The sequence below is a fragment of the Varibaculum cambriense DSM 15806 genome, from assembly GCF_000420065.1.
Taxonomy (GTDB): domain Bacteria; phylum Actinomycetota; class Actinomycetes; order Actinomycetales; family Actinomycetaceae; genus Varibaculum; species Varibaculum cambriense.
Window position 1 is genome coordinate 288,357 of the sequence record NZ_ATUF01000003.1, and the last position, 50,640, is coordinate 338,996.

Below are 50,640 nucleotides of genomic sequence, written 5' to 3' on the forward strand. Positions count from 1 at the left end.
CTTTGGCGGCCGCGAAAATCTCTTCGGGAGAGCCTACCTGCAGACAAACTCCTGCCCGCTGGGCGTTAGTGCGGCTGAGATCCCGCGCGCGTTCACTTACATCTACCGCTAGCACCTGTGAGTCGGGGCTTAAAAGGCCTAGGCTGATTGCCAGTGGCCCCCAGCCGCAGCCTAGATCCAAAAAAGTGCCGGTTCCCGGTGGGGTAGGCGCCTCCGCTAATAACACCGCGGTTGCTTTATCTAGGTGACGGGCAGAAAATACTCCCTCTGCGCCCTCTAACCTAAGTTTTTTTCCCCCTAGAGTCACTTCGATCTGGGTACGTTCTCCCGCACTAGCCGCGGGTTGATCCGTGAAATATTGTTCCATCACTTCTAGAATATTGTTTTTAGTTTCCTAATGCGGGTAAGCCATAATATAGGGCGATAGCTATCGTCTTGCAATCTCGCCGAGGTGACAGAAGCGAAGAATAAAGGAAGCGAAAATAGGAGGTGCGATTGACAACCGAGGTTAAGCAAATCGACGGCGTACTTGACCAATACGTCACCGCCTATGCTCGGATCGATCCGTTTAAAGCCTCCGAATGGGGAATCTCCGGATATGACGCTCTCCTCCCAGATTATTCGCCTCCGGGAATTTCTGAACGCTACAACCTGCGAAAAGATACTTTAGCGAGGATGGCGAAGACCCCTAAGGGGACAGCTCGGGAGATCAGGGAAGCCAAGGGCTTTACCCTTTGGGCACGTGCTGAACAACAAAAATTCGAATCCGGGTTCCTGACTTCCGAGATTACCGGGACTAACTCGCCGATTCAGGTTTTTGCGGAAACCTGCAAACTGATGGAGGTAAGTAACGAGGCGGCGGTAGGTAATCTTACCCGGAGATTCTTGGCTCTTCCCCAAGCATTTGCGGGTCTGAGAACCACTATGAAAGAATCCCGCGATCGCGGCTGGGTATTCCCTCGGGAAGTCTTGGAAATGGTGTTGGAGCAGACAAGAATCCTGGCGAATCCCGAGCATGATATCTACGAAGACAAACGCGCGGAAATGGCCAGTACCCGGCCGTCACAAATGAGTCAGCGTGCCTTTGAGCGGGGAATCTCTGCCGCTCAGGATGCCTTTTTAGAAATGGCAGATTTCTTGCAGCAAGAAATTCTGCCGGCATGCTCTCCCATCACTTCGATAGATCCACACTCCTATTTCATTTCCTTAGCGAGTATCGGGGTCAACGAGCCCAATCCCGGTGAACTGTTTGCAACGGCTAGTGAAGATTTAGTGCGCGTGCGTGCTGTGTGCGAGCAATTACGCAGGGAGCTGGGGGATAAGCCTGTCTATCGGATTTCTGATTTAGAGGTGGCTGATGGCTTTGAGGTGCTGACTTGGGCGATGGAGGATGCTTGGGATAGTCTGCGCTCCCAGGTAGATCCGGAGCTAGCAGAGCTGGTTAATCCCGAATCCTCTTCCTTGAAATGGGAGAACGATCCCCACGGCTGCCTGGTTCATCCCTACTATTCCGCGGGAATCCGCCTAGCAAAGAACAACCGAGTTTTACCTCGAAAATATGCCGCTACTAGAGCGCCCCACGCCTATCAAAGCGGAGAAAACCCGGCGGCTATTAGTGGCAGGGCCTTCGACTCTTTCCTAGAGATTGATAACCGCTACTTTGCGCTAGCGGCTCTGGAGAAAGGTATCCCGGGCTCGCACCTCTATTCGCGGGCGCGCGAGACTTTCGGCGCTAATCTTTTTACCCGGATAGCTGCGCGTTTACCGGTCTCTAATTTGGGTTGGGATCTATTTGCCCTGGAAATGGTACCGGAGCTGTGGGATATCCCGGGGGAGATCAGATTACAAATCCAGGAGCGAATTCTGCGCTATGTGGCGTTGGCTCTAGCTGATCTGCAGCTATATGGCGGCCAAGGGGAAGGGAAAACGAAATGGGGTCTAGCGGAGGCGATCGAGTATCTGCACCATACTGTAGGTGACCCCTGGAGCCAGGTGTTGTGGCGTCAACGATATTTAGGGGTTCCTGCCATGAGTGTGGCTGCCTGGTATGGGTGGCGGCGTTGGAAAGCGATATACCAAAACTTCCTGGCGTCTGGAGGCAGTGGGTTCGCTGAGTTTGTGCGGAAAGTAGCCCCGGCCGGAGCAGTTCATTTTCAGGTGCTCGCGGACGCCGTCACCGATTAGAAGCAATCTTTACTACTGCATTCACCGCAATCTGTACGGGAAAATAACGTTATTTCGTCCGCAGATCCTTATCTGCGGGATATCGATGTGGCTCTCAGCGAAAAATAGGGATTATTTCTATTAATTTTGGAAAAACAAAAGTAAGTTGCGCAAAATATAAACTAACAGTAATAAATCAGTATTATTAAAGCTAATCGTTCCGGTTTTTAGAAAGGCATAAGACTATGCGCAGTCGTTGGCTCCCTCTAGCGGTTCTGGCAGCAACCATCCTTACTACCGGAGGTCTGACCGCTTGTAGTAACAATGCCCCCACCGATGCAGTTGACCGGATCTCAATTAACGGGGAAGAACCGGCGCGCGGGCTCATCCCCGCAGCTGCCGACGACGATGCCGGAATAAAGATTATTGATTTGCTATTTGCTGGTTTAGTCACCTATGACCAGCAGGGAAAAGTAGTCAACGATGTGGCTCGGGAAATCACGGATTCTTCCGACCATAAAACCTGGACTATTCATTTAAATACTGATCGGAAATTCTCCGATGGAACCCCGGTACTGGCGAAGAATTTTGTGCGTGCCTGGAAAGCCTCGGCTGCGCAAAAATTGGGGGCTACCACGGCTTATGAAGCGATCGAGGGGGCAGAAGGCGATGGAACCGGTAACCTCAGCGGGGTCATGGCTAACGGTGACGACAAAATTACTATCAAGTTGAAACGTCCGGTGGCTGATTTTTCTAATCGCTTGGGGATTAATGGTTTTTATCCGCTACCCGATAGCGCTTTTGACAAACAGGGGAAAATAAAAAAAGGGTTTGGGCAAAAACCGGTAGGCAATGGCCCCTACACGCTTACTAACTGGGAGCCTTCCACTCAGATAATGCTCGATAAATCCACTACCTATCGCGGACCGCGCGAGGCACAAAACGCGGGACTGGAAGTAAAAATCTATGCAGATCTATCGGCGGCCTACCAGGATCTCTTGGCTGGGAACCTAGATGTGCTTGATCAAATCCCGGACGGGGAACTTCCGAATTCTAAAAAGGATTTGGGGAACAGACGCGCCAGCGCGGTGCAAGCTGGAATGCAAACCCTAGATATTGACTACCAGACGAAACATTTTTCGGGTGAAGAAGGCAAACTGCGGCGCCAGGCGATATCTCAAGCTATTAACCGGGAAGAAATCATTGAAACCATCTTTTACGGTACCCGCAAGGCCGCCACTGATTTCTTACCCCCACAAATCTTGGGGCATATCGCTGGGGGTGCCGAAAATAATAAGGTGCTGGAATTCGATGCCGTAGCTGCCAAACAAGCCTGGCAAGCTGCCGATAAGATCCATCCCTGGCAGGGGGAATTAAAAATCACCTATAACTCCAATGAATCTAATCAACCCTGGGTAGATGCAATTTGTAATCAATTATCAAATACCTTGGGGATTAAAGCGGTAGGCGATCCTAAACCTGATTTCAAAACTATGATGGAAATGATGGATGAGCATGCCTTCTCCGGTCCTTTCCGAATGGGATGGTCTATGGGATATCCCTCTCCGAATAATCTACTTGCTGGCCGTTACGTAAAAGGCGGTAATGGTAACAAAATGGGATACGACAATCCCGCATACGCGGAGCTACTTTCTAAGGCACAGGCGGCAGATACTCCTAAAGAGGCAGGCAAACTCTATGAACAGGCGCAAACTTTGCTGCTGGCAGATTTGCCTTCGATCCCACTGTGGTCTCCCGGCTCCAACATCGGATTTAGTCAGCATGTGGGCAAAGTGACTACAGATTGGAAAGGTGAGGTAGCTTTTCATAAAGTTACTAGAAAATAATCATCTCGGAGGATGTCGTGGCAAGTAGCGAAGTTTCTGATAGTAATCCCGGTTTTTCCCCGGCAGATAGTGCCCAGCTTCACCGCAAGCTAAAGGCACGACATCTCAATATGATCGCCATCGGAGGAGCGATCGGCACAGGGCTGTTTGTGGCCTCCGGCGGTACTATTACCGGAGCCGGTCCGGGGGGAGCCTTAGTTGCCTATGGTGCCATTGGCGTAATGGTGTTCTTCCTGATGCAATCGCTAGGGGAGATGGCTACTTACTGTCCCACTTCCGGGGCTTTTGAAGTTTTCGCTACCCGCTATGTATCCAAATCATTTGGTTTTGCCCAAGGGTGGAACTATTGGTACAACTGGGCAATCACCGTAGCGGCGGAGCTAGTTGCCGCTACTATCGTGATGCAATACTGGTTTCCAGAATCGGTGGTACCGGCCTGGATATGGTCACTTTTATTCCTGGTAATCCTATTTGCTCTTAATGCCTTCACGGTTCGTGGTTTCGGCGAATCTGAGTTTTGGTTTGCCTCCATCAAAGTAGTAACCGTGATTGTCTTCCTGGTGCTGGGATTGCTGATGGTGATAGGGATTCTAGGGGGAGAGTCTCCGGGATTTACCAACTTTACTCGGGGAGATGCCCCCTTCGTTAATGGGTTTTGGGGCATTATGGGGGTCTTTATGATCGCCGGATTCTCCTTCCAAGGTACCGAGATGATCGGGATAGCGGCCGGGGAAACCCAAGATCCGGAAACTAATGTTCCCCGGGCTACTAGGGCGGTATTTGTGCGGATTCTGCTGTTCTATATCGGCGCGATCGCGGTGATTGCCTTCCTGATTCCCTATTCGGATCCCGCCCTCTTACAGGGAGCGAGCGCCGATTCTGATACTGCCCAAGGCTTTACCGAGGCCGTTACCAAGTCTCCCTTTACTTTGCTTTTTGAACGAGCTGGGGTAGCGATTGCAGCGGGAGTAATGAACGCGGTCATCTTAACCTCAATTCTGTCTGCCGGTAACTCCGGAATGTATGTGGCCACCCGGATGCTCTATTCCCTGGCCAAAGAAAAGAAAGCACCGGCGATTTTTGCTCGGCTGACCGGTCACGGCGTACCTCTAATGGCACTAGTGGCTACCAGTTTGGTAGGCGCACTTTGCTTCGCCACCTCGCGCGTAGGTACCGGTCAGGTCTATGTATGGTTGGTGAATGCTTCCGGGCTTGCAGGCTTTATTACCTGGATGGGAATCGCCTGGTCTCATTACTGTTTCCGGCGCGCCTATAAAGCCCAGGGAAAATCGGTAAAGGATCTGCCTTACAAGGCAAGTTTCTATCCCGCAGGGCCGATAATTGCCCTGATAATGTGCGCGGTAGTGATAGTTGGTCAGTCTTTGGATGTGATTAGCGGGGAAGCCTCGGTGATGGACTTCCTAGCGGTTTATATCGGGCTACTGTTCTTCTTGGCGCTATGGGGAGGGCATAAACTAGTTACCCGCGCCCCGGCCGTAAAACCGGAAGAAGCCGATCTTTCCCGTCATATCTAGTATCTAGCTGGCGCTATTGCTTCACAGCCAAGGACAACCAGGCGTGAAGAGTACTGAACAAACCCCGAAAAATAGCTGTCGACATCCTGAGTAGTCGGTATCCTACCAGTTATCGCTTCCTCAAAGCCAAGTCGAGAAAATCTTGGGATTTTGTAAAAACTATAACTAGAAATGCTATATTAGCTGTGATCGTGTCAACAATTTTGCTGATACATCAGCTTTAACAATGTAAGCAACAAGCTTGGAGGCAATAGTGAAACGACGGGGCGCATTGGCCCTTGCATCTGCACTTGCTCTTTCCCTCGGGCTCGCCGGCTGTTCAAATGGGGCTGGCGACTCTTCCGCAGCTAAGGCAGATGACAAAGGGATTATTACTGTAAACACCGTAGAACCGCAGAATCCCCTGATTCCTACTTCTACCAATGAAACCGGTGGCGGTAGGGTTCTGGACGCGCTGTTCTCTGGCCTGGTCTATTACGAGCCTAAGACGGGAGAAGCGAAGAACGAGCTGGCCGAATCTATTGAGTCTAAAGACCAAGTAGTTTGGACCATTAAACTCAAGAAGGACGCTAAGTTCTCCGATGGTTCGCCCATTAAGGCCGATAACTACATCAAGGCCTGGAACTACGGGGCAAACCCGAAGAACGCGCAAATGGCTTCCTCTTTCTTCGAGATTATTAAGGGCTTTACCCCTGGTCCGGAAGAAGAAGGAGCCGCGGCACCTGATGTTCCGGAATTGGCCGGCCTGAAGAAGATCGACGATTACACGTTCGAAGTAACTCTTAACCAGCCGACTTCTGACTTTGCACTACGTTTGGGCTACTCTGCCTATGCGCCGCTACCGGATGTAGCTTTCAAAGATATGAAAGCCTTCGGTCAGAACCCGACTGCCACCCCCGGTCCCTACACTCTAAAGGACAAGGGCTGGCACCACAATGAATCTATTGAACTGGTAAAGAACGACAAGTACTCTGGCCCGCGGGAAGCTAAGAACGGTGGGCTCACTTTCAAGATTTACACCAAGTCTGATGCAGCCTATGCCGATGTGCAGTCTGGTCAGCTGGATGTACTCGATGATGTTCCAGCTGCCTCTATGAGCACCTTCCAGTCTGATTTCCCGGATTCTCACGCCAATATTCCGGTAGCTATTTTCCAGTCCTTCACGATCCCGGATCGCCTTAAGCACTTTGGGATGGATGAGGAAGGCCGCCTGCGTCGGCAAGCGCTCTCCTACGCCATCGATCGCGAAAGCATCTGTGAGAAGATCTTCCAGAAGACTCGGGTACCGGCGAAAGATTTCACCTCTCCGGCCATGCCTAACTACGACAAAGTTATGAAGCAGGTTAAAGGTGCGGAAGTCTTGAAGTTCGATAAAGCTAAAGCCAAAGAACTGTGGGCGAAAGCTGATGCTATTTCCAAGTTCGACGGCAAGTTCACCATCGGCTATAACTCGGACTCGTCCCACAAAGACTGGGTAGACGCGGTTACCAACCAGCTCAAGACCAACTTGGGAATCGATGCAGTTGGCGATCCTTACCCGGACTTCAAGGGATTGCGCGATGCCATTACCCAGGAAACTATCAAGGGTGCTTTCCGCTCTGGTTGGCAAGCGGACTACCCGGGGATGAGTAACTTCTTGGAGCCCCTATACTCTAAGAACGGTAACTCTAATGATGGTAAGTACGACAACGCGCAATTCAACCAGTTGATGACGGACATTGCGAAGCTGCCGGTTGGCGAGGAGCAGGACAAGAAGTTTGCGGAAGCGCAATCGATTCTGTTCACCGATCTGCCCGCTATCCCGCTGTGGTACTCCAATGTTCTAGGTGTTTGGAATAAAGACAATGTTTCGAACGTTGCCTTTAACTGGAAGAGTGAACCGGTTTACTACCAGATCACTAAGAACGCCTAAAGATAGCGAGAAATAACAATCCTGCAATAAAAGCAGGCTCGGAGGCGGGTCTGAAGGTAGCAAAATGCCTTTTGACCCGCCTCCGGTTTTTTCTGGACGCTTTAACGCGATAGGGTTTAACACAGCTTATAGTCAAGGAGAGACCTATGCTCAGATACATAGGGCATCGTCTACTACAGATGATCCCGGTATTTTTCGGGGCAACGTTACTGATTTTCGCCATGGTGTATGCCATGCCGGGTGATCCGGTGCAGGCACTGGGTGGAGATAAGGGATTGCCCCCCTCGGTAGCCGCACAGATACGCGCGGAATACAACCTGGATAAACCGCTGTGGATGCAGTACCTGCTGTATCTAAAAGGAATCGTCACCCTAGATTTCGGAAAGACCTTCTCCGGAAGGGAAGTTACGGAAGTAATGGCTAATGCCTTTCCGGTAACTATCAAACTGGCTTTTATGGCGATTATTTTCGAGGCGGTAATCGGGATTTTCTTCGGGTTTTTCGCCGGACTCAAAAAGGGCAAAATTTTTGACTCCACCGTGCTAGTAATTTCCCTAGTAGTAATCGCGGTTCCGACTTTCGTTATCGGTTTCTTGCTGCAGTTCCTACTCGGGGTGAAGCTTGCTTGGTTGCCTACGACTGTCGGGGCAAACGTTAGTTTCCAGTCCTTGCTGATGCCAGCGCTGGTGCTGGGAGCAGTTTCTTGTGCCTACGTCATCCGGCTAACCCGGCAAGAAGTTTCAGAGAATTTGACCGCCGACTTCGTGCGTACTGCCCGGGCCAAGGGGATTCCCGAATCTCGGGTAATGACCCACCATGTGCTGCGGAACTCGCTGATTCCAGTGGCTACCTTCCTAGGGGGCGACCTAGGAGCCTTGATGACGGGTGCGATTGTTACTGAAGGTATCTTCGCGATTAACGGCGTGGGCGGTACTCTTTACCAAGCTATTTTACGTGGTGAAGCCGCGACCGTAGTTTCGATCACTACCGTGCTGGTGCTGGTCTATATCGTCGCTAACCTGCTAGTAGACCTGTTATACGCTGTACTAGACCCGAGGATTCGCTATGAGTAACCAACTACTTCCCGGACAAAAACATTTCGTTAACCAGGTCGATGAAACCGGCCTGGGGGCAGTCGATGCCGTAGCCGACGAATCGGCGCCCTCCTCGGTGTGGGGAGAAGCCTGGAAACAGTTGCGTCGTCGCCCCCTCTTTTGGGTGGCGTTGGTGATTATCACCCTGGCAGTGCTGATGGCCGTGGTACCCCAGCTGTTTACCTCCCAAGACCCCACCTATTGCACCCTGGAAAACTCCCTGGATGGCCCTACTAAAGGCCACGTTTTCGGTTTTGATAAACAGGGATGCGACCTGTATTCCCGGATTATTTACGGAGCCCGTGCTTCGATCGCAGTAGGGATTTTCTCTACTCTAACTGCCACGATTATCGGAGTAATTTTCGGGGCTTTGGCGGGGTATTTCGGGGGAATCCTAGACGCGATTCTTTCGCGGATCGTGGATATTTTCTTCGCCATCCCCATGGTGCTAGCGGCCATTGTGATTATGCAAATGTTTAAGGAACACCGCTCTATCTGGATGGTAGTGATCGTGCTGGGTGTCTTCGGATGGACCCAAATCGCTCGTATCACTCGCGGAGCGGTGCTTTCGATTAAGAACGAGGAATACGTAACTGCAGCACGTACCCTAGGGGTATCTAATATTCGGATTCTGCTGCGGCATATTTTGCCGAATGCGGCGGCTCCGGTGATTGTTTATGCCACCGTGGCGCTGGGAACCTTTATCGTGGCGGAAGCAACCCTATCCTTTATGGGGATTGGTTTGCCTTCCTCCATCGTTTCTTGGGGTGGGGACATCTCTACTGCCCAGCAGCAACTGCGCACCGCTCCTATGGTGTTGTTCTTGCCTTCGATTGCCTTGGCGCTTACGGTATTGAGCTTCATCATGATGGGCGACGTAATCCGTGACGCGCTCGACCCGAACCAGAGGAAACATTAATCGTGAATCAAAATAACCAAAAGGATCAGATTATGGCAGCTGACTCGGATCAGAATGATGCCGTCAGCAAGGCGGTGGCAGGTAGTGAGAATGCTACCCCCGAGCCGTTACTGGAAGTAAAAGACTTAGAAGTTACTTTCCAGTCCACTACCGGGGTGGTTCCGGCGGTACGTAAAGCTAATCTCACTCTCTATCGCGGGCAGACCGTGGCGATTGTAGGGGAGTCCGGTTCCGGTAAATCCACCTTGGCTATGTCAATAATCGGCCTGTTGCCCGGTACCGGAAAAGTTGCCGGCGGATCCATTAAATTTGATGGACGGGAACTAACTACTCTCACTGAGAAAGAGATGCAACAGGTGAGGGGAGCCCAGATTGGGATGGTACCGCAAGATCCCATGTCGAACCTGAATCCCGTTTGGAAAATTGGTTCCCAGGTAGCCGAGGCGCTGAAGTATAACGAGGCCACTAAAGGCGGAAACATCCATGAACAGGCCATGAAAGCCTTATCGGATGCCGGCCTGCCTGATGCGGAGGCACGTTCTAAACAGTATCCGCACGAGTTTTCCGGGGGGATGCGTCAGCGTGCGCTGATTGCCATCGGTTTAGCGGCCGGACCACAGCTGCTAATCGCTGATGAACCCACGAGTGCGCTGGATGTAACCGTGCAACGGCGGATCCTAGATCACTTGGAAAAAGAAACCCAAGAGCTGGGGACCTCCACTTTGTTTATTACCCACGACTTGGGGCTGGCGGCGGAGCGTGCCTCCCACCTGGTAGTTATGCACCGGGGACGGGTAGTAGAGTCAGGACCTGCCCGGGAAATCTTGAACGATCCCCGCCATCCCTATACCCAGCGTTTGGTAAATGCAGCGCCTTCGCTGGCGTCTCAGCGGATCGAAATCAATTATTCTCCTGCCGAGGACGAGGCCACCAGCGGTACTATTGACTCGCGTACTTCTGCAGATGTAAATCTGGCGGTGGCGGCGGCCAAAGGCTCCGGGCAGAAAGTTATGGGCACCAATGTTTTGGGAGAGCCCTTAGAAAAACATCTGGGCGAAGAAGTCATCCGCGTAGAGCACTTGGTTAAAGAGTTCGAAATCCGCGGACAAAAGGGTAAGAAAAAGAGTTTCCGGGCGGTCGACGACGTTTCCTTCCAGGTGCGACGCGGCTCTACTTTGGCTTTGGTAGGGGAATCTGGTTCCGGTAAATCCACCGTTGCCAATATGATCCTTAATCTGCTTGATCCCACTTCTGGCAAGGTTTATTACGAGGGTATCGACCTGTCGACTTTGCATCGCAAACAATTATTTGCGCTTTGCCGCAAAATGCAGGTGGTTTTCCAGAACCCTTACGGATCTTTGGATCCTATGTTCTCGGTCTATCGCTGTATCGAGGAACCGTTGCGTACTCACCATATCGGTGACCGAGCTAAGCGAGAAAAGCGGGTCGCAGATTTGTTGGATATGGTGGCGCTACCGCGCAGCGCTATGCGGCGTTTCCCGAACGAGTTGTCGGGTGGTCAGCGGCAAAGGGTGGCAATCGCGCGTGCCCTCGCTCTGCGTCCCGAACTGGTAGTGCTAGACGAAGCAGTATCTGCCTTGGATGTGCTGGTGCAAGATCAGATTCTGCATCTGCTTAACGAACTGCAAGGCCGGCTGGGGCTGACCTATCTGTTCATTACTCACGACTTGGCGGTGGTGCGTGAAAACGCTGACGATATCGCGGTGATGGAACAGGGCAAACTGGTCGAATACGGCAAAGCTGACGATATTTTCGCCAATCCGCAAAAAGAATACACCCGCGAACTTATCGATGCGGTTCCCGGTGGGGACTTGCTGAAAGCGCGTACCGGTTACCAGGCCGGCTAATCTGTCCTTTTCTTCCCAGTTTCTGGCAAAGAAACCGGGAGGAAAAGGAAAGTGTCGGGCGTTTTATACCCAAAAGCCGGGATTTCCAAAATATTTTGCACTCTGAGATGAGAATGAGCGTTTAAAAGGATCTGCCAGGCGCTCTGTTAAACTCTAGGTGTCTTGCAGGTTGGCTCGAGAGAAAGATTCCAAATGAAGTTGAAGAAAACGCTGCTAATGCTAACCAGTCTGGTGCTGGCGCTATCGCTTTCTGGATGTGCAGGAGGCTCGGGCGCCGCAGATGCTGGCAAAGCTAAGGGTGATGACTTTACGGTAGGCTTCGATGCCAACTTCCCGCCCTATGGATATAAAGACAAAAGCGGAGAGTATGTAGGTTTCGACTTGGATCTGGCAGCCGAAGTTGCTAAACGTAACGGCTGGAAACTGCAAAAGCGGGCTATTGATTGGGATTCCAAAGATATGGAGCTCAAGTCGGGCACTATCGACTGCATCTGGAATGGTTTCACTATGAACGGGCGGGAAAAACAATACACTTTCTCTAAGCCCTACGTAGATAACTCGATTGTGTTCGTTACTAAAGCCGGATCGGGGATTAAGTCCCTGGCAGACTTGAAAGATAAAACCGTGTTGGTACAGGTAGATTCCTCGGGGCTGGCCGCGCTGCAGGATAAGGAAAACACGGATTTAGTTTCCAGCTTCAAAGAAATGACCCAGGTTCCGGACTACAATAACGCGTTTATGACCCTGGAGGCCGGCGCAGCTGATGCGGTTGCGGTTGATATTGGAGTAGCTGACTACCAGTTGTCTCAGCGCGGAAAAGACAAGTTCGAAATTATGGATCCGCCTTTCCACACCGAGCAGTACGGTATCGGTTTCAAGAAGGGGAACCAGGCTTTGCGTGACCAGGTACAAAAGACTCTGGACGAGATGAAAAAGGACGGTACTTTCCTCAAGATCGCGAAGAAGTATAAATTAGAAACATCGATCGTCGCTAAGTAGTTTCCTGCGCGAAATTCTAAACGCTAACGCAGGGAGTTATGGGTAATGGATTTATCGTTTTTGCCGGAACTCGCCGGCGGTATGCTACAAACCTTCATCATCTTCGCGCTCACCCTGGTTTTATCGCTGCCCTTGGGGTTGGTGGTTTACGGTGGGCGGGTGAGCCGCTTTAAACCGCTAGCCTGGCTTATTCAGTTTTATATCTCGGTGATGCGGGGAACCCCCTTAATGCTGCAACTTTTGGTGGTGTATTTCGGTCCCTTCTTCCTTTTCGGGATGCAAATCGGAGCCGCCTACCGTTTCAGCGCAGTAATTATCGCTTTCGCGATTAACTACGCTGCCTATTTTGCCGAAATCTACCGCGGAGGTTTCCAAGCGATCCCGGTAGGACAATCGGAAGCCGCCTTTGTGCTGGGGTATTCTCCGGCGCGTACTTTCCTGACCATCAAGTTGCCGCAAATGTTCCGTACGGTGCTACCTTCGATTACCAACGAAGTAATCACCCTGGTAAAAGATACTTCTCTGGCTTTTGCGATCGCCTATGCGGAGATGTTTACGATTGCCAAGCAACAGGCCGCTGCTAGTGCTTCTATGCTGCCATTTGTGGCAGCCGGTATCTTCTACTGGGTGTTCAACCTGGTGGTAGCGGTAGTGATGGAACGGATTGAAAAACGCATGGGAAGCTACAAGATTAGGTGAGGAAGATGGAAGCGCTACGTATTACCGGTATGGAAAAAAGCTTCGGTACTAACCGGGTGCTTAAAGGAGTATCGCTGACGGTCAACACCGGTGAAGTCCTGGCGGTTCTTGGTCCTTCAGGTTCCGGAAAATCTACGCTTTTGCGTTGCTGTACTTTCTTAGAACAAATGGATAGCGGAGAAATCTGCTATTTCGGCAAGCAGGCTTTAAAGAAAGAGGCCGGCGTTAAGGTTTCTACTGGGGATGAGCGCGAGTTCCGGCGCGATTTTGGGTTGGTTTTCCAAGACTTTAACCTGTTTCCACATTGGAGCGTGCTGCGAAATCTCACTGATGCCCCGATGAAGGTGCAGGGGAGAGGGCGGGAAGAAGCCCAGGAAACAGCGCTGCAACTGTTAAAAAGGATGAACCTAGCCGATAAAGGCCAGGCCTACCCGGCAGAGTTATCCGGCGGGCAACAACAGCGGGTTGCGATCGCCCGGGCACTGGCATTAAAGCCTAAGATGCTGTATTTCGATGAACCCACCTCCGCCTTAGACCCCGAGCTGACCGGAGAAATCCTACAGATCATTCGCTCGCTGGCAGCGGAGCAGATGACCATGGTAATCGTGACTCACGAGATGGATTTTGCTGCCGAAGTCGCGGATCGCGCCCTCTTTATTGATAACGGAGTGGTACTGGAATCTGGCAACGCCAAGCAGTTAATCCGCAATCCTTCCCAGGAGCGTACTCGCCAGTTCCTCAATAAACTACGCGGACACAACGCTTCTGCAGATTAATAATCCTTGGTCTATGAGGCGGGATATTCGTTAAGGCGTGCCATCCAAGCTTCCACCTCTTCGATAGTGCGGGGAATATCTTCCGAAAGACGGCGTACGCTGCCGTTCGCCTCCACTAGCACATCGTCCTCGATCCTCACCCCGATGCCGCGTAGTTCTTCGGGTAAGAGTTGATCGTCCTGGTGGAAATAGAGACCCGGCTCAATCGTGAAACACATGCCTGGCTCTAGCAGGGCATCCATATACATATCCCGCGCGGCTAAGGCGCAATCGTGGACATCTAGCCCTAAGTGGTGGGAGACTCCATGCGGCATCCAGCGCCGGTATTCCCCGCCGTCCTTTGAGAGGGTCTGTTCGGCACTCACCGGCAATACCCCCCAGGCATCCAAATGTTTAACTAAAGCCGCAACTGCCGCGTCATGTACATCTTTGAACTTACATCCCGGCTTATTGGCTTGCGCCAAGCCGGCCTCGCAGGCATCGAGTACCGCGTTATACACCTTGGCCTGCACCGGGGTGAATTTGCCATTTACCGGCAAGGTGCGGGTGATATCCGCGGTATAGAGAGAATCGGCTTCCACTCCGGCATCAATCAAAATCAAGTCGCCTGAGCGGACTGGTCCATCGTTATCAATCCAATGCAAAGTATTGGCGTGATTTCCCGAGGCTGCAATGGTGTCGTATCCCAGGCCGTTGCCTTCTTCACGAGCCCGAGCTTGGAAGGCTCCCTCAACCACCCGTTCACCGCGATGGTGCTGGGTTGCACGGGGCAGCGCCCGAATCATGGCTTCAAAGCCCGACTTGGTAACCGCAATCGCGTGCTCTAGCTCCTTGACCTCGGCGGCATCCTTTTGCAAGCGCAATACCGAGGCGGCTTCTTCGAGTTTTTCATCCCGGCTCCGGGCGTCCTCTCCGGTCGGAAGCCCGGCTTCGCTACGCACTTTCTCTACCGCCGCCTGCACCGAAGCGTCGACTTCGCGTATTACTCGCAGCTGCACCAGACCTGCATCTTTAGCCAGTTGATCGGACAAAGTGTCTAAGGGGCGCGCCTCCAAGCCGGTCACTGCCTCCATTTGAGAAAGCGTCATTCGCGGTCCCACCCAGAACTCACCATAGGTGGAGTCAGCATAAAATTCTTCGCTGCTGCGCGGAGCTTGGGGACGGAAAAATACGATCCCGCGATGAGTAGCTGCCCCCGCATTTTCGGGGGCATTTTCTAAGGGCGTCCCCTCTTTATCGGTTAGCGGTTCCAGGACTAGCGCGGCGTCCGGTTCGAGCTCCCCGCCTAGCCCAGTCAAATGGGCAAATGCGGAGTGGGCGCGGAAGCGATAGTCGCAATCATTGGAACGAACCTTATAGTTTCCGGCCGGAATCACTAGGCGTTCCCCTCGGAACTGGGCACCTAGTTTTTGATAGCGAGCCGTCAAGAAATCCCGCGCGTGACTGGGAACAGGATCGGGATCTTTACGTTCGCCCCAACCGCTGCCAATAAATTCGCGAAACGCGGGACTGCCAATCCGGCGAGAACGGTTATTTACCCGGTCTTTTAAGGGTTGCTCTTCTGCTGCTGCTAAGTTTTCTTCCATACTTCCATCATGCCACGATGACCTAAAATAGTCCTATGGCGGCGACGCGAATCGATTTACACGCTCATTCTTCCTGTTCAGATGGTACTGACTCTCCCGAGCAGGTGATGCTTCTGGCCGCGCAAACCGGTTTGGATGTCATCGCGCTTACCGATCATGACACCTTCGCGGGGATAACAGCTGCCAGTAAAATGGTTCCGGAATGCGGGGTTGGTTTGGTTCCCGGGGTAGAGATCTCCACTTCCCATCAGGGAATCACCGCGCATCTGCTCGCCTATTTACCTGACCCGCAAAGCCCGGTGTTAAAGGAGTTATTCGTAAAAACCGTGGAGGCACGCCAGCAGCGGATGCGGGAGATGGTGCAGCGCTTATCTGCAGATTTTGATATTTCTTATCCGGCAGTTGTCGAGCAGGCGGGATCGAGCCCCATTGGGCGGCCACACGTTGCTGATCTTTTGGTAAAAGCCGGGTATTTCCCTGACCGCTCCGCCGCATTTGAGCAGGTGTTAGCTACTTCCAGTAAATACTATGTGCACTATCAGGCTCCCGATACCATCGAGGCAGTGGAACAGGTAATAGCAGCGGGGGGAGTCCCGGTTCTGGCGCATCCGCGAGCCGGCAAAAGACAGCGCCGTTTCTTGTCGGTAGATACTATTGCCCTGCTAAAAGAAGCGGGACTATTTGCCCTGGAGGCTTTCCACCCGGAGCAAAACCCGATTGAACAGGCCGAGGTCAGGGAAATAGCGAAACTTCTGGGATTGGCTATTACCGGATCTTCGGATTATCACGGCAGCGGAAAGCCCAATCAACTGGGACAATGCCTCACAGATCCGGAAGTATTCGCGGAAATCTGTAGCAGGGGAGCGGGAGAACTGGTGTGTCCCTGAGAAGGGGGGTAGAGGCTGCGGCTGCGCACTTTATCGTTTGCAAGGAAGTTGCCACTAGAGTAGAGGCTATGACCGTAACTTTTCGAGATTTTCGTCCCCAAAATATTGCTCCGGTTTCGCTGGCGCGTTTAGTTGCCGGCTTTACCCCCGAAATTGATGCCTCCTGGGAAGAGATTCCAGTGCGAGGAGTCTCTATGGCGTCTGATGAGATTTTAGCCGGGGAGGCCTTTATAGCAGTGGGCGGGGCGAATGTGCATGCCGCCAAGTTTGCAGGTGAGGTGGAATCTCTGGGGGCAGCAGCGGTTATTACTGATGCTAAGGGCGCGCAAATCGCTACTTCCCAAGGGGTGAAAATCCCGGTGGTGACGGTGCCGGATCCGCGGGAAGCGGCTTCACCCCTCGCGATTAGAGCCTTCGATAATCCGGCAGGGAAAATGAAAACCGTGGCGGTAACCGGAACTAATGGCAAGACCACTACTTGTTTTGCTGCCAAATTTGCTTTTGAAGCGGCAGGGCTTGCCACCATGATTCTTTCTACGGCGGAAACTCAGGTGGGGGATTTGCGGATTCAATCTTCGCGTACCACGTTTGAAGGTCCGATGTTGCAGCGAATCCTGGCTTACGGGGTGGAGCAGGGGATGCAGGCCGCAGTAGTGGAAGTATCCGCGCATGCCCTGGCTTTGGCGCGCATAGCAGGAATGAAGTTCGATGCCACCGCTTTTACGAACCTGCAGCATGATCATCTGGATTATTTCCACACGATGGAAAACTACCTGGCAGCTAAGGCGCGGTTGTGTTCTAAAGAGTTTACGGATTATAGCGTGATCTGCGTCGATGATAAGTGGGGGCAGCAATTAGCGGCTAATTGTGACACCCAAAATCTGACAGTATCTGCCTACGATCCGGCTGCGCAAGCCGATTGGGTAGTAACCCGAAAAGTTAACAACATTGCGCATGCGGCGTGCGATTTTACTTTAACTGGGAAGACGGAACCGAATGTGGGGCGCGAGGAAAAAATTACCGTTGCCCTGCCCGGGGAGGTAAATGTGCAAGATGCCGCGATTGCCTATCTCATGGTTACCGGAATCGGGATTCCCGTCGAGGCCGTAAAAGCGGGCTTAGCGACCCTAGCCGTTCCCGGGCGCCTGGAAATCGTCAGCCGGCGTAATGAAGGTACCCCGCTGGTAATCAATGATTATGCCCATACCCCGGAGGCGTTAGCTTCGATTCTGCGCACTATGCAAGAGTTCACGCCCGGGAAACTACACTTGGTTTTTGGTACCGACGGGGATCGCGATGCGACCAAACGGGTACCGCTAGCTAAAGTGGCTGCTCAAGAGGCAGATATTCTCTGGGTGACTGACGAAAATCCGCGCACCGAGAATGCCCAAAGTATTCGCGCCCAGCTGCTATCCGGGATTAAAGAGGAACGCCCCGAGATGGAGAACGTTTGTGAAGTAACTACCTGCCGCCGGGATGCCATCCGGAAAGCAATTTTGGCTGCTCATTCGGACGATACGGTAATAATCACTGGCAAAGGCGCGGAGCCCTATCAAGAAATTGAGGGAGTTTTCCACGCTTTTAATGACACGCCGGTGGCTCGCGATTGCCTGGCAGCCTATAAGAATCGCGCTCATATTCAGGGGTAACGCTCTACCGATGATTATCCCCGGCGCTTAGCCCTTTTGGAGGGCGCAGGTCAGATTTCTCGTGCCCCTGGGAGAGAGTTCCTAATGGCGCGGCTATTCTGAAACCAGGTCAAAGTCGTAGCTGGCGCCATCGTCTAGGGTATGGCCAACGGTGCAGTATTTATCTATTGCCTCCTGGGATTTTTGCCGTAGTTGCGCCACCTGCTCTTCGCTTAGTTCGGCGAGGTCAGTAACCATTTCTACCGTCAGGTGGGAATAGGAATCGCGGCGCTCATCTTTTTGTGCTGCTACCCCTACGGCGGCCGCAAAATCTTTTCCTAAAGCAGCAGAGAATACGTGATCAGCGGAAAAAGTATGGCAGGTGGCCAGAGCGAGCTGCAGCAGTTCCCCGGGAGTGAACTGGTTTTCTCCCATCCCGATTTCGACTTTGGCGCCGCGCTCATTTTGTCCTACATAGTGTTTCTTGCCTTGGCGGTGTGCCCATAAAATTTTACTCATGCCCTTATTGTGGCAGGAACTGTCAGTAAGTGCAGGAACATAAAAAATCCTGCAACCTAAGGTTGCAGGATTTTTGCTAGTAGCGGGGGCTGGATTTGAACCAACGACCTCCGGGTTATGAGCCCGGCGAGCTACCGAACTGCTCCACCCCGCGTCGACTTGTCTATGTTAAGCAGGCTGGGTGGCTAAAGGCAAAAAAATTCACTGTCGAAGAAGTCACGTTAGGAGCTTCAGAGACTAAACTAGCCGTTCAAATGGAATTAGGGGGAGAGCAGGGATTGAATTTAGAAAAGTAAAAACGCTGGAGCAGGCGCTAAACATTCAAGTAAAAACCGGCAGAGAACAAATAGGCTACCGCTTTATAGCGCCCGTAGGACGGTAACTACTTTCCCTAAAATCGTGGCATTGTCGCCCGGAATCGGTTCAAATGCTGGGTTGTGGGGGAGTAGCCAGACATGTCCTTCGCGCCGCGCGAGGGTTTTAACGGTAGCTTCCCCGTCGATCATGGCAGCCACGATTTCCCCCAATTCGGCTACGTTTTGGCGACGAACCACCACCCAGTCGCCGTCGCAGATCGCCGCCTCAATCATTGAGTCGCCATGCACCTTGAGCATGAACAGTTCGCCATCCCCGGTAAAGCGGGTAGGGATAGTGAAAACGTCCTCTATATCTTGTTGGGCATCAATGGGGGTACCGGCAGCAATCTGTCCTACCAAGGGAATCGCGTGATGGTTTAGGGGGGTTACTTCCGCTATTTGCGCAGATAAAGATTTGGGACCGGGCTCACTGGTTGAAAGCGCCGCGAATTGCGGGTTTACCTCCAGGGCGCGACTACGTCCCGCGGCCCGTACTAAGAAACCCTGACTGACCAGGTTATCTAGGTGATGCTTAACCGTGGAGGAGGAGGACAGCCCCACCGCTGCGGCAATTTCCCTAACCGAGGGCGGATATCCCTGAGCGCGAATCCCGGCGCAAACCGCCTCGAAAATAGAGCGTGCACGCGGACGTAAATTTCCAATATCTAAGGCGTGATCTTGCTGTTTGCTCATCTTCCCTCCCGCTGTTAACTCGATGATAAGAAATTGTGACCCGTTATGCAAACATTTGTTCGATAAATTTGCATTTTTCGCTTGATTTTACGAAGCTCTCTCGTTAGTATATCAAACAGATGTTCGACGAACGTTTGTTCGAGAAAGGTGTAGTTATGTCCACACAACTTTCTTTCAATCTGGAAGAACTAGCCCAAAAACGGGTAGTAGGTCTGGGGAGCTACCAGTTATCGAAACTGTCGGCGGCAAAGCCGAAGCGTCCTCACCTACAGTTGGTAGACGCCACCTATATAGAACGTGCACGGGCCAAGTCCCGTCATCCAGCGGGCTCCAAAATGCCATGCCCGCCCGCCATCGGTAGGGAGAGCCGTACGGAAGGGGCGGCTACAGCTTTTGACTCGCTTCCACAGTGGGCGCGCCGAGCGCCTCGCACTAAGAAGGTAGACTCAATGCCACTGGTAGTGGTTCCTCCCGCTGCCAAGGCAGAAAGCCAAGCTAGTGCGCGGCGCTCGGCTCCCCAAAGAAAGTCAACTAGGAATCTTCAGGTTCCCCGGATCAGCCATAAATTATTCCAAGTATCCCTAGGGCTACTGGTGATGGCTGCAGCGTTAATCGCCGGTGTGGGTTTTGGCAGTTACTGGGATGCGACCGCTAATGACAGTAAAGGAATAAGTCAGTTTTCTAATGAAGTGGCAGTAGAAAACAGCCAGGCCTCCTCGGCGGATCTGCTATTAGGGCAGTAATCCCTCCTTTCACCATCCTGCGATATTTAAGGAAATTTTGTCCCGAAGGGGGCGTGGTGGGTCATTTGGTCAGTGGCAGTTTGGCGTCGCGGGGAAATCATTCTGGTGCGGGGGGACAGATCCTAAGGAAAGCTATTCCTTTTTCTGCGGCGCGATCCTGGTTGAAGAGGTTGATGCAAGAGTGTCAAATGTTGCGATAAGCTAGACCTCCAGGATGCTTACTGATGGGGGAAAAGTTGCACTGTCCGTTTTGCCATAATGATGATTCGCGGGTAATCGATTCGCGAATCGCCGAAGAGGGAAACGCTATCCGGCGTCGCCGGGAATGTACCAAATGCAATAAACGCTTTACCACTATTGAGACTGCAGCTTTATCTGTGAAGAAACGCTCCGGCACTTTAGAACCGTTTTCGCGGGAAAAAGTGATTATCGGAGTTAGGAAAGCCTGCCAGGGTCGCCCCGTAAGCAGCGATGACCTTGCAAAATTAGCGCAACAGGTGGAAGAGGATTTGCGGGCGAGTGGAAAATCGCAAATTGATTCCCACTCTATTGGGACGGCTATCTTGGGGCCGCTTCGGGAACTCGACGTTGTTGCTTACTTGCGATTTGCCTCTGTATATTCCAGCTTTGATGATCTAGATGACTTCCAAACTGCGATCGACGAGATTCGATCACAACAAAATGCAGCTAACGCAGAGACAGTACTCGCAGACCAATAGTTTCCGGCATAGAACGAATTTCGGCCACTGCCGATACCGGAAGCTCAGAGGCAATATCGGTGAGGGCATATCCTACCTGCCCTTCGGTGCCTAAAATCTGACCATTGATGTTCACATTTTGGTTGGCAAAAACCTGGTTGATACGACCCAACACCCCCGGCATATTCGAGTGTAAGAATGCTAAGCGATACAAAGAATCCGGGTGAGTGTTGAGTTTCAAGTTTGGCATATTCACACTCATCTCGGTGCTACCCCGGTGCCAGTAGTCAGCAATTTTATGAGCTACAAACTGACCGATATCAAACTGAGCCTCCAAAGTAGAGCCGCCGATATGCGGAGTCAAAATCGTGTTGGGAAGACCTAAGAGCGGAGAATGGAACTCGTTTCCGTTCTTTTGCGGTTCCTCGGGGTACACATCTACTGCAGCTCCCGAGATTTTCCCAGACCGAATATTCTCCGCCAACGCGTCCACATCTACCACTATGCCGCGCGAGAGATTAATGAAAATCGCGCCCTCTTTCATTTGATCGAACTGCCGTTTGCCGATTAAGCCTTCATTCGATTTGCGGCCGTCCACGTGCAGGGAGATAAAGTCAGCAGTTTTAAGTACTTCATCCATGGTGGGCAGAGCCCGGGCGTTTCCCATGGCCAAGCGTTGAGCGGAATCATAAAAGACTACGTTCATTCCCATGGCTTCGGCTAAAACTGAAAGTTGGGTACCGATATTTCCATAACCGATGATCCCCAAGGTTTTCCCGCGCACCTCGTGCGAACCTGAGGCACTCTTATTCCAAATTCCGCGTTGCAAATCTTGGTTGCGGGTTTCCACGTGGCGCGCCAGGTTGATAATGTGCCCGATGGCCAGTTCCACCACGGAGCGGGTGTTGGAGTAGGGTGCGTTAAAAACCGTGACTCCGGCTTTAGTGGCAGCTGACAAATCTACCTGGTTGGTACCAATACAAAAGCAACCCACAACCTTCAGGCGGGGACAAGAGGAAATCACTCGGGAAGTGACATGAGTTTTTGAACGAATCCCCACGATATCGGCATCTTGGAGGCGTTCGATTAAAGCGTCCTCTTCCAGGGCGCCTTTTACTCGCTCTACTTCAATGTCGTAACCGGTAAAAACTTCATCCGCTACCTGGTGCGGATCCTCAAGTAAAACTGCCTTTGTCATGCCTCCATTTTTTCAGCGCTCACCACGCTTGGCAAAACTGTCCGTTCTCCGGTACGTAAACCCGGTATTGCGCGGTTATTTCCATCCTGCCGGTAGCTGCTGGGTGTACAGGGTGACTAGGCGACGGGTGGGGCGGGTCATGGCCACAAATAGATTACCGACGCTTTGGGAGGAAATATGAACTGGTTCCAGTAAAATTACGCTGTCGAACTCTAATCCTTTCGAGGTGACCGCATCCAATATGCAGACTCGATCACTAATGGGATCGCTACCCACTGGGAAAGGGAACTGTTCGGCAAGCTGCCAAATCGTAGAATAATCACCTTCCGCGCAGATTACCGCTACGCGTCCTCGTCCAGCTCCCAAAACCCTATCTAAATAGTTAATCTCGTTGGAAACTGTTTCCTGCACAGCTGAAACATCAAGGGCTGATACCTGCCGGGTTATTAGCGAGCTTGGATCTTGTCTAACCGCTTGAACCGGATAAGGGGAGGGTCGCCCAGCGGCAGTGGTAACTGCCTCTGCCAAATCCATAATTTCTTTCGGGGTGCGATAGCACACCGTTAAATAGGCTTCTTCCTCTAGAGCATCGGCGGCTGGTCCCAATAGCTGGCTCCACGAAGACCCCCCGGCGGAAATCCGCTGAGCTAAGTCACCCACCACGGTAAAAGAACGTGAAGGACAGCGTCGCAGCAGGCAGCGCCAATCCATTGGGGACAGCTCCTGGGCTTCATCCACCACCACATGCCCATAGGTCCAGGTTCGATCCCGATAGGCTCTTTCTGCTAGGGATGACTGTTCACTGTTTCCGGCGGCGCGAGTGGCCAACATCTGGGCGGAAACAATCCCGTCTCCCAGTCCCTGTCCCTCAATCGCAGCTTGTGCCCGCGCCTGCTCTCGCTCGCGCGCAGCTGAGCGGGAGCGGCGTGAAGTGGGAGAGGTAGCGTTCGGCGGATCTCCCAGGAGTTCCGCAAGTTCATCAAGTAGAGGCACATCGGCAGGGGTGAATGCCTCCTGCTTGGGGCGGTAAATTATCTCCTGCTCCTCGAAGCTAAACTCACTGGCAAAGCGGGCAAGAAACGCTGGGTAGGCGTAGAGACGGCGCAAAAGATCTTGCGCTGAATAAGGCATCCAGCAGAGATTTATTGCCCGTCGCACATTAAGGTTGGAGCGCAGATCCTCCTTTACCAGGGCGCGTTCAGAAAGGGCGTCGCGACTAGTTTCGATTTCGCCTAAACCGGCTGCCTGAGCCGCCGCAGCCAATTCTGCTTGTTCCCGGCGAGTTTCACTATCTAAATACTGGTCAGTTAAAGAGTCTAAAACGTGGGCAACAAAGATTTCTCGCGCCTGGTTATGGGGCTTGCCGCTAAGGCGGGCGCGGCGAATGGCCTCTTTTACTATTCGCGGCCGCAGAAGCAGTTTACTGGCGCCTACGGTTAATGGCTGATCCGATTGTGGCACCCGCTGCAGTGAGTGTACTGCCTGCTTAATTAGCTTTACCCAGCGTAAATCTCCCTTCAAAGCCGAGATTTTCGGATGTTCCTTTCCGGGGGCACTAGTTCCAGGCAAGAGGCTTGCCATGGTGGTGGAAACCACGCCAGTTTCTCCGAGGGCGGGTAGCACTTGCTCAATGTAGCGTAAGAAAGCGGGGGAGGGGCCTACTATCAGCACTCCGGATTTTTCTAAGTGTTCTGCCTGTTCGTAGAGTAGATAGGCCGCGCGGTGTAGTGCTACTGCGGTCTTTCCGGTGCCCGGTCCGCCTTGGATTACCAGGATCTGAGAGGTATCCGCGCGGATTATCCGGTCTTGCTCGCCTTGAATCGTGGCCACGATATCGCCCATATGGCCGGAGCGTTCTGCTTGTAGTGCCGCCAGCAGCGCGCCCTCTCCCTGCAGCTGGATCCCTTCTTCCCGAGCATGAGATAAATCGAACGCTTCGTCCTCTAGCGAAATTACCTGACGGCGATGCAGACCAATATGACGCCGGCTAGCCATCCCCAGCGGCTGGCGGGCTGTTGCCTGGTAAAAAGCGGTAGCGGCGCTAGCCCGCCAATCCATTAATACTTGCGAGTGATCGCTATCTTGCAGGCCTACTCGCCCGATATAGAATTCTTTGCCGGACAACGGAGTAAGTTTTCCAAAAACCAAACGTTCTTCTACCCGCTCTAAGCGGGCGGCTTGGTCTCCTAAATGAGCTGCCATTACGTCGCGTTCCGAGCGGTTTTGTGGGGAGCCGGTGGCACCTAATGCCTCAACCTGCTGCTGACGCAGACGGTAACGAGTGCGGGCGTCATCTAATACTTGGTAAATGCGATCGACGGCCTGCTGCTCCAGACCTAGCTGTGCGGGATCATTCAAGAAGCGCCCCTTCCCTTAAGAAAAAGTAGGCATCTATTCTACCCGCTATCTCTAAAAACCGCATAGCTCGGGCGAGGGGCGATGCACACGCGGCGCTGGCCGGGTAGGCTGGACTAAAGAATGGAGGGTAGATGACAGACAGCAGCCGTTTTATAATCCCCGGTCCTGCCTACGAAGATACACAGGCAGAGGTGCTGCTCTATGCCTTTTCGGGGGCGATTGATTCCGGTGATATTGGCGGAATGATTATTGAGCAGCTCTTGCATGCCCTTCCCCATGAAGAAGTTGCGCGTTTCGCCCTCGAGACGGTGCTGGACTACCGGGCACGGCGTCCCCGAATAACCATTGAAAACTGGACGATGACCGATATGCGTTATCCCAGTTGCACCCTGGAACGGATTACCGATTATTCCGGGCGTCAGATTTTGCTATTGCGCGGACTGGAACCCGATATCAACTGGGAAGATTTTTCCCTGGCGATTTTCGAGGTTTGCCAAAAGATGGGGGTAAAACAGGCAGTTGATCTGATGGGGATAGCTGCCAACATTCCCCACACTCGGATCCCTTTCATTAACCAGACTTCCCCCAATCCGGATATCTTGCCCCCGCAAACTGAGATGCCGGGCACCTTCATTATCACTGCCTCTTTCGGGCAGTACCTGCAGATGCTTTTCCAAATGATATCGGTGCAGGCACGAGGGATCGTGGTGGGAGTTCCCTATTACTTGGCAGATGGGCAGTATCCACCGGGGGCGGTTAGTGCGATTCAATATCTTTCCGAAACTCTGAATTTGGATTTGCCGATGGGAGATTTGGAAGCCGCTAGCACCCAAATGATTAAAGAGGTAAGTGCGCAGCTGGATGAAAATCCTGAGGCTAAAGAGCTGATCGAAAAAATGGAGCAGCACTACGATGAGGCCTTAACCCAACCCTGGGGAGAGCTGCATCCGAAGTCTCTAGCAGAGTCGGTGGATTCGCGCTCGGGTGACGCGATTGCAGAACGTATCGAAAGATTCTTGGCGCAAGTAAATCCCCAAGACGCCCCAGAAGAAAATGCCGAGGGACTCCTGGCAGGGCGGGATGATTTACTGGCGCATCTGGCACAAAAAGTTGCTTCGCGCCAGCGAGGAGACAGTAGTAATCTGCTCCCTGAGCAGGTGATTAGAGGAGCTGTGAGCGGATCAGATCCGTCCTCCTTGCCGGCTAAGGAAGCGGATACTAAACAACAAAAAATCGGTACCGGGAGAAAGTCGGCTTCGCCAGGTACTTCCCCTCAGGGTAGGCATTTTCCGCCGCGCCGCTCCCATTTGCAGCGTAAACGTAAACAGGAAGAAAAATATTCCGGGAGTTCGGGGCCAACTACCTCAGCTCCGCCGCCTCCTGGCAGTCGGGAAGAATCTATAACCGATCAGCAGCGTAATCCTGAAGATACCGGGGATAGCGGAAAGAACTGACCGGTGAGTAAAGCTCCTCAGTCTGCTGCCGCCAAACGTGATTGGGGCAGCGACGATAGCGGAACCAATATTCTGCATGTCGATATGGATGCTTTTTTCGTAGAAGCCGAGATTTTGCGCGATCCATCCCTGCGGGGAAAACCGGTAATCGTAGGAGGTAAAAGTAATCGCGGAGTGGTTTCTTCGGCCTCCTATGAAGCGAGGGCGCAAGGCGTGCATGCAGCGATGCCAGTTTCTCAAGCCAAGCGACTCTGTCCGCAAGCAATAGTGGTTGCCTCCGGGCACGGATACTACTCGCGGCTGTCCAAAAAAGTCATGAGAATTTTGGGGGAAATTACCCCGGTGAGGGAACAGATCTCGATTGACGAGGCCTTCTTAGAGGTCTCGGGCGCGCGCCGGAGACTGGGAACCCCCTTAGAAATAGCGCACCTGCTGCGTAAACGGATCCGGGAAGAACTTTCTTTACCGGCTTCGGTAGGTATCGGGACCAATAAATTAGTCGCTAAAATTGCCTCTGCGCATGCCAAACCAGACGGAGTGCTACTGGTTCCTGCGGATAAAACCAAGGAATTTTTGCAGATATTGCCGGTGGGTGCGATCCCGGGAATCGGGGCAGCAGCGGGCGCCAAACTGGAGCGCAAAGGAATCGAGACCGTCGGGCAAATGAGCGCTTTAAGTATTTCCCAGTTGAATTCTCTCTTTGGGAAAGCGTTGGGAGTGCGTCTTTATCAGTTGTGCCGGGGACAAGATTCCCGTCAGGTGGGACTAGGAAGCAAAGAAAAATCGATCGGAACCGAAATTACCTATGCGCTCGATGTGCATTCGCGAGAGACAATTGCTGCTACTTTATTGGATCAAGCGCATCAATGCGCGGCTCGGCTGCGCGCAAATAATCTTTTAGCCGGAAATGTCACCATTAAAATCCGAGCCGCGGATTTTCGTACCTGGACTCGCTCTCGCACGCTGCGCCAGCCTACCGATGTTGCCCGCGATATTGCGCGGGAAGCACTGGGGCTGTTTGCGAAAGAGCAAATGCCCAAGGGAGGAATCCGTCTAGTAGGGGTAACTACTAAAGAACTAATCGCTGCCACTTCGGGGGTGCAACTGGCGTGGGGGAGCGACACTCGCGGACGGGCAACGGAGATAGCGATGGATAAGATCCACCAAAAATTTGGTAATACTTCCCTGCGTCCGGCTACGCTGGTTACGCCCGGGAAGAACGATAGTGCGCCAAGTTATGAAACTGAGTCTGACTGAAGTAGCTTTTTGTTTTATGCTGGAAGAAGCATTGACGCGGAAAGGAGAGAAAAAGCATGGGACTATCTGAAAAAGAAAAACAGATTCTCGCAGATATGGAACGCCAATTCTCTGATGTCCGCGTGGCTGAAGCTTCGGTTACTAAGAGTTCAGAACCGGAAAAATCTCAGAAGCTGAACTTTTCCCCCAAGCTGGTCGCCACGATGACGCTGCTGATTCTGGCAGGGATTGCGCTGCTGATCGTGGGGATTTCTGTTTGGACTGTCTCTAAGTTTTTAGCAATTGCGGTAGCAGTCTCGGGGTTTATAGTGGTGCTTTTTGCAGTGACCTTACCGATGAACTCGCGGTTTTCTAGCTTCGGGGTGAATTCCAATAAGCCTGCCGTTAATAACCGTTCTTCGGCTCATAAAAATGACTCTCGGCGTTCCTTTAAGCAACGGCAGGAAGATAAGTGGAATCGCCGCAATGGTGAGCGTTAGTTAGCTAAGCTTCCTTTTTTCTTATAAAACTCGCATTTTATTTTGCTTAAAAGCGTCTGGGACGCTTGTTGATATTTTTGCACCCTTTGGTTGGCAATCGTGCTCTGCCATCGTCATCACTGGTAGCTTCTTGCGCTTTCTCGGTCTCAAAGGGCTAGCTCTCTCAATTCCGGTTCTAAAAAATAAGAATCAAATTTTTCACTCCACTTTACTTTAGGGAAATCTTCGCAGGTAAGAGTGGTAATTTTCGCGATTATTTTTCTAGAAACACCGCTATTGTGCGCCATAGTGGAGAAAAATGGGGTAAAGTGGAGTTATCTGGTTGGAAAGGAGGTAGCGCCCATGTTTTTAGGTTCCTATGAACCCAAAATGGACGACAAAGGACGCTTGATTCTTCCAGCCAAATTCCGGGATCAATTAGCGGGTGGATTAGTAATCACTCGAGGTCAGGATCGTTGTCTCTATGTTTTCCCCGCAGCCGAGTTTGAGCGGATGTATCAGGAACTACGTCGGGCTCCACTTTCCTCCCGCCAAGGTCGCGACTACGTGCGGGTAATGCTCTCCGGTGCCTCCGACGAGATCCCCGATAAGCAAGGTCGGATTGTGATTCCACCCCAGCTACGCACTTACGCAGATCTAGGCAAGCAACTAGCGGTTATTGGCGCCGGATCCCGAGTCGAGATCTGGAACGGCCAGGCTTGGAACCAGTATTTAGCTGAGCAGGAAGAAGCTTTCGCCCAAACCGGAGAGGAAGTGATTCCTGGAATGTTCTAGCTTGGAGAACCTGGCCTCTTCCCGAATGCTCTGATGCCTCTTCCCCGGTAGCAGATCGTCGGGGAGAGCCCTGGTTTTCCAGATTTTTCCCAAACTGTCCCACCTTCCAAAGGAAACCATGTTCCCAAACACTAATTTCACTCATCAGCCGGTGCTAGCTGCGCGCTGCATCGAGCTTTTGGGGCAGGGAATTGAGCAAGCGGGACAGCAGGGGCGTGCCCTGGTGATTGACGGCACGTTAGGACTAGGAGGCCATAGCGAACTTATTCTGCAGACCTATCCCCAGGTGCATCTAATCGGAATCGACCGGGATAAACAGGCACTAGCCAGCGCCAGCAGACGCTTACGAGAGTACTCCTACAGATTTACGGCGGTACATGCTACCTACGATGCTATCGGGCAAGTGGCAGCTGCCTACGAGGACGATGCCTATCCTTTAGGTGGGATTCTGATGGATTTGGGGGTCTCTTCGCTGCAGCTCGATGATGTGGCGCGCGGTTTTAGCTATGCGCGCGATGCTGATCTAGATATGCGCATGGATCAAAGCGGTGGTAAAACTGCGGCCGATTTGTTGGCAGAGCTCTCCGACGTGGAGCTTGCAAAAATTTTGCGCGAGGCCGGAGAAGAAAAGTTTGCTGCCCGGATTGCTCGGGAAATAGTAAGGGTACGAGAAGAAACTCCACTTACTTCCTCGGCGCAGTTAGTGGAAATCGTGCGCGAGGCCATCCCCGCTCCGGCGCGTCGCACCGGGGGGAATCCGGCCAAGAGAACCTTCCAGGCACTACGGATAGCAGTAAATAAAGAGTTAAGTATCCTTAAGCGGGCGATCCCCGTTGCCCTGGACAGCCTGGCACCCGGTGGGGTGATGGTAGTGGAAGCTTACCAATCCCTAGAAGACCGGATAGTTAAACAGGCATTTCAGCAGGTAGTTGCGCCCTCGACTCTAAACGGGGTTCCATTAGCGGAAGAAAAAACTTTCCAATTGTTGATCAATGGAGCCGAAAAAGCCGGAAAAACCGAAATATCCAATAATCCTCGTGCCGCATCGGTGCGGTTGCGGGCGATTACCAAGTTAAGCGAGCCCGCAGAAAGGACCCGGGAATACCATGCCTAACTCCGCCGCCCTCAGACAAACATCGCCCACTCGTCGTCGACCAGTTCGCGCCGGGAATGCGGCTCGCTTACGAGTTGTTGGCGAGGAGCAGACGCTTAAAAAACGCTCCCCCCTGATGGCGAAAATTGTGGCTGCTGCTTTACTTTTAGTTGCCCTGATCGTTTCCCCAATGCTGATTAATACCCAACTAGCGATGATTTCCTACCAGATTCATGAAGACCAGGTGCAATTAACGCAACTAAAAGAAGATAACCAACGGGTACAGTCCCAGGTGAACTTAAAGTCTAGCCCCGAGAAGGTACGGAAAGCTGCCCTGGATGCCGGGTATGTCCCAGCGGGAGAGACTGGATACGTTACCCTAAAAACAAGCAAGATTGAAGGAGGAACTCCTCCAGTTCCGGTAGCTAAGGAATAATAGAGGTCAATGGTAGGGAAGAAGCGAAGGTATTCGCCGGCGAAGAGCGCTTCTTCGCTAAAACAGAAAACTCTTGCTGACCAGGGACAATCTCGAAAACAAGCGGGAAGCGACTTCATTTCTACGGGGATCGTAAACAGCCGGGGAGCGAGTAAGGCAGCTGGTAAGCGTGGGAGGCTGCTACTAGTGATAGTGGCCTTTCTACTGGTGCTGTGTAGCGCCAGGTTATTCGATTTGCAGGTAGTACAAGCCCCCGCTCTTGCTGACGAGGCCAGACAAGCGCGGACTGTTTCCGCTGAGATTGTCTCTAAGCGGGGAGACATTGTCGATAGAAAAGGAACGGTGCTGGCCACCTCGATCGAGGTCTATAACGTATCAGTTAACCAGATGCTGGTAAAAAATTATGTGCATCACGAAATTTTTTCCCCGGACGGAAAGATCGTTACCGATAAAACTAAACTCCGCGACCCTCGTAATCGCAAGAAAGTGGTAGGAACCGGAGCCGCCGAAGCGGCCCGACAGCTGGCACCAATTCTGGATATGAACCCGGCAGTGCTCGGGGGGAAAATGGTGGGAAACAGAGGTTTCGTCTACCTCGCTAAAAATGTTAGCGCTCAGAATTGGCGGAAGATCCGAAAACTAAAAATCGATGGTATCGATGGTGAACTACGCTACCAGCGGCAATACCCTAATGGCCCCACCGCATCTTCGATTTTAGGATTCACTGATTTTGAACAAGTTGGGCAGGCAGGTATTGAGGCTACCCAAAATAAGCAGCTGGCAGGAGTTCCGGGCAAGCGGGTGGCGGAGATATCTCCTTCCGGGCAAGTCATCCCGGGGGGAACCGATGTTTTACAGACCGCCACTCCCGGTAAAACCGTGCGGTTAACGATTGATGCGGATCTACAGAACACCGCGGAAGGCTTGGTAAATAAACAGGTCGCGGATTTTGGGGCTGCCTGGGGAACCGCGATTGTACAGCGAGTAGGTACCGGGCAGATCTTAGCGTTGGCAGATTCTGGAAACGAACCTCCCGAGCAGGTTCGTAAGCGAACTTCGGGAACCACTGGATCACGGGCGGTGCAATATACTTATGAACCGGGTTCTAGTGGCAAACTGGTGACTTTTGCTACCGCCTTGGAACAGAAGAAAATCACCCCGTTAACCCCGGTGAGCTCTCCAGATAAGATCACTATCGCCGGTCAGTCGTTTAGAGATTCCCATCCCCATCCCACCATGAACTTAACGGCCTCGGGGGTATTGGCTGAATCCTCCAATACCGGTACGGTTCAAATTGGGCAAATGGTCACCGATCAGCAGCGATATCAAATGATGAAAGCTTTGGGTTTGGGGCAAAAAACCGGCATTGAAATGCCAGGTGAATCTGCAGGGATAATTGGCAGTCCCCAAAATTGGGATCCCCGCCAGCGGATGACCACTATGTTTGGTCAGGGGATGGCTTGCACCCCGCTACAAATATCTGCGCTTATCTCTACTATCGCTAACCATGGGGTCTATATTGCACCCCGGATGATTTCCGAATATGAAGACCCCCAGGGAATTCCTGAAAAAGTAAAAGTTCCGGCGGCCACCCAAAGGTTAGATCAGAACGCAGCCGCCACTTTGGTGCGGATGATGGAATCGGTAACTAGTGATGAAGGAACTGCTAAGAAAGCGCAGATCCCCGGTTATCGCAGTGCCGGTAAAACGGGTACCAGTGAAATTATTTCTGGCCGGGGAGGCTCCCAAGGCGTAGTTGCCTCGTTTGTCGGTTTGGCACCGGCGGAGAATCCCGAGATCGCAGTATCGGTGATTATCTATCAGCCAAAATCAGGAATTTATGGAGGGGTAGTAGCCGGTCCGGTATTTTCGCAGGTAGCAGCGCAAGCTTTAACTTTGCTGGATGTTCCCCCCTCCAGCACTAAGCCGCAGCTTTATCCAATCAACGCGCACTAGCTATCCTTAGAAGAAGAACTTGGAAGTAGGAGCGGACAAATGTGGACACTGGGTTGGATTGCTGAAGCCCTGAACCAGCCGTGTAAGAATTCAGAAACTATCATTGAGGGTCGGGTAGTTACCGACTCCCGCGAGGTAGCGCCAGGAGATTTGTATGTAGCTCGTCGTGGAGAAAATTCCGATGGGCATGACTACCTGGAAAGTGCTTTGCGGGCAGGGGCAGCTGCTGCCCTCGTAGAGCGGAAAGAGCCTGCTGAACAGGTAGGTATTCCCTATGTGCAAGTTCCGGAAGCAACCCGCGCGCTCGGATGGCTAGCGCACGCTCATTTAGCAGCATTAAGGCAAAAAGGGAGTGGGAAAAGGCCGGTGTGCGTAGGGATTACCGGGTCAGCCGGTAAAACTACCACCAAGGATTTATTAGCCAGTCTGCTGCAGCTAAAAGGCCAGGTAGTGGCGCCTGAGAAGTCCTACAATAACGAGGTCGGGGTGCCCCTAACCATCCTGCGAGCTGATGAAACTACGGATTTTCTAGTTCTAGAGATGGGAGCTTCTGGACCGGGGCACTTGGCCTTGCTAACTGAAATCGCCCCCTTGGATATGGCGATTGAGCTGATGGTAGGACATGCGCATCTGGGAGGATTCGGCAGCATCGAGGGGCTTGCGCAAGCCAAAGCAGAGCTCCTTTGGGGACTGCGAAACTTTGACGGCAAACGTTACTGGCCTTTAAGTCCGGCAGCAAAGCAAGCCCGCCTAGTATTTCAGCAAGATGGTTATCGCGAGGAACCTCCCTCAGAAAAATCTGCTCCCTCGCTGGCTATCTTGAACTGTGGGGATGACCGGGTACGTCAAATGGCTTCCGGAAAACAGATTCGCTACTTCGGAGAGCTAAAACCAGAGGAAACTGTAGAAGAATCTGCCACTACCAGGGGAGTTTACGCCTCCCAAGTCGCAGTAGACAGTGATGGTCACGCCACCTTCTGGATGACCCGCGGAACAGAAGCCATTAAAGTGAAGTTAGGACTGGTAGGCCGGCATAATGTGTCTAACGCATTGGCAGCAGTTACCGCTGCCACCGAGTTGGGGGTGTCCCTTAACGAGGCTGCGCGCGTACTCGAAAATGCCCGTCCCTTGTCGCAGCACCGTCTAGACGTGCGGGAAATTGAATCTGAGATCACAGTGATCGATGACTCCTATAATGCGAACTTGGATTCTATGCGTTCCGGGATCGCCACCTTAAAGACACTGGCGCAAGCTAAGGGAAGAGGACGTGCGGTGGCAGTCCTGGGAGAAATGCTCGAGTTGGGAGCAGATTCCGGGAATCACCACCGCCTGGTAGGGCAGGCGTGTATTGCAGCGGGAATAGCGGTAGTTGTCACGGTGGGTTCGGAAGCTACCCCGATTTACCAGACTGTTTTAGACCACGCCGAAGCGCAACACTGCGAAAACGTCGAGGAGGCACTTAGAGTGGTTAGGCAGGTTCTAGCTCCCGGCGATACGGTATTAATTAAGGGCTCAAACGGATCTGGGGTCTGGAAAATTGCAGAAGCCTTAACAGGAGGTAGCGAAAGCTAATGGTGCCTTTAGGAATATCGCTATTAACCTCCCTAATAGTATCGCTGGTAGGAACCCCGGTACTGATTCGCGTATTGCGTAAACACCAATACGGCCAGTTCATTCGCAAAGATGGTCCTACTGCGCATTACACTAAGCGCGGCACTCCCACGATGGGGGGACTGGTCATCATTTTGGCGACCGTTTGCGGCTGGGTGGCAGCGCACCTCGCTTCATGGACATTTCCCTCGCCCTCTGGTTGGCTGCTGATGCTACTGATATTGGGGCTAGGGCTGATCGGTTTCCTTGATGACTACATCAAAATCTCGCGTCAACGCTCCCTGGGATTAACTCCCTGGGCAAAGATTGTGGGACAACTGGCAGTAGGAACCACTTTCGGAGTGTTGGCACTGCTATTTCCCCGCCGCGACGAATCTGGGATTGCTATCACCCCGGCCTCTACTAAGATTTCGGTGGTACGCGACGTTAGTGGACTAGATTTAGCGTTCGCTGGGACTGTGGTGGCGTTTATTTTATTCGCTCTGTGGGCTAACTTCTTGATTGCGGCCTGGTCAAATGGAGTAAACCTCACCGATGGTTTAGATGGTTTAGCCTCGGGTGCCTGCCTATTTGCTTTCGGTGCCTACACCGGGGTGGCTACCTGGCAATATTATCAGCGTTGTCCGCTGGTGGACGTGGCTCCCCGAGTTGCTTCTGCCTGCTATGAGGTGCGGGATCCCGCAGATTTGGCGATAATCTCGCTGGCGATTGTGGGCGCCTGCTTCGGCTTTCTCTGGTGGAACACTTCCCCTGCCCAAATTTTCATGGGGGATACCGGGTCTCTAGCCTTAGGCGGAGCCTTTGCAGGATTATCAATTCTGACCCGTACCGAATTCCTGGCAGTCATCATCGGCGGATTGTTTGTATTAATCGTGATGTCAGATGTGATCCAGGTGGGGGTATTTAAGCTTACTCGTAAACGGGTGTTTAAAATGGCTCCCTTACATCACCATTTCGAGCTCAAAGGCTGGAAAGAAGTCACGATTGTGGTTAGGTTCTGGATTATTGCCGGCCTGTTTGCGATTGTAGGCGTTGCTTTGTTCTACGCAGAATGGGTGGTTGCAATAAAGTGACAAACCAAAACTGGGCAGGCCGGGTCATCTGTATTATCGGCCTGGGATCATCGGGCAGAGCCTGTTGTGAAGTGCTCTCCACTCTGGGAGCCAAGGTATATGGGATTGATGGCCAAGAAGAAGCAGTGGCCAATTGCTCCCAGGACTACCCGCACGCTCAGTTCTATCAGGGACAAGGAGATAACTGGGAAGATCTGCTAGATAAGATTGATCCTTCATTGCTAGTGGTCAGTCCCGGGGTACCTCCACGCCATAGCGCTTTCACTTGGGCGAAAAAACACCAGGTGGAACTGTGGGGCGAGGTCGAATTAGCTTGGCAGATCCAAAAAACCGCTACTTCCCGCCCAAACACCCCCTGGCTAACCGTTACCGGTACCAACGGCAAAACCACCACGGTCGGGATGACCCAGTCTATTTTGCAGGCTGCGGGTTATGAGGCACTAGCGGTCGGAAACGTAGGCTCCCCGGTGGTATTAGCCGCTGCTCAGGCTAAAGCCCAAGTATTAGCGGTAGAACTATCCAGCTTCCAGCTCTATACCATTAGCTCCCTATCGCCACTGGCCGCAGTCTGTTTAAATATTGATGCGGATCATTTGGATTGGCATGGGAGTGAAGCAGCCTATGTCGCGGCGAAAGCGCGGGTTTATGAACGTGCCCAAAAAGCCGTCCTCTACAATCAACAAGATTCCCGCACCTTAGACCTAACCTTAGCTGCCGACGTAACCGAAGGATGTCGGGCGATCGGGTTCACTACTGGTATCCCCGATATCTACCAGTTGGGTCTAGTAGAAAATATGCTGATTGATCGCGCCTATAGCGCTAATCCCTATAAAGAGGCAGTAGCACTTGTGGGAATGGGGGATTTTCACTATTACCACGGTGAGCCGGGGATTACGGTGCTCCAAGATGCTTTAGCGGCAGCTGGGCTCACCAGAGCCCTAGGGGTAGCCCCCGAGGCAGTGCGTGACGGAATCCGCAGCTTCGTCCCGCAGGCGCATCGAAGGGCCATCGTAGGTCAGGCTGCGCAGGTCACTTGGATTGATGATTCCAAAGCCACCAACACCCATGCTGCGGCTGCTTCTTTATCCGGAATGCCCCCGGCCTCAGTGGTGTGGATAGCTGGTGGGGATACTAAAGGACAGTCCTTTGATCAGCTAGTTACCCAGATAGCTGCCACTTTACGGGGGGTAGTACTGATCGGGGAAGATCGCTCCGCTTTGCGTGAGGCATTGGCTCAGCACGCCCCTAAGGTTCCAGTAGTGGAAGTTAGCTCCCATGATGACATGATGTTCTCGGTGGTAAACGAGGCAGTCGCGCTCTCGCGTCCCGGAGATAAAGTGATTTTAGCGCCTGCCTGTGCCTCCTGGGATCAGTTTGCAAACTATTCTCAGCGTGGGGAGGCTTTCGCTAATGCCGTGTCCCGTTTGGAGGGATAGCTATGGTGACGCGGGCATCGACCGGAAATAAAAAAAATTCTTCTCAGGGCACAGCCGCTAAAATCAGGAAAAAAATTCCGCGGATTGAAGTTAAACGCGCAGAGTCTTTCCGATCGGATAACCCGGAGGGTAAACGCAAACTCCTGAACCTGTGGCGTTCTATCACCCATACCCCGTTATTCAACTACCAAATGCTGTGGTTCTTGATCATCGCGTTAGCGGTGATTGGATTAATGATGCAATTTTCTGCCTCGGTAATCCTGGAGCTGTCTGCCGGTACCAATCCCTATTGGGGAGTGGCACGCCCCCTGCTAATTATGGCAGTGGGTTTCGCCGCAATGATCTTCATATCGCGTTTACCTGCGGGTTTCTTTGAAAAATTTGCGTTAACGGTAATATTTCCGCTGGCTATTGCCGGTCAGTTAGCGGTGTTTACCTCGCTGGGGCGCGGTCAAGGTGGCAACCGCAACTGGGTTTATATTCCCGGTATTAACCAGGTATTACAGCCTTCAGAGTTCTTAAAAGTAGCCTTTATTTTGCTGCTAGTCACGGTATTCAGTAGTGGCAGGTGCCGAATAGATTCTCTTGGTGACCTTTTCAAATGGGTCGGGCTGCCTTTTATAGTTATTGTGGCCACGGTAATGGCAGGTCACGACATGGGAACCCTGCTTATTTTCGTTTCTATTTTGCTGTGTGTATTACTAATCGCCGGGATTTCTCTGCGTTGGCTCGGGATAGGGATAGGTCTGCTGTCTGTGGCCGCAGTCGGGGCGGTACTGAGTTCTTCTTCCCGCAGGAATCGGGTGCTTTCTTTCTTGCATCCTTCCCAAGCTAATCCTACGGGTTCTGGTCTGCAGCCCCTGCGTGCCAAGTGGGGATTGGGAACCGGGGGACTAACCGGAGTCGGGCCGGGTGCCTCTCGCCAAAAGTGGAATTATTTGCCGGAAGCTCATACCGATTTTATTTACGCAATTTTGGGTGAAGAATTCGGACTATTCGGCACCCTTCTAGTGTTGGTAATTTTCGGGCTGCTCGCCTGGGTACTGAGCCGGTTAATCATCAATGCTACCCACCAGACCACCCGACTTTGTGCTGCGGGAACTTTGGGGTGGCTAGTGGTACAGGCACTCATGAATATCATGGTAGTGATCGGGTTCCTACCTGTAATAGGAGTGCCGCTGCCTCTGATTTCTTCTGGAGGCTCTACGGCGCTGGCAACCCTAATACAAATGGGGGTGCTTTTAAGCTACTTGCGAGCAGAGCCAGGAGTAGCTGCAGCCGTAGCTCACCGGCCAAAATATTTGCGTACTAGCAGAGCCGTCAGATTGGAAAAACGCGATGGAAAATAATAGATCGGTACTTTTAGCCGGAGGGGGAACCGCCGGTCATGTCAACCCGCTGTTGGCTGCGGCGCGCTGTCTGCGAGATCAAGGCTGGAAGGTTACGATTATCGGTACTAGGGAAGGCAAAGAGACCGAGCTAGTACCCGCTGCCGGCTTCGATTTGCACTATATCCCCCGGATACCGTTGCCGCGCCGTCCTTCTTTGCAGTTCTTTACCATTCCCAGCCGGATGCGGGAGACGGTAAAGAAGATAGAATCGCTAATCCAAAAGAAGAAGGTGGGAGTAGTCATCGGCTTTGGAGGTTATGTTTCCACTCCTGCCTATTTAGCGGCGCGGCGTGCACAGGTACCGCTGGTAATCCATGAACAAAACGCTCGTCCCGGCTTGGCCAACCGGTTAGGGGCACGGTGGGCCAAAGTGGTAGCTTTAACTTTTCCCTCCACGAAACTTAAGGCCAAGCAGGGGCGAACCACTTGCATCGGGTTACCTTTGCGACCCGAAATAGCGGAGTTGGCTAAAAAACGTCACGATCGGTCGGAACAAAAACGTCAGCGGGAGCTGGCTCTAAAGTCTTTTGATCTAGGTGTGCAGCTACCAACCTTGCTGGTCACTGGGGGATCTTTGGGAGCACTTTCCCTAAACCAAGCTTTGCAGGAGGCGGCGGCACAGTTGCCGGAAGATATCCAGGTAATTCACTTAACTGGCAAAGATAAAGATGAGTCGGTGCGCCAGGCTCTTCCCGAATCTTTAAAGCCGCGTTATCGGGTTTTAGATTACCTGGTGGATATGGAAAGGGCACTAGCCGCCGCGGACTTGGTGGTTTGTCGTTCCGGTGCCGGTACGGTGGCGGAGATGACCGCCTTAGCATTACCGGCAGTCTATGTACCACTACCGATTGGGAACGGCGAGCAACGTCTTAACGCCGAAGACGCGGTAAAAAGTGGAGGTGCGCTGCTAGTTGATAACGCCCAGTTTAATGCGGATTTCGTTACCAGACAGGTAGTGCCCTTACTGTTGTCGCCAGAACGTTTGCAACAAATGTCGCGAGCACTCCCGGAAGAGGGAATCGATGCCGCGGAGAAACTGGCACAAATCGCTAAGGAAGTATGCCGATGAGCGAGAAAAAATACCATTTTATCGGGGTTGGGGGAGCCGGAATGTCGGTGGTTGCGCAGCTTTTTGCGGCGCGTGGCTGGGAACTGACCGGTTCGGATCAAAACGAATCCGATAACTTAAAGAAACTACGGGATCTAGGAGTCGCATGTTGGGTGGGTACCCGCCCGCAGCTGATTACCCCCGACATGACTATTGTTTATTCCAGTGCAATTCGCCCTAGTAATCCCGAATTCGCGGCGGGTAAAGCCGCCGGTTGTAAGTTTATGCATCGCTCCCAGGCGCTGGCGCTCGCGGCGGCCGACCGGAAGTTCGTGGCCGTGGCGGGGGCACATGGTAAAACCACTACTTCTGGCATGTTGGCGCAAACTCTTTCCCAGCTGGGAGCAGATCCCTCTTTTGCGGTGGGAGGAATAGTCCGTCATTACCAAACTGGAGCCCATCTGGGTAAAGGCGAGTATTTTATTGCCGAGGCCGACGAATCTGACGGTTCTTTCCTGAACTACCGCCCCCAGGTGGCGATTATTACCAATATTGAGCCCGACCACCTCGATAACTATGGATCAGCAGAAAAGTTCGCGGAGGCATTTTTTGATTTCAGCAACTGTATTAAACCAGGGGGAACGCTGATTGTTTGTACTGATGATCCCGGTTGTCACCAGCTGGTTCAGCGCCGGGAAGCTATGCCAGCTAACTCCGCTGCCCCTGGCATGCGGATCCTCGGTTATGGGGGGGAGAAACCTTCCCTGCACTTGGATGAGTTTTGCCTGATTAAACCGCTGGTGGAAGATACTACCTCGGTATCTGCAAATTTCACGGTGGCGGGGAAAACTACCGCCGTCCGCCTGCCGATGCCGGGGCAGCATAACCTATTAAATGCGGCAGCAGTGTTCTTAGGAGCACAAGTTGCCGGTTTCTCTGCGCCAGAGATTGCTCAGGCTTTAGGGGATTTCGAGGGAACCGCGCGTCGGTTTGAAACCAAAGGTGAAGTAGGAGGGATCCGGGTAATCGATGATTACGCCCATCATCCCACCGAAGTGGAAGCCCTGATGCACCAGGCGCGCGAGGCAGCCGGGGGAGGACGCGTTCTAGTGTTATTCCAGCCGCATCTGTATTCGCGTACCCGCAATTTTGCTCCCCGTTTTGCCCGGGCTCTTGATCTGGCTGATCAAGTGGTTGTGTGCGATATTTTCCGGGCACGAGAGGATCCCATTGCGGGGGTAACTTCCCAGCTAATCACGGAAGAAATGCAGCGCGGCTCCTACTTGGGGGATCGGGATGAGGCGGCACGCATGCTCGCTAATGCGGCTGAACCAGGAGATTTGATCTTGACTGTGGGAGCGGGAGATGTGACCGTGGCCGGGGGGCTGATTTTAGAGGTTTTAACCCAGAGGTTCGCGCAGTGACTTCCCGCAAATCTTCTTTTTCGCGCCGTTCTAAAGCCACCGAAGTATCCAAAAATACGCGAGTACGTACTAATCGGCGGCAGGCAAGCAGGGGAGAAAAAGCGGTGTCCCTGCCGCAGTCCCGGAAAGTCACATTAGCTTCAAAAGATCGAGCTGTGGTATCCAGTGGGCTGGCGCAGCGACGCGAAGAAATCGCGCAGATAAAGCGGCGTACACGACTGCGCCGCGGCGGTATCGGGGCGCTAATCGTGGTAATCATAGTGGCATTGGGGTACCTGTTCTGGTTTTCCCCGGTTTTTGCCTATGATCCCGGCAAGACCCGAGTTGTAGGCGCTAGCGCACAAGTTTCCGCGGGACAGATAAAAGAAGAGCTATCGGCCTATGCGGGACAACCCTTGATGCGAGTACCTACGGGTCAGGTTGCCGCTACGCTGCAAAAAGAGAATCCGTGGATTAAACAAATTGGAGTTAGCCGGGAGTTTCCCCGCGGGATGGTGGTGCATTTGACGTTGCGAAACCCGGTGGCTAAAACCACGCAAGGATCATTGGTTGATCTAGAAGGGAAAGTATTTCCGGCTAAGGGATTCGAAGTATCAAATCTGGTAACGATAGCTAGTTCTTGCCGGGCAAGCGATAATCGTGACTGTTTGAAATCGGCAGCTAGCGTGGTGGAATCATTGCCGCCGGAAATTACCAAGAAAACTCAGCAGGCACAAGCAATACGGCCAGAAAATATTGAGCTGCAATTGGCTTCAGGGCAAAAAGTTATCTGGGGCGCCAGTAAAGATAATCAAAAGAAAGCGCAGGTGCTGTCAGTGCTTTTGCAACGCGGAGGCAGTGTCTATAACGTCACCGATTACGCTCATCCCACCATAATCGGATAATGATCGTTTGGCAGGTAACGGGAAACTAAGTTCACCAGCGGCAAATAAAATTTTTTGCGACCGGTTTCATTCTCTTAGCGGGAAAATCGGGGAGTGTCCGCTATGGGGTAGGCTTTGAGGGAGAAATGAAGGGAGAAAATAGTCCATGAGCAATAGCGCTAGCGATATACCGGCATATCGATACACCGCCCAGATGGCAGGTCAGATCGAGGAAAAATGGCAAAAATATTGGTTAGATCAAGGCACTTTCAATGCCGATAACCTGGTGGGTTCCCTAGCCGGCCCCGGGGCGAAGAAAGATCCTTTCTTCGTAATGGATATGTTCCCTTACCCCTCAGGCAAAGGCCTGCACGTAGGACACCCGCTAGGCTACATCTCCACCGATGTCACGGGACGCTTCCAGCGGATGCAAGGGAAGAACGTCCTCTACACCATGGGGTATGACGCTTTTGGCTTGCCCGCGGAGCAATACGCGGTAACCACCGGGCAGCATCCGCGCAAGACGACCAACGAAAATATTGCTACTATGCAGCGGCAATTAGCGCGCATTGGGCTCTCCCACGATCAGCGACGTTCTTTCGCTACTATTGATCAGGACTATTATCGCTGGACGCAGTGGATTTTCTTGCAGATTTTCAATTCGTGGTACGACCCGGAGGCTACCCGCCCAGATGGAGGCAAAGGCGCGGCTCGTCCTATTCAAGAGCTGATCGAAAAGTTTGCCAGCAGGGAAAAGCCTCTACCCGAGGGGGCAAAGTGGAGTGACTTAACTGCGAAGCAGCGTGAGGACGTCCTCGAAGATTACCGCCTGGCATACCTTTCTTACGCGCCCGTTAACTGGTGTCCGGGATTGGGCACGGTGCTGGCGGATGAGGAAGTTACTTCCGAGGGGCGCTCCGAACGCGGAAACTTCCCGGTATTTCGCTCTCATTTGCGGCAATGGATGATGCGGATTACCGCCTATGGCGACCGCCTAATTCAGGATCTAGCCACTTTGGATTGGCCGGAAAAAGTGCGCACTATGCAGGAAAACTGGATTGGACGTTCTCATGGTGCCACGGTAACTTTCCAGGTAGACACGGAAAAGCTGCAGGTCTATACCACCCGTCCCGACACTTTGTTTGGAGCCACCTTTATGGTGGTAGCCCCGGAGCATCCAATTCTTTCCGGCGGGGGAGAAAGTGAACTTCCCACAGGAGCACTAGCAATTCCCGCCCAGTGGCCGGAAGGTACTCGCGATGCCTGGACGGGGGGATATGAAAATCCGCAGCAGGCAGTGCGCGCCTACCAACAGCAGGCAGCTGCTCGCAGCGAGCTTGAGCGCGGGGGAGACTCCCACGAGAAAACCGGGGTATTTACTGGTTTGTTTGCTACTAATCCGGTCAATAATCGTCCGATTCCGGTTTTCACCGCCGACTACGTGATGATGGGGTACGGCACTGGCGCGATTATGGCGGTTCCTGCCCATGACCAGCGCGACTGGGACTTCGCTAAGAAATTTGACTTGGATATTATCTATACGATTACTCCCGGACCAGATGCGGAAAAAGACACGGCCTGGATTGGGGATGGGGTCATCCAGAATTCGGCTAATGACCAGATTTCCCTTAACGGTTTAGGTAAAGCTGAGGCCATTAAGAAAATAACTTCCTGGCTGGAAACTGCGGGACTAGGGGAAGCTACTACCACTTATCGCCTGCGCGATTGGTTATTCTCCCGCCAGCGCTACTGGGGGGAACCATTCCCGGTGGTCTATGACGAAGACGGAGTGGTACATGCCCTCCCCGAGTCGATGTTGCCCCTGGATTTGCCGGAAGTAGATAATTTCTCTCCGCGTACTTTCGCCCCCGACGATGCTGACTCTTCACCCGAGGCTCCACTAGGGCGCGCGGAGGACTGGATAAAAGTAGAACTCGACCTGGGACAGGGTAAAAAAACCTATTACCGGGACACTAACGTGATGCCTAACTGGGCGGGTTCTTGCTGCTACGAGCTGCGTTACCTCGATCCCGGGGAGAAAGATTTCCTAGCTAACCCCGAAAATGAGCGTTACTGGATGGGACCGCGCGAGGGGGCGTCCTCGGGAGGTACCGATCTGTATGTAGGCGGGGTAGAACACGCGGTCTTGCACTTGCTCTATGCGCGTTTCTGGCACAAAGTGCTCTATGACCTGGGGTATTTATCTAGCCTGGAACCCTTCCATAAGCTGTTTAACCAAGGATATATCCAGGCCTATGCCTATACGGACAAGCGGGGAGCCTACGTGCCCGCTTCCGAAGTCCAGGGCGATGAGGCTAGCGGGTTTACCTATGAAGGGGAGCCAGTAAATCGTGAATACGGCAAGATGGGTAAATCCTTGAAGAATATCGTTACTCCGGACGATATTTGTGCCGAATACGGGGCGGATACTTTCCGGGTATATGAAATGTCAATGGGGCCGCTAGATATGTCACGGCCTTGGGAAACTCGGGCAGTGGTTGGCTCGCAGCGCTTTTTACAACGTCTGTGGCGCAATGTGGTTGATGAAAATACTGGTGAAGTTACCGTTAGCGAGGATGCGCCCGATTTGGAAACCCAGCGTGCCCTGGCCAAGGCGATTGCGGCGGTAACCGAGGATTACCGGGAAATGCGTCTTAACCTGGTGGTTTCGGATCTGATTGTGCTCAATAATCATTTAACTGCGCTGAAAGCGGTTCCTCGGGAAGCCGCGGAGGCATTGGTGCTAATGATTTCTCCGCTTGCTCCCCATATTGCCGAAGAGCTTTGGAATCGGCTGGGGCATTCCTCCTCACTGGCGCGCGAGCCTTTCCCGGTAGTAACTGATGAATCCTTGCTGGTAGAAGAGGAAATTACTGCGGTGGTACAGATTAACGGCAAGGTAAAATATCGCCTGCAAGTGCCGCAATCTATTTCTGCTGAAGAGCTAGAAAAACAGGCACTGGAAACTGAAGTGGTGCAGCGTAATCTTGCGGGAAGCGCACCTTTGAAAGTGATCGTGCGGGAACCAAAATTGGTGAACGTGGTGATAAGGAAAAGTAAATAATAAGCATAAATGCCTTGGATAATATGCGGGAGTAATAGACTCGTAAACAAGGGAAATAAGGCAATACCTTGATTATTTTTAAGGAGCAAACTTGAGCCAAGAAACCTGGACGCTGAAAGCGGGCAATGACTCGGTGTCGATAGCCAAAATCGGGGCAACTGTCCTGGATTGGCAGGTAGAAGACCAATTTCAAAGCATTTCGGAGGTTCCGCTGCTTCCTGACAGCGGGCATACTCTACAGCAGCGTACGGTACACGTCCTTGACGGCTATCGTGACGCCGTAGAGGCCCGGAATATGGACGGTTTCCGGAATGCGGTTATGGTTCCCTGGTCTAATCGTCTGCGGGATGGCAAATATAAGTTCCAAGGACGCGAGTATGACTTCGCAGGAAAAACTGCTGGTGGCTCGCAGGCTATTCATGGTTTGGTAGCAGATCAACCTTTTGAATTAGTGGAGTCGGGCGAAGATTTCCTGCGGGCAAGGGCTCAGGTGCCAAAGCTGGAAGCCTATCCCTTTGAGGTGGAAGTGGAAGTTACCTATCGCCTCTCTGCTGATCCCCATCGGCTTTCCCTAGATATTGTGGCTAAGAATAACGGTGAGGGGGACGCTCCGATTTCTTTGGGGTGGCATCCTTATCTGGTGTGCCAGGGAGGTAGCGCGGAAACTACTAAGATCACCGTGCCTTCCCAAGTTCGTATCCAAACTGATAAGAATCTGATCCCTAAACCAGGAATAAAAGGATTTTCTACCCAAGCATATCCGGTTACTCTGGTGCACCGCCGCGACATTGATTGGGGCATGACCTCTTTGGTCGCCGAAGATGGGGTGGCGACCGCCTTAGTTGACCATGTCGATGGTTCTCAAACCGCCGTAGAGTTAATTGGTGCCCGCCAAGGCCTGGGCTTAGGGTCTTTCCAGATCTATACCGGTCAGGCTTTAGCCCATCGCCGCGGCATCGCAGTAGCGGTAGAGCCACTGCTGGCAATGACGGATGCTTTTAATCGGCCAGAATGTGAAGCACTTATTACGGTAGGACCGGCGCAGGTGCAGGAATTTCATGCTGCCTTGGAGCACCGTAGTCCTCTTAAGCGAAAGTAGGCTTATCGCGACTGCCCGATTCTTACGCTAATCACCGCCACCATGAAATCGATTTCTTGGTGGCGGTGATTTTTAGTCTCTCGCAATGTTTACGCAGGTAAATGCCGGATTGTCAACAAATTTTTGTGGCTTCCCTTACTTTTAGGCATTTTGGTTTGACGCCACGCATCCAGGGCGGTAACTTTGTATTCGTTGCCGAGCGCAGAGGCCGGCGGGAGAAAAACTTTCCCGCCGCTTATTTTTTGCTCGCGACGAATCCTGACCGGCCAGTTTGGTTGGTTTGTGGTTTGGTTGTTTGTGTTCTCGATAGTGTGTTTTTTTGTTTTGTTTGTGTGGGATTGAACTGGGGTGCCTGCTGGTTTTGGTGGGTGTTTTGGTTTTTTTCTGTTTTTTGTTTTTTTGATGCTGATGATTTTGGAACGTTTTGTTTTTTGATTGTTGGTGTTTGTTTTTGCTGGATTGTTTTCTGGCTTGAACCGATGTTTTTGGTTTTTGTTGGAGAGTTTGATCCTGGCTCAGGATGAACGCTGGCGGCGTGCTTAACACATGCAAGTCGAACGGGATCCAAGAAGTGCTTGCACTTTTTGGTGAGAGTGGCGAACGGGTGAGTAACACGTGAGTAACCTGTCCTTTTCTTTGGGATAAGCTTCCGAAAGGGTGTTTAATACCTTATGTTCTGTCTGCCTCGCATGGGGTGGGTGGGAAAGATTTTTTCGGTAAAGGGTGGGCTCGCGGTCTATCAGCTTGTTGGTGGGGTGATGGCCTACCAAGGCTTTGACGGGTAGCCGGCCTGAGAGGGTGGTCGGTCACATTGGGACTGAGATACGGCCCAGACTCCTGCGGGAGGCAGCAGTGGGGGATATTGCACAATGGGCGAAAGCCTGATGCAGCGACGCCGCGTGGGGGATGAAGGCCTTCGGGTTGTAAACTTCTTTTGCTCTGAACAAGGCGCACCGTGGGGTGTGTTGAGTGTAGGGGTTGATTAGCGCCGGCTAACTACGTGCCAGCAGCCGCGGTAATACGTAGGGCGCGAGCGTTGTCCGGAATTATTGGGCGTAAAGGGCTTGTAGGTGGCTGGTTGCGTCTGTCGTGAAAGCTCATGGCTTAACTGTGGGTTTGCGGTGGGTACGGGCTGGCTTGAGTGCAGTAGGGGAGGCTGGAATTCCTGGTGTAGCGGTGGAATGCGCAGATATCAGGAGGAATACCGGTGGCGAAGGCGGGTCTCTGGGCTGTTACTGACACTGAGGAGCGAAAGCATGGGGAGCGAACAGGATTAGATACCCTGGTAGTCCATGCTGTAAACGGTGGGAACTGGGTGTGGGGGGCTTTTTTGTCTTCTGCGTCGTAGCTAACGCGTTAAGTTCCCCGCCTGGGGAGTACGGTCGCAAGGCTAAAACTCAAAGGAATTGACGGGGGCCCGCACAAGCGGCGGAGCATGCGGATTAATTCGATGCAACGCGAAGAACCTTACCAAGGCTTGACATGCACTGGACCGATCCAGAGATGGGTTTTCCTTTTTGGCTGGTGTGCAGGTGGTGCATGGTTGTCGTCAGCTCGTGTCGTGAGATGTTGGGTTAAGTCCCGCAACGAGCGCAACCCTTGTCCTATGTTGCCAGCAAGTTGTGTTGGGGACTCGTGGGAGACTGCCGGGGTTAACTCGGAGGAAGGTGGGGATGACGTCAAATCATCATGCCCCTTATGTCTTGGGCTTCACGCATGCTACATTGGCGTCTACAGAGGGTTGCGATACCGTAAGGTGGGGCGAATCTCTTAAAGGGCGTCTTGGTTCGGATCGGGGTCTGCAACTCGGCCCCGTGAAGGTGGAGTCGCTAGTAATCGCAGATCAGCAACGCTGCGGTGAATACGTTCTCGGGCCTTGTACACACCGCCCGTCACGTCACGAAAGTTGGTAACACTCGAAGCTTGTGGCCTAACTCTTTTTGAGGGGGAGCGGGTGAAGGTGGGGCTAGCGATTGGGACGAAGTCGTAACAAGGTAGCCGTACCGGAAGGTGCGGCTGGATCACCTCCTTTCTAGGGAGAATTGTTTATTTAAAGCGCGAATGAAACGGAAAAACACTTTCCCCCCAGGGCTGTGGCTTTTGGGTTTGGTTTTGGGGGGCTGTCGGGTATAGGAACAATCAGGCCCCTTGGGTTTGTTTGTTTGGCTCATTGACTTTCAAGGGTTTGGTGCTTTTGGGGTTTTTTGGGTTGGTTGTTTGTTTTTTGGAGAGTGGATGTGAGTGTCTTTGTGATGCTTTTGATGTGAGAATCTTGTTCGTTGACCGCCTCGTTTTTTGGGGTGGTTGGTGTTTTTTTGTTTATTGGTTTGTTTTTTGTTTTGAGCGTTTGGTGGATGCCTTGGCATCGTGTGCCGATGAAGGACGTTGTGGCTGGCGATAGCCTCGGGGAGTTAGCGAGCGTGCGTTGATCCGGGGGTTTCCGAATGGGGTAACCTAACCATAGTTGTGTGTGGTTGGCGCGCACTGAAGTTTTGATAGGTGTGTGTTGGTAGGGTGGGAAGTGAAACATCTTAGTACCGCCTTTTGTGAGATAGTCCGTGTGTAGTGGTGAGCGATAGCGGGTGTTGGCTAAACCGTTTGCGTGTGATACTCGGCAGGGGTTGCGCGGGCGGGGTTGTGGGACGAAGTCGTTGAGAATCTGCCGGTTCTTGGAGCGTTTTTGTGTGTGCGAGGTGAACAGGTTGGGATGCCTGGCCGTAGACCGTGAGAGTCGGGTAGCTGGTTGTGCATGCTTTGCGTTGGGTTTTGTTCCCGAGTAGCGCGGGGCTCGTGGAATCTCGTGTGAATCTGCCCAGACCATTGGGTAAGCCTGGACGGGCATGGTGACCGATAGTGGATTAGTACCGTGAGGGAATGGTGAAAAGTACCCCGGGAGGGGAGTGAAATAGTTCCTGAAACCAAGCGTTTTTAAGCCGTCAGAGCCGCGGGGTCTTCGGACTGGTGTGGTGGTGGCGTGCCTATTGAAGAATGAGCCTGCGAGTTATGTTGCGTTGCGAGGTTAACCTGTTGTGGGGTAGTCGTAGGGAAACCGAGTCCTGGGGGCGTTTTAGTTGCGTGGCATAGACCCGAAGCGGGGTGATCTACCCATGGCCAGGTTGAAGCGGCGGTAGAACGTCGTGGAGGACCGCACCCACCAGGGTTGAAAACCTGGGGGATGAGCTGTGGGTAGGGGTGAAAGGCCAATCAAACTCCGTGATAGCTGGTTCTCCCCGAAATATATTTAGGTATAGCGTTCCATCTTTTGCTTGCGTGTGGTAGAGCTACTGGTTGGTTGATGGGCCTTGTTGGTTACTGAGATCTGCTAAACTCCGAATGCGCGTTAAGTTGGTGGGGCAGTCAGACAGCGGGGGATAAGCTTCGTTGTCGAGAGGGAAACAGCCCTGATCATCGGTTAAGGTCCCTAAGTGTGTGCTGAGTGGAAAAGGATGTGTAGTTGCGTTGACAGCCAGGAGGTTGGCTTAGAAGCAGCCACCCTTGAAAGAGTGCGTAATAGCTTACTGGTCGAGTGATTGTGCGCCGATAATGTAGTGGGGCTTAAGCATGCCACCGAAACTGTGACTACAACATTTTTTGTTGTGGGGTAGGGGAGCGTCCTGCATTGTTGTAGCGGCCTGGTGATGGGTCGTGTGTGGTGTGGGAGTGAGAATGCAGGCATGAGTAGCGAGTCCAGCGTGAGAATCGCTGGCGCCGATAAACTAAGGGTTCCAGGGGAAGGTTTATCCGCCCTGGGTTAGTCGGGTCCTAAGGCGAGGCCGTCAGGCGTAGTCGATGGTTGAGCAGTTGATATTCTGCTACCGGGATAGGACCGTTTTTTGATGCTCTTACTTTTGAGCTTGACGCCCTTTTCAGTTTTTGTCTTCCTTCGGGTTGGCAGGGATTGTTGGGTTTTGGGTTTTTGGTTTGAGTGTTTTAGCTTCGTGGTGACACAGTGAGATTGCCTGGCGCGGTGGTGGTTTACCGTGTTCAAGCCTGTAGCCTGTCTTCTAGGTTAAATCCGGGAGGCGTTAAGGGTGAGGGGTGATGGTGAGGCCTTTTTGGGTCGATAACAGGGTTGGTCTGTACTGTCGAGAAAAGCTGCGTTGTGAGGTGTTGTTCCGCCCGTACCCTAAACCGACTCTGGTAGTTGGGTAGAGAATACTAAGGCGAGCGAGTGAATCGTGGTTAAGGAATTCGGCAAATTGCCTCCGTAACTTCGGGAGAAGGAGGCCCCACCCTTTGAAACTGCTTTTCGTGGTTAGGGGGTGTGGGGTGCAATAGCAAGATGGAAGCGACTGTTTATCAAAAACATAGGTGCGTGCGAAGCCGTAAGGCGAGGTATACGCACTGACGCCTGCCCGGTGCCGGAAGGTTAAGAGGAGCTGTTAGCTTTGGCGAAGCGGTGAATTTAAGCCCCGGTAAACGGCGGTGGTAACTATAACCATCCTAAGGTAGCGAAATTCCTTGTCGGGTAAGTTCCGACCTGCACGAATGGCGTAACGACTTCTGTGCTGTCTTGACCGCGAACTCGGCGAAATTGCATTACGAGTAAAGATGCTCGTTACGCGCAGCAGGACGGAAAGACCCCGGGACCTTTACTATAGCTTGGTATTGGTGGCTGGTTGTGTTTGTGTAGGATAGGTGGGAGACGTTGAAGCAGGAACGCTAGTTTTTGTGGAGTCGGCAAGTGAAATACCACTCTGATGTTGCTGGTTATCTGAACCTGGGCCCATTATCTGGGTTAGGGACAGTGCCTGGTGGGTAGTTTAACTGGGGCGGTTGCCTCCTAAATGGTAACGGAGGCGCTCAAAGGTTTCCTCATCCTGGTTGGTAATCAGGGTTCGAGTGTAAGTGCACAAGGAAGCTTGACTGTGACACTGACGGGTGGAGCAGGTACGAAAGTAGGAACTAGTGATCCGGCAATGGCTTATGGAAGCGTTGTCGCTCAACGGATAAAAGGTACCCCGGGGATAACAGGCTGATCTTGCCCAAGAGTCCATATCGACGGCATGGTTTGGCACCTCGATGTCGGCTCGTCGCATCCTGGGGCTGGAGTTGGTCCCAAGGGTTGGGCTGTTCGCCCATTAAAGCGGTACGCGAGCTGGGTTCAGAACGTCGTGAGACAGTTCGGTCCCTATCCGCTGCGCGCGTTAAGACTTGAAAAAGTCCTGTCCCTAGTACGAGAGGACCGGGATGGACGAACCTCTGGTGTGCCAGTTGTACCGCCAGGTGCATGGCTGGTTGGCTATGTTCGGAAAGGATAACCGCTGAAAGCATCTAAGCGGGAAGCCTGCTTTAAGATGAGGTCTTTTAGGTTCCCAGCAGACTACTGGGTAGATAGGCCAGAAGTGTACACGTTGTAAAACGCAAAGCTGACTGGTACTAAAGAACCATTAAAAAACAAAACACAACACAAAGAACACAGTGTTCAAGCATCCCACACCATTTCGTCACGAAGACGCTCACACCCACTCTCCTTGATCCGTTAACAAGAACGGTGCCCCCCCCAAAAGAAGCTAACCAAACCTAATGGTTAGCAGTTATAAAAATAGTGGGGGTGGAACACATAGTCTTGTGGTGGTCATAGCGCCTAGGACACGCCCAGTCCCATCCCGAACCTGGAAGCTAAGCTAGGCAACGCTGATGGTACTACGCCCCAACGAGCGCGGGAGAGTAAGAAACCACCACAACCACATTAAACAGGCAG

General features: G+C 52.5%; 36 protein-coding genes, 1 tRNA gene and 3 rRNA genes (1 of these 40 cut by a window edge). 33 read left to right on the forward strand and 7 right to left on the reverse strand.

The window, feature by feature from the left end:
• Positions 1–367, reverse strand: the 5' portion of a protein-coding gene (locus F605_RS0106375; protein WP_022865065.1) for a methyltransferase. It extends 239 nt beyond the left edge of the window; only the first 367 of its 606 coding nucleotides appear in the window; the start codon lies at positions 365–367; the stop codon falls past the left edge of the window.
• A 128-nt stretch (positions 368–495) separates the two neighbouring features.
• On the opposite strand from F605_RS0106375, the gene F605_RS0106380 reads away from it, so the two are divergent.
• The 10 genes from F605_RS0106380 to F605_RS0106425 all read left to right on the forward strand — a co-directional run bounded on the left by F605_RS0106380 (position 496) and on the right by F605_RS0106425 (position 13,812).
• Positions 496–2,184 (forward strand): DUF885 family protein, encoded by a 1,689-nt coding sequence (locus F605_RS0106380; RefSeq protein WP_022865066.1) that lies wholly within the window; start codon positions 496–498, stop codon positions 2,182–2,184.
• A 224-nt stretch (positions 2,185–2,408) separates the two neighbouring features.
• Positions 2,409–4,010, forward strand: a complete 1,602-nt coding sequence (locus F605_RS0106385; RefSeq protein WP_022865067.1) for a peptide ABC transporter substrate-binding protein — start codon at positions 2,409–2,411, stop codon at positions 4,008–4,010.
• Between the two features lie 17 nt (positions 4,011–4,027).
• Positions 4,028–5,545: an amino acid permease gene (locus tag F605_RS0106390; protein ID WP_022865068.1), complete on the forward strand. Its 1,518-nt coding sequence runs from the start codon at positions 4,028–4,030 to the stop codon at positions 5,543–5,545.
• A gap of 253 nt (positions 5,546–5,798) precedes the next feature.
• A complete protein-coding gene (locus F605_RS0106395; protein ID WP_022865069.1) occupies positions 5,799–7,457 on the forward strand; it encodes a peptide ABC transporter substrate-binding protein in 1,659 nt (552 codons plus the stop codon).
• 146 nt (positions 7,458–7,603) lie between these two features.
• A complete protein-coding gene (locus F605_RS0106400) occupies positions 7,604–8,530 on the forward strand; it encodes an ABC transporter permease (RefSeq protein ID WP_022865070.1) in 927 nt (308 codons plus the stop codon).
• A complete protein-coding gene (locus tag F605_RS10270; protein ID WP_022865071.1) occupies positions 8,523–9,470 on the forward strand; it encodes an ABC transporter permease in 948 nt (315 codons plus the stop codon). The genes F605_RS0106400 and F605_RS10270 overlap by 8 nt, the downstream gene beginning before the upstream one ends.
• Positions 9,471–9,502: 32 nt before the next feature.
• Positions 9,503–11,338 (forward strand): dipeptide ABC transporter ATP-binding protein, encoded by a 1,836-nt coding sequence (locus F605_RS0106410; RefSeq protein ID WP_081639163.1) that lies wholly within the window; start codon positions 9,503–9,505, stop codon positions 11,336–11,338.
• A gap of 192 nt (positions 11,339–11,530) precedes the next feature.
• Positions 11,531–12,337, forward strand: coding sequence for an amino acid ABC transporter substrate-binding protein (locus F605_RS0106415; protein WP_027723665.1), 807 nt, complete (start codon positions 11,531–11,533; stop codon positions 12,335–12,337).
• A gap of 45 nt (positions 12,338–12,382) precedes the next feature.
• Positions 12,383–13,036 (forward strand): amino acid ABC transporter permease, encoded by a 654-nt coding sequence (locus tag F605_RS0106420; RefSeq protein ID WP_027723666.1) that lies wholly within the window; start codon positions 12,383–12,385, stop codon positions 13,034–13,036.
• 5 nt (positions 13,037–13,041) lie between these two features.
• Positions 13,042–13,812 carry an amino acid ABC transporter ATP-binding protein gene (locus tag F605_RS0106425; RefSeq protein WP_022865073.1) on the forward strand — a complete coding sequence of 257 codons (771 nt, stop codon included), beginning with the start codon at positions 13,042–13,044 and terminating at the stop codon, positions 13,810–13,812.
• An 11-nt stretch (positions 13,813–13,823) separates the two neighbouring features.
• Here the strand turns inward: F605_RS0106425 and F605_RS0106430 are convergent, their stop codons facing one another.
• Positions 13,824–15,398, reverse strand: a complete 1,575-nt coding sequence (locus tag F605_RS0106430; protein ID WP_022865074.1) for an aminopeptidase P family protein — start codon at positions 15,396–15,398, stop codon at positions 13,824–13,826.
• A 35-nt stretch (positions 15,399–15,433) separates the two neighbouring features.
• Between F605_RS0106430 and F605_RS0106435 the strand changes: the two genes are divergently transcribed.
• Positions 15,434–16,285 carry a PHP domain-containing protein gene (locus F605_RS0106435; protein WP_027723667.1) on the forward strand — a complete coding sequence of 284 codons (852 nt, stop codon included), beginning with the start codon at positions 15,434–15,436 and terminating at the stop codon, positions 16,283–16,285.
• A gap of 68 nt (positions 16,286–16,353) precedes the next feature.
• A complete protein-coding gene (locus tag F605_RS0106440) occupies positions 16,354–17,934 on the forward strand; it encodes a UDP-N-acetylmuramoyl-L-alanyl-D-glutamate--2,6-diaminopimelate ligase (protein ID WP_022865076.1) in 1,581 nt (526 codons plus the stop codon).
• Between the two features lie 93 nt (positions 17,935–18,027).
• Here F605_RS0106440 and F605_RS0106445 read toward each other — a convergent pair whose 3' ends face one another.
• From F605_RS0106445 to lexA, 3 genes are all read right to left on the reverse strand, one after another.
• The gene (locus F605_RS0106445) at positions 18,028–18,432 is read right to left on the reverse strand and encodes an OsmC family protein (protein ID WP_022865077.1); all 405 of its coding nucleotides are present in this window, start codon (positions 18,430–18,432) and stop codon (positions 18,028–18,030) included.
• An 80-nt stretch (positions 18,433–18,512) separates the two neighbouring features.
• Positions 18,513–18,586 (reverse strand) — tRNA-Met (locus F605_RS0106450).
• A 205-nt stretch (positions 18,587–18,791) separates the two neighbouring features.
• Positions 18,792–19,481: a transcriptional repressor LexA gene (gene lexA / locus F605_RS0106455; RefSeq protein ID WP_022865078.1), complete on the reverse strand. Its 690-nt coding sequence runs from the start codon at positions 19,479–19,481 to the stop codon at positions 18,792–18,794.
• A gap of 155 nt (positions 19,482–19,636) precedes the next feature.
• Between lexA and F605_RS0106460 the strand changes: the two genes are divergently transcribed.
• Complete coding sequence (locus F605_RS0106460; RefSeq protein WP_022865079.1) at positions 19,637–20,224, forward strand: hypothetical protein; 588 nt, start codon at positions 19,637–19,639, stop codon at positions 20,222–20,224.
• A 224-nt stretch (positions 20,225–20,448) separates the two neighbouring features.
• Positions 20,449–20,943, forward strand: coding sequence for a transcriptional regulator NrdR (nrdR, locus tag F605_RS0106465; RefSeq protein ID WP_022865080.1), 495 nt, complete (start codon positions 20,449–20,451; stop codon positions 20,941–20,943).
• On the opposite strand, the gene serA is transcribed toward nrdR, so the two are convergent.
• Together serA and F605_RS0106475 are read right to left on the reverse strand one after the other, a co-directional pair.
• Positions 20,912–22,120 (reverse strand): phosphoglycerate dehydrogenase, encoded by a 1,209-nt coding sequence (gene serA, locus F605_RS0106470; protein WP_022865081.1) that lies wholly within the window; start codon positions 22,118–22,120, stop codon positions 20,912–20,914. The genes nrdR and serA overlap by 32 nt on opposite strands.
• A gap of 75 nt (positions 22,121–22,195) precedes the next feature.
• Positions 22,196–24,478, reverse strand: coding sequence for a HelD family protein (locus tag F605_RS0106475; RefSeq protein ID WP_022865082.1), 2,283 nt, complete (start codon positions 24,476–24,478; stop codon positions 22,196–22,198).
• 131 nt (positions 24,479–24,609) lie between these two features.
• Between F605_RS0106475 and F605_RS0106480 the strand changes: the two genes are divergently transcribed.
• The 19 genes from F605_RS0106480 (at position 24,610) to rrf (ending at position 50,623) form a co-directional block, all read left to right on the forward strand.
• Positions 24,610–25,932, forward strand: coding sequence for a PAC2 family protein (locus F605_RS0106480; protein WP_022865083.1), 1,323 nt, complete (start codon positions 24,610–24,612; stop codon positions 25,930–25,932).
• Between the two features lie 3 nt (positions 25,933–25,935).
• Complete coding sequence (gene dinB, locus F605_RS0106485; protein WP_022865084.1) at positions 25,936–27,189, forward strand: DNA polymerase IV; 1,254 nt, start codon at positions 25,936–25,938, stop codon at positions 27,187–27,189.
• A gap of 56 nt (positions 27,190–27,245) precedes the next feature.
• On the forward strand, positions 27,246–27,668 hold the full coding sequence (locus F605_RS0106490) for a DUF3040 domain-containing protein (protein ID WP_022865085.1): 423 nt from the start codon (positions 27,246–27,248) through the stop codon (positions 27,666–27,668).
• Between the two features lie 342 nt (positions 27,669–28,010).
• Positions 28,011–28,442, forward strand: a complete 432-nt coding sequence (gene mraZ, locus F605_RS0106495) for a division/cell wall cluster transcriptional repressor MraZ (protein WP_027723670.1) — start codon at positions 28,011–28,013, stop codon at positions 28,440–28,442.
• A gap of 118 nt (positions 28,443–28,560) precedes the next feature.
• Entirely contained in the window at positions 28,561–29,556 is a 996-nt protein-coding gene (gene rsmH, locus F605_RS0106500) for a 16S rRNA (cytosine(1402)-N(4))-methyltransferase RsmH (protein ID WP_022865087.1), read from the forward strand.
• Positions 29,549–29,971: a cell division protein FtsL gene (ftsL, locus tag F605_RS10275; RefSeq protein WP_143615190.1), complete on the forward strand. Its 423-nt coding sequence runs from the start codon at positions 29,549–29,551 to the stop codon at positions 29,969–29,971. The genes rsmH and ftsL overlap by 8 nt, the downstream gene beginning before the upstream one ends.
• A gap of 9 nt (positions 29,972–29,980) precedes the next feature.
• A complete protein-coding gene (locus F605_RS0106510; protein ID WP_022865089.1) occupies positions 29,981–31,927 on the forward strand; it encodes a peptidoglycan D,D-transpeptidase FtsI family protein in 1,947 nt (648 codons plus the stop codon).
• Between the two features lie 39 nt (positions 31,928–31,966).
• The gene (locus tag F605_RS0106515) at positions 31,967–33,499 is read left to right on the forward strand and encodes a UDP-N-acetylmuramoyl-tripeptide--D-alanyl-D-alanine ligase (RefSeq protein ID WP_022865090.1); all 1,533 of its coding nucleotides are present in this window, start codon (positions 31,967–31,969) and stop codon (positions 33,497–33,499) included.
• Positions 33,499–34,611, forward strand: coding sequence for a phospho-N-acetylmuramoyl-pentapeptide-transferase (mraY, locus tag F605_RS0106520; RefSeq protein ID WP_022865091.1), 1,113 nt, complete (start codon positions 33,499–33,501; stop codon positions 34,609–34,611). The genes F605_RS0106515 and mraY overlap by 1 nt, the downstream gene beginning before the upstream one ends.
• The gene (gene murD, locus F605_RS0106525) at positions 34,608–36,047 is read left to right on the forward strand and encodes a UDP-N-acetylmuramoyl-L-alanine--D-glutamate ligase (RefSeq protein ID WP_022865092.1); all 1,440 of its coding nucleotides are present in this window, start codon (positions 34,608–34,610) and stop codon (positions 36,045–36,047) included. Before mraY ends, murD begins: the two co-directional genes overlap by 4 nt.
• Before the next feature lie 2 nt (positions 36,048–36,049).
• Positions 36,050–37,396 (forward strand): FtsW/RodA/SpoVE family cell cycle protein, encoded by a 1,347-nt coding sequence (locus F605_RS0106530; protein ID WP_022865093.1) that lies wholly within the window; start codon positions 36,050–36,052, stop codon positions 37,394–37,396.
• The gene (murG, locus tag F605_RS0106535) at positions 37,386–38,507 is read left to right on the forward strand and encodes an undecaprenyldiphospho-muramoylpentapeptide beta-N-acetylglucosaminyltransferase (RefSeq protein ID WP_022865094.1); all 1,122 of its coding nucleotides are present in this window, start codon (positions 37,386–37,388) and stop codon (positions 38,505–38,507) included. Before F605_RS0106530 ends, murG begins: the two co-directional genes overlap by 11 nt.
• A complete protein-coding gene (murC, locus tag F605_RS0106540) occupies positions 38,504–39,910 on the forward strand; it encodes a UDP-N-acetylmuramate--L-alanine ligase (protein WP_022865095.1) in 1,407 nt (468 codons plus the stop codon). The genes murG and murC overlap by 4 nt, the downstream gene beginning before the upstream one ends.
• Positions 39,907–40,794, forward strand: a complete 888-nt coding sequence (locus F605_RS0106545; protein ID WP_022865096.1) for a cell division protein FtsQ/DivIB — start codon at positions 39,907–39,909, stop codon at positions 40,792–40,794. Before murC ends, F605_RS0106545 begins: the two co-directional genes overlap by 4 nt.
• A gap of 145 nt (positions 40,795–40,939) precedes the next feature.
• Entirely contained in the window at positions 40,940–43,837 is a 2,898-nt protein-coding gene (locus F605_RS0106550; RefSeq protein ID WP_022865097.1) for a leucine--tRNA ligase, read from the forward strand.
• A gap of 91 nt (positions 43,838–43,928) precedes the next feature.
• Positions 43,929–44,936: an aldose 1-epimerase gene (locus F605_RS0106555; protein WP_022865098.1), complete on the forward strand. Its 1,008-nt coding sequence runs from the start codon at positions 43,929–43,931 to the stop codon at positions 44,934–44,936.
• A 492-nt stretch (positions 44,937–45,428) separates the two neighbouring features.
• Positions 45,429–46,968: ribosomal RNA gene (locus tag F605_RS0106560) — 16S ribosomal RNA — on the forward strand.
• A 295-nt stretch (positions 46,969–47,263) separates the two neighbouring features.
• Positions 47,264–50,339: ribosomal RNA gene (locus F605_RS0106565) — 23S ribosomal RNA — on the forward strand.
• Between the two features lie 167 nt (positions 50,340–50,506).
• Positions 50,507–50,623 (forward strand): 5S ribosomal RNA (gene rrf, locus F605_RS0106570).
• The 16S, 23S and 5S rRNA genes sit together here, the layout of an rRNA operon.
• The last annotated feature ends 17 nt before the right edge of the window (positions 50,624–50,640 follow it).

Excerpts from the sequence above, each read along its gene's own strand:
- F605_RS0106385 (WP_022865067.1), top strand. The coding sequence starts at position 2,409 with ATGCGCAGTCGTTGGCTCCCTCTAGCGGTTCTGGCAGCAACCATCCTT.
- F605_RS0106400 (WP_022865070.1), top strand. The coding sequence starts at position 7,604 with ATGCTCAGATACATAGGGCATCGTCTACTACAGATGATCCCGGTATTT.
- F605_RS10270 (WP_022865071.1), top strand. The coding sequence starts at position 8,523 with ATGAGTAACCAACTACTTCCCGGACAAAAACATTTCGTTAACCAGGTC.
- F605_RS0106410 (WP_081639163.1), top strand. The coding sequence starts at position 9,503 with ATGGCAGCTGACTCGGATCAGAATGATGCCGTCAGCAAGGCGGTGGCA.
- F605_RS0106415 (WP_027723665.1), top strand. The coding sequence starts at position 11,531 with ATGAAGTTGAAGAAAACGCTGCTAATGCTAACCAGTCTGGTGCTGGCG.
- F605_RS0106420 (WP_027723666.1), top strand. The coding sequence starts at position 12,383 with ATGGATTTATCGTTTTTGCCGGAACTCGCCGGCGGTATGCTACAAACC.
- F605_RS0106425 (WP_022865073.1), top strand. The coding sequence starts at position 13,042 with ATGGAAGCGCTACGTATTACCGGTATGGAAAAAAGCTTCGGTACTAAC.
- F605_RS0106430 (WP_022865074.1), bottom strand. The coding sequence starts at position 15,398 with ATGGAAGAAAACTTAGCAGCAGCAGAAGAGCAACCCTTAAAAGACCGG.
- F605_RS0106435 (WP_027723667.1), top strand. The coding sequence starts at position 15,434 with ATGGCGGCGACGCGAATCGATTTACACGCTCATTCTTCCTGTTCAGAT.
- F605_RS0106440 (WP_022865076.1), top strand. The coding sequence starts at position 16,354 with ATGACCGTAACTTTTCGAGATTTTCGTCCCCAAAATATTGCTCCGGTT.
- F605_RS0106445 (WP_022865077.1), bottom strand. The coding sequence starts at position 18,432 with ATGAGTAAAATTTTATGGGCACACCGCCAAGGCAAGAAACACTATGTA.
- lexA (WP_022865078.1), bottom strand. The coding sequence starts at position 19,481 with ATGAGCAAACAGCAAGATCACGCCTTAGATATTGGAAATTTACGTCCG.
- F605_RS0106460 (WP_022865079.1), top strand. The coding sequence starts at position 19,637 with ATGTCCACACAACTTTCTTTCAATCTGGAAGAACTAGCCCAAAAACGG.
- nrdR (WP_022865080.1), top strand. The coding sequence starts at position 20,449 with ATGGGGGAAAAGTTGCACTGTCCGTTTTGCCATAATGATGATTCGCGG.
- serA (WP_022865081.1), bottom strand. The coding sequence starts at position 22,120 with ATGACAAAGGCAGTTTTACTTGAGGATCCGCACCAGGTAGCGGATGAA.
- F605_RS0106480 (WP_022865083.1), top strand. The coding sequence starts at position 24,610 with ATGACAGACAGCAGCCGTTTTATAATCCCCGGTCCTGCCTACGAAGAT.
- F605_RS0106490 (WP_022865085.1), top strand. The coding sequence starts at position 27,246 with ATGGGACTATCTGAAAAAGAAAAACAGATTCTCGCAGATATGGAACGC.
- mraZ (WP_027723670.1), top strand. The coding sequence starts at position 28,011 with ATGTTTTTAGGTTCCTATGAACCCAAAATGGACGACAAAGGACGCTTG.
- rsmH (WP_022865087.1), top strand. The coding sequence starts at position 28,561 with ATGTTCCCAAACACTAATTTCACTCATCAGCCGGTGCTAGCTGCGCGC.
- ftsL (WP_143615190.1), top strand. The coding sequence starts at position 29,549 with ATGCCTAACTCCGCCGCCCTCAGACAAACATCGCCCACTCGTCGTCGA.
- F605_RS0106510 (WP_022865089.1), top strand. The coding sequence starts at position 29,981 with ATGGTAGGGAAGAAGCGAAGGTATTCGCCGGCGAAGAGCGCTTCTTCG.
- F605_RS0106515 (WP_022865090.1), top strand. The coding sequence starts at position 31,967 with ATGTGGACACTGGGTTGGATTGCTGAAGCCCTGAACCAGCCGTGTAAG.
- mraY (WP_022865091.1), top strand. The coding sequence starts at position 33,499 with ATGGTGCCTTTAGGAATATCGCTATTAACCTCCCTAATAGTATCGCTG.
- F605_RS0106530 (WP_022865093.1), top strand. The coding sequence starts at position 36,050 with ATGGTGACGCGGGCATCGACCGGAAATAAAAAAAATTCTTCTCAGGGC.
- murG (WP_022865094.1), top strand. The coding sequence starts at position 37,386 with ATGGAAAATAATAGATCGGTACTTTTAGCCGGAGGGGGAACCGCCGGT.
- murC (WP_022865095.1), top strand. The coding sequence starts at position 38,504 with ATGAGCGAGAAAAAATACCATTTTATCGGGGTTGGGGGAGCCGGAATG.
- F605_RS0106550 (WP_022865097.1), top strand. The coding sequence starts at position 40,940 with ATGAGCAATAGCGCTAGCGATATACCGGCATATCGATACACCGCCCAG.